Source organism: Microbacterium sp. SORGH_AS_1204 (genome assembly GCF_030818935.1).
In the GTDB taxonomy this organism is placed as follows: domain Bacteria; phylum Actinomycetota; class Actinomycetes; order Actinomycetales; family Microbacteriaceae; genus Microbacterium.
Window position 1 is genome coordinate 455849 of record NZ_JAUTBD010000001.1, and the last position, 57671, is coordinate 513519.

Below are 57671 nucleotides of genomic sequence, written 5' to 3' on the forward strand. Positions count from 1 at the left end.
GACTCGAAGTCGAGAATGCGAGCGAACAGGTCGTTCGAGGTGCGCGAGATCGTGTCGAGCAGGCGGTGCGTACGCGGGGTGACGTAGGGGTACGCGTAGATCTGCCCGTGCGGGTGGGGAAGGGTGACGCCGATCTCCTGCCCGCGGTTCTCGAACGGGAACACCTGACGGATGCCGGGCAGAGCCGACAGGGCCGCCGTGCGGTCGGCCCACGCCTCGATGACGGTGCGCGCGCGGGTGCGCGTGAGCGATCCGAACGAGCCCTCGTGCTGCGGCGAGAAGCACACGACTTCGCAGCGTCCGACCGAGGTGCGGGTGCGACCGAGGCCGAGGTGCTCGAGGTCGTCGTCGCTTCGCGGCGGGTCGACGGCGGCGGGGGCATCGGCGGTCGCGTCATCGAGGCCAGGGCCGAACGACGGCGACTTGTTCTCGAAGACGGCGACGTCGTACAGCGAGGGGATCTCCGACGGATTGGTCGGCGTCTGCGGCGACAGTGGGTCGAGGTGCGCGGGCGGCAGGAACGCGCGGTTCTGGCGATTGGATGCCACGGTGATCCAGTCGCCGGTCAGCACGTCTTGCCGCATCGTCGCGGTCGTCGGACGCGGGTCGAGGGTGCGGGCGTCGACCGAGCGCTCGGCGCCGAGCGTCGTGTGCGGATCGTCGAAGTAGATGAGCTCGCGGCCGTCGGCGAGGCGCGTGGGCCGCTTGACGACACCGGCTCCCAGGGGTTCGGCGGTGAGGCTGTCCGTGTTCACGATAACACGCTAGCGGGCGCCCGTGATATCGTCAACATGAGGAGGGGTGATGCGCGTATCCATGGCTCACGTGGCCGAGCGGGCCGGGGTGTCGGCGCAGACGGTGTCGCGCGTGGCCAACGGCAGTCCGCGGGTCGACCCCGCCACACGCGCCCGCGTCGAGAAGGCGATGGCCGACCTCGGCTACCGCATGCACCGCGCGGCGCGTGCCTTGCGCACCGGCCAGACCTCCACGATCGGCCTCGTCGTGTCGACCCTCGCCTCCGTCGGCAACTCGCGCATGCTGCAGGCGGTCTCCGAAGCGGCCGCCGCGCGCGACTACGCGCTCGCGGTGGTGACGGTGGGGGAGCGCGGCATCCGCGAGGCCTTCGCGCGCCTGCGCTCGCAGGGCGTCGACGGCGCCGTCGTGCTCAACGAAGCCACCGAGCTCGCGCGCGATGTCGAGCCGCCCGCCGACCTGCACGTCGTAGTGGTCGACTCCCCGCCCGATCAGCGCTTCTCGATCGTGCAGACCGACCACGCCGGCGGCGCCCGCGCCGCCACCGAGCATCTCCTCGCGCTCGGCCACGCCACGGTGCACCACCTGGCCGGCCCGGCCGGCTCCTTCGCTGCAGCGGAGCGCGAGCGCGGCTGGCGGGAGGCGCTCGCCGACGCCGGCGTCTCGGCACCCGAGCCCGTCCGGGGCGACTGGACGTCGGCATCCGGACACGCGACCGCGGTGCACCTGTCAGAGGCCACCGCCGTCTTCGTCGCCAACGATCAGATGGCGCTCGGCGCCCTCCGCGCCTTCGCCGACGCCGGTCGGCGCATCCCCGACGACGTCGCCGTGGTCGGGTTCGACGACATCGTGGATGCCGCCGAGTTCCGCCCCCCGCTCACGACGATGCGCCAGGACTTCGACGTCCTCGGCGCCCGGGCGGTGGAGCTGCTCATCGCCGCCATCGAGGGGGGTGCTGCCGTGGTCGAGACGGTACCCGCCCCGCTGATCCTCCGCGCGAGCAGCGTCCCCCGCTGACGAGGAACCGTCCTGCGCCCCTTCGCGTGAGGGGTCAAGAATTGTCGCCGCGACGGGTGCCGGAGCGACAATTCTTGACCCCTCACGCGCCTTGAGCGGGGGACTTACTCCTCGAGCTGACCCAGAGAGGGGGCGGGGACGAAGCGGGCGATCGGGTCGACGGCGTGCTCGAGCTCCAGCACCACGATCTCGTTCGCACCGGCCCGCGTCGCGGGCGCGGGAACGTAGAGCGTGTTCTGGGGCACGTTGTTCCAGTACCGGCCGAGGAAGAACCCGTTGACGAAGGCGAAGCCCTTGCCCCAGCCGGTGGTGTCGAGGAAGAGGTCGATGGGCGCGTCCAGGTCGAACCCGCCCCGTAGCAGCGCGCGGCCGACGGCGTTCTCGCCCGTGCCGACGGCGGATGCCAGGTCGACCGGCGTCGCCGTCCACCCGGTCAGCGGCTCACCGTTGAGGGTCACGGAGCCGATCAGCCCCTTGGCCTCGCCGAGCCGGTCGGCGTAGTTGACGCGGCCCTGGTCTTCGACGAGCACGGTGAGCCGCGCGCCGGAGGGGATCGTCAGCGCCCGCTCGTGCAGAGCCCGCGACAGGCGCCCCACCGGGGTGCCGTCGATGTGCACCCACGCGATGTCACGCACCTCCTCGAAGACCAGAGCGGCCGGACCGCGGAAAGCGGGCAGGTCGACGTCGTAGCGCACGAGCGCGCCGAGGTGCCCGAGGTCCTCGAACGTCGCCGGGGCGTCGGTGGGGTCGGAGGCGGCGGATGCCGGCATCCAGTCGCCCTCGCCCGTGAGGGCGATGTCGAATTCGGGGGCCTCGGGCCGCGACCCGGGCACCTCCGACGGCACGGGCGCGTACTTGGCGATCACCTCGCGGAACGCGTGGAACTTCGCGGTGGGGTGTCCCGACTCGTCGATCGGGGCGTCGTAGTCGTAGGACGTGACGATGGGGTCGTAGCGGCCCTTGTCGTTCGCGCCGTTGGTGGTGCCGAAGTTGGTGCCGCCGTGCACCATGTAGATGTTGACCGACGCCCCGGCCGCCAGCAGCACGTCGAGGTCGTGGGCGGAGGCGGCGGGGTCGGTGGTGTGGTGGATGCTGCCCCACCAGTCGAACCACCCGTCCCAGAACTCGCTGCACATCAGCGGGCCCGTGGGCTGGTGCTCGCGCAGGGTCGCCAGGCGCTCCTCCGACCGCGAGCCGAACGAGCCGGTGAGGTGCAGCTCGGGCAGGCTCCCCGCCTCGAGCATCCACGGCATGGGTTGGTCGACGGTGGTCAGCGGCACGGTGATGCCGGCGTCCTTGGTCACCCGCACGAGCTCGCGGAGGTAGTCCTTGTCGGAGCCGTAGGCGCCGTATTCGTTCTCGATCTGCACGAGCACGACGTTGCCGCCGCGGTCGATCTGCCGCGGGGCCACGATCTCGTACACGCGCCGCAGGTATTCCGACACGGCCTCGACGAACTGCGGCTCGGAACGACGGATGCCGATCCCCGGCGTCGAGGTCAGCCACACCGGCAGGCCGCCGTTGTGCCACTCCGCGCAGATGTACGGGCCGGGGCGCACGATCGCGTGCAGACCCTCGGCGGCGATCAGGTCGAGGAAGCGGCCGAGGTCGTTCCAGCCCGTGGCATCCCATTCGCCTCTCACCGGCTCGTGGGCGTTCCACGCGACGTAGGTCTCGATGGTGTTCAGGCCCATCGCCTTGGCCGTGCGGATGCGATCGGCCCAGTGCTCGGGGTGGATGCGGAAGTAGTGCAGCGTGCCCGAGATGACCTGGTGGGGTCGCCCGTCGAGCAGGAAGTCGGTCTCGCCGATGGTGAAGGTCGTCACGGTGTCTCTCGGGTCAGTCGGTGAGGCGCGCGGTGAGGCGCACCCAGGCGAGGGCGGGGAGGGTGAATCGCAGGATGCCGTCTGAGCCGGTCTCGACCGCCAGCGGTACGGGCGCGACGGGCTCGCCGTCGGCGGAGTTGGTGGTGTGGCGGTCGCCGCCCTCGGGGACGGTGACGACCACGGCCTCGACGTCGGTGACGCTGCCGAGGTCCAGCTCGACGCTCGTCTCGGCCTCGAGCTCGCGGTGCGCGAGGAACACCGACACGGCGTCCCCGTCAACGGTGGCGACCGTGTCGACCGCGTCCACCGCGCCGTGGCGGGCGGTGTCGATGCGCGCGCCCTCCACGTGGGGGAGGACCACGCGCCCGGATGCCGCCTTCGCGGTGAGAGCGAAGGGGTGGAACGTGCTCTGTCGCCACGCCGGTCCGCCGCCGGGCTCGGTGCGGATGGGGGCGATGACGTTCACCAGCTGGGCGAGGTTGGCCATCGACACACGGTCGGAGCGGCGGATGAGGGTGATGAGGAGCGATCCGACGACCACGGCGTCGGTGACGGTGTAATCGTCTTCGATCAGGCGCGGGGCGACGGGCCAGTCGCCGGTGAAGACGCGCGGCTTGTCGACCTCGTTCCACCGGGTCTGGTTCCAGACGTTCCACTCGTCGACGCTGATGCCGACCGTTCCGCCGTCGGGAGTCGTCGCACCGACCTCGTCGATGATGTCGACGACGTCGGCGATGTAGCGGTCGAGGGCGGTGCCGCTGGCCAGGAAGCTGGCGGGGTCTGCGGGATCTTCCTCGTAGTAGGCGTGCACCGAGATGTGGTCGATCAGACCGGCGGTGTGGCGCAGCACCGTGCGCTCCCACTCGCCGAAGGTGGGCATCTCATGGTTCGAGCTGCCCGCGGCGACGAGCTCGACGTCCGGGTCGATGAAGCGCATCATGCGCGCGGTCTCCGCGGCGAGGCGCCCGTACTCATCGGCGGTCTTGTGGCCGATCTGCCACGGACCGTCCATCTCGTTGCCGAGGCACCACAGCCGGATGCCGAACGGCTCGTCGCGGCCGTTCGCCCGGCGGCGGTCGCTGAGCGCCGTGCCGCCGGGGTGGTTGGCGTATTCGAGCAGGTCGGCGGCCTCGGCGACACCGCGCGTGCCGAGGTTGACCGCCTCCATGACCTCGAAGCCCGCGGCATCCGCCCAGTCGGCGAATTCGTGCAGCCCCACCTGGTTGGTCTCGGTGCTGTGCCACGCGGCATCCAGGCGCACCGGCCGCTCCTCGCGGGGGCCCACGCCGTCTTCCCAGCGGTAGCCCGAGACGAAGTTGCCGCCGGGATAGCGCACCACCGTCGCACCCAGGTCGCGAACGAGCTCGAGCACGTCGGCGCGGAAACCGGCGGCGTCGGCGCTCGGGTGACCGGGGGAATGGATGCCGTCGTACACGCAGCGGCCCATGTGCTCGACGAACGAGCCGAACAGGCGACGCGGCACCTCGGCACCGACGGCTTCGCGGTCGACGGTGATGCGGGTGGGGGTGGTCATTGCTCTCCTGGCGGGGAAACGGGTGGGGCGGGTCGCATGCGGTGCACGCGACCCGCCCCGGGAACTGCTTACTTGTTGACCGAGAAGCCCTGGTCGTTGCCGTACGTGACCAGCTGCTCCTGCCAGGCCTTCAGGCCCTCGTTCAGGTCGCCCTTGGTGGAGTACGCCTGGCCCACGGTGTCGCCGTAGATGCTGTTGGCGTAGACCTGGAAGGGCAGGTAGCTGAAGCCCTCGACGACGTCGCTCGACGCCTGCGTCAGCACCTGGTTGATCTGCTGGCCGCCGAAGTACTCCGACTCCTTGTCGACGAAGGCGGGGTCGCTCAGCTGGGCGGTGGTGGAGGGGAAGCCGCCCGACTCGGCGAAGATCTGCAGGCTCTCCTCGTCGTTGTTCAGCCACTTGAGGAAGCCGGCCGCGAGCGCGGGGTTCTTGCTCTGCTTGGTCACGGCCTGGCCGCCGCCGCCGTTCTCCGCCGTCGCGGGCTTGCCGTCGTAGGTGGGGATGGGGGCCACGGCCCACTTGCCCGCACCGTCTTCGACCGAGCTCTCGAGCACGCCGGGCATCCAGGCGCCGATGACGAGCGAGGCGATCGAGCCGTCACCGAGGCCCTTGAACCACTCGTCGCTCCAGCTGGGAGTGCTCGAGAGCAGGTCGCCCTCGATGAGACGGTTCCAGTTCTCGGCGAACTTCTTCGAGCCCGCGTCCTGCAGGTCGATGGTGACGTTGGTGCCATCGGCGGTGAACGGAGTGCCGCCGGCCTGCCAGATCATGCTGGTGGTGAAGCCGGAGTCGCCGGTGTCGGCGGTGATGTACTTGGTCGGGTCGGCGGCATGCAGCTTCTGTGCGGCGGCGTAGTACTCGTCCCAGGTGGTGGGCACGGCGATGCCGTACTGGTCGAAGACGCTCTTGTTGTAGAACAGGGCCATGGGGCCGGAGTCCTGCGGCAGGCCGTAGATCTTGCCGTCGAAGTCGACCGCGCCCCACGGGCCCGGGGCGTAGGCGCTCTCGAGGTCGCCGAAGCCGTACGACGACAGGTCGAGCAGCGAGTCCGACAGCGCGAACTGCGGGAAGGCGTAGTACTCGATCTGCACGACGTCGGGGGCGCCGGACCCCGCCTTGATGGCGTTCTGGAGCTTGGTGTACTCCTCGGTGTTCGTGCCGGCGTTGACCAGGTTGACCTTCACGTTCGGATACTTCTCCTGGAACGCGGCGACCTGGGCCTCGGCCGAGGGGGTCCACGACCAGTACGTGATCTCGCCACCGGCCTCGAGGGCCTTCTCGATGTCGTCGGCCGAGCCGCCGGCGGCGGCGCCGCCGCCGGTGTTGCCGCCGGAGCACGCGGTCAGCGCGCCGACCGACAGGGCGGCGGCGGCGACGGCGAAGACGGTCCGCCGCACGGCGGTGCCCTTGCGCATGAATGTCATCGGGTTCCTCTACTTCGTTGTTGTGGATGCCGGGGCGGGGCGCTCCGGTGAGGGTGGGTTGTGAAGACCGGGGCAGGACGCTCCGGGTATTCGGGTGGTGGGGCTGACGCCCCGATCAGGGGGAAGTGCGGGTGGTCACTGCTTCACGCTGCCCGCGCTCAGGCCGGACTGCCAGAAGCGCTGCAGCACGAGGAACGCGGCGACGATCGGGATGATCGACAGCAGCGAACCGGTGATCACGAGGTTGTAGATGGGCTGGGCGCCGACGCCGACGGCCTGGGCGTTCCACTGATTGAGACCGACGGTCAGGGGGTACCACTCGGGGTTGCTGAGCATGATCAGCGGCAGGAAGTAGTTGTTCCACGTCGCCACGACCGCGAACAGCAGCACCGTGACGATGCCGGGTGTGAGCAGGCGGATCGAGATCGTGAAGAAGGTGCGGAACTCGCCCGCGCCGTCCATGCGGGCGGCCTCGAGCAGCTCGGTCGGGATGGCGTCGGTGGCGTAGACCCACACGAGGTACAGACCGAACGGGCTGATGAGCGAGGGGATGATGATCGCCCACGGGGTGTTCGTCAGACCCAGCTGGCTGAACAGCAGGAAGGTCGGCACGGCGAGGGCGGTGCCCGGCACGGCGATGGCGCCGAGGATCACGGCGAACACCGCCTTGCGGCCGCGGAAGTTGTACTTCGCCAGGCCGTACCCCGCGAGGGTGGCGAGGAAGGTCGCACCGCCGGCGCCGACCACCACGTAGAGCAGGGTGTTGCCGAGCCAACGCAGGAAGATGCCGTCGCGGTAGGTGAAGGTCTGCACGATGTTGTCGCCGAGGGCGAAGCTGTCGCCGAACCACAGGCCGAACGACGAGAACAGGTCGGGCTGCGTCTTGGTGGCGTTGATGAGCAGCCACGCCAGCGGCAGCAGCGTGTACACGAGGTACAGGCTCATGACGATGGTCAGCACGACCGAACGGCGGGTGTGCGTGGGTGACGTGCGCGCGAACGAACGGCGCGAGCGCGAACGGTCGGTGGTCACCGCGACGGTGTCGGTGCGGGGTGCGGTCGCGGTGGTCATCGCGCCTCCTGACGTGAGCCGCGCAGCTGCACGACGTAAGCGATGATCGCGGTGATCAGGCCCATGATGATGGCGATCGTCGCGGCGTAGTTGTACTGCTGACCCGCGAACGACAGGTTGTAGGCGTACATGTTCGGCGTGTAGAACGTCGAGATCGTGTTCGGGGCCAGGGGCTTGAGGATGTTCGGCTCGTTGAAGAGCTGGAAGCTGCCGATGATCGAGAAGATTGTGGCGATCACGACGGCGCCGCGCACGGCCGGGATCTTGATCGAGAAGATGGTGCGCCATGCGCCGGCTCCGTCGATGGATGCCGCCTCGTACAGCTCGCCGGGGATGGTCTTCAGTGACGAGTAGAAGATCAGCATGTTGTAGCCGACGAACTGCCACGTGACGATGTTGCCGATCGACAGCAGCATCCACTGCGGGATGAACGGCTGGAGCACGTCGGAGCCGAGCAGCTGGTTGACGTTGCCGGCCAGGCCGAACTGGTCGCCGTAGATGTAGCCCCACATCAGCACCGCCACGACCGCGGGCACGGCGTAGGGGAGGAAGATCACGATGCGGTAGAAGCTCGAGGCGTGGAGCCGTGCGCTGTCGATGGCGAGGGCCGCGCCGAGGGCCAGGATCAGCATGATCGGCACCTGAACCACGAGGAAGACCGAGACGCGGATGAGTCCGTCCCAGAACTTCTCGTCGCCGAAGGCGGCGACGTAATTGTCGAGGCCGACGAACGCGTTGCCGCCGATGAGCTGCTCGCGGAACAGGCTGAGGTAGATCGAGTACACCAGCGGCGCGAGGAAGACGAGCGCGAACACGATCGCGAAGGGGGCGACGAACAGCCAGCCGCGGTCGTCGATGCGTGCGCGTCGCTTGCGCCGCGGGGTGCGCAGGGCGGGCGGGGGTGCCGCGGTGGTCGTCATCGTCCAGTGCCTCTTCATTGGTGCGCATCCGGTCCGGGTGGCCGAGATGTTGACGTAAACATAACCCGCCTCCGCTAGGGTGTCAACGTCAACACCGAGGGGGCATCCATGAGCGAGAGACGACGACGGCGTCGCCCGCGATCCCGACGCGAAAGCGTCGACGCGAGGTGTCGATGGCAGACGTCGCTGCGGCGGCCGGAGTGTCGGGCCAGACCGTATCGCGGGTCGCCAACGGACGCAGCAATGTCGACCCCGACACGCGCGCCCGCGTGCTCGACGCGATGGCGCACCTCGGCTATCGGCCCAACAGCGCCGCCCGTGCCCTGCGGTCGGGGCGCTTCCGCAGCATCGGCGTGATCATGTTCTCGCTCGGGTCGTACGGCAACACGCGCACGCTCGACGCATTGGCGTCGATGGCCGCGGCATCCGGGTACTCCATCACCCTCATCACGGTGCAGTCGGCGTCGCAGTCCGACGTCTCGGGTGCGTTCATGCGCCTGCGCGAACACGCGGTCGACGGCATCGTCATCCTCATCGAGACGCACCGTCTCGGCGAGAACGAGCTCGCCATCCCGTCGGGCCTGCCCGTCGTCGTGGTCGACTCGAGTGCCGACTACCCCTATGCCGTCGTCGACAACGATCAGGCGCAGGGCGCACGGCTCGCGACCGAGCACCTGCTCGACCTCGGTCACGACACGGTGTGGCACGTCTCGGGGCCTCCGGAATCCTTCGCCGCGGAGCGCCGCCGCAACGCCTGGCGAACGGCCCTCGAAGACCGCGGATGCCGCGCGCCCGAGGTGCAGATCGGCGACTGGACGGCTGGCTCCGGCCACCGCATCGGGGCGGCGCTCGCGGTGCGTCCCGAGGTCACCGCGGTGTTCGCGGCGAACGACCAGATGGCCCTCGGCGTGATCCGCGCTCTTCACGAAGCCGGGCGGAGCGTCCCCGGTGAGGTGAGCGTGGTCGGCTTCGACGACATGCCCGAAGCGGCCAATTTCTGGCCCCCGCTGACCACGGTCCGCCAGCGCTTCGAGCGCGTGGGCGCGGAGGCGATGAAGGCCCTCATCGCCGACATCGAGGGCACCGGCGATGCCCATGAGCGCACGCTCGTTCCGACCTCGCTCGTGGTGCGCGCCAGCTCCGGCCCGCGCTGAGCCGGGCGACCGCGCGCCCGTCCGCCTCGCCGCCGACGAGCCTGGGGTTCTTGTGTGCGCTAACACCGTCGTCTAAGCTCGTGAGGGCGTCCATGTTGACGTAAACATCCCCACATGAGGCCGCACCGGTGCGGCCGGATCGGAAATGACGATGAAGTCAGTTCGACTGCTGTCGATGACGTGCGCCGTGGCGTTGGCCGCCGGTGCCATCACCGCGACCGCCGCCGTGACGGCGTCCGATGAGACCCAGGCCGCCACGACGCCCGTCCGCGTCACGCCGAACCCCGCCACGGCGTCCGCGCCCTTTGAGGGCTGGGGGACCAGCCTGGTGTGGTTCGCCAACGCGACCGGCAATTACCCCGCCGACGTGCGGCAGAAGCTGTTCGACGCCGTCTTCGGCGAGGACGGGCTGAACCTCAACATCGCGCGCTACAACATCGGCGGCGGCAACGCGACCGACGTCCCGTCGTACCTCCGCCCGGGCGGTGCCGTCCCCGGCTTCTGGAACCCGAACCTGCCCGCGACCGACGCCCAGGGTGCGATCACCTCGACCTACGCCGACCGTGAGCGCTACAAAGCTGCGTGGAACCCCGACGACCCGACCCACTACGACTTCGACGCCGACTCCGCCCAGCGCTGGTGGATCGACGCGCTCAAGGACAAGGTCACCCACTGGGAGGCCTTCAGCAACTCCCCGCCGTACTTCCTCACGCAGAGCGGTTTCGTCTCGGGCGGGATCAACAACGCCACCAGCGAGCAGCTCGCCACCGCCGACATGGACAAGTTCGCCGGGTACCTGACCACCGTCGTCGACGAGCTCGAGAAAGAGCACGGCATCCAGTTCGACACGATCGACCCGTTCAACGAGCCGAACACGAACTACTGGTCGACGAACATCCCCGCGGGGCAGACGTGGCCCACCAGCGCCAGTCGGCAGGAGGGCGCACACATCGGCCCGCAGCGTCAGGACGAGATGATCAAGGCCCTCGCCGCGCGCCTCGCCGACCCCGACACGACGACCGACGCCGTGATCTCGGCGATGGACGAGACGAACCCCGGCATCTTCCAGACCAACTGGAACGCCTGGTCGACCGAGGCCAAGTCCGCCGTCGACCAACTGAACGTGCACACCTATGGCACGCAAGGCCGCCCGGTCGTCCGCGACATCGCCAAGGCCGCCGACAAGCCGCTGTGGATGAGCGAGGTCGAGGGCAACTGGACCCCCGGCAAGGGCTTCAACCCGGCCGACATCGGCAACGGGCTCGGGATGGCCGAGCACATCCAGGCCGATCTGCGCGAGCTCGAGCCCGACGCGTGGGTGTTCTGGCAGCCCGTCGAAGACCTCTACAACATGGAGAAGGTCGAGCAGCTCAACTGGGGCAGCGTCTTCATCGACTTCGACTGCAACGCCGAGGGCAAGTCCGAGCGCCGCATCAAAGACGGTGACGCCGACCCGTCGTGCAAGGTGCTGACGAACGAGAAGTACAACACCGTGCGCAACTTCACGCACTACATCAGGCCCGGCGACCACCTCATCGCGACCGACAACACGCAGTCCACCGCCGCGACGGATGCCGACGGCGACGGCGCGACCATCGTGCACGTCAACAGCGAGACCGCCGACCGCACCGTCGAGATCGACCTCAGCCGTTTCGGTTCCGTTGCCGCGGGCGCGACCGTCACCCCCGTGGTGACGACGCAGTCCACGCTCGAGAACCCCGCGGTCAACGCGCTGAAGCAGGGCGCGGCCGTCGCGGTGAACCCGGCCACCAAGACCGCCACCCTCACGGTTCCCGCGCGCTCGGTGACGACGTTCGTCATCGACGGCGTCTCGGGCGTCGCCGACACCGCCGCGAGCTTCCGTGACGGACAGTCGGTGCAGCTGCAGGGTCTGCAGAGCGGGCTCATGCTCGACGGTGGCGCCTCCCTGGCCATCCGCCCGGCGGCGACCACGGCCGAAGCGGCCAAGACGCAGACCTGGACCGTGCGCTCGCTCGAGGGTCAAGGAACGAACCGCCACCGCTTCACCCTCGAGAACGCCGCCGGCCAGTACCTCGGCGTCGCGAACGGAGGCACCGTGCTGGTCGACTCCGACCCCGCCGGGGCCGCCGCCGACCGCAACCTGCAGTGGATGGCATCCACCACCGACGGGACGCACTTTTCGGTGCTGAGTGTCGGCGGCGAGCGGGTGCTCGATGTCAACGGCGCCAGCTCGCAGCCGGAGACCCGCGTGGGCCTGTGGACCTCGAACGGCGGCGGCAACCAGTCGTGGCGCCTGCTGGGCACGGCCGTGCTCGGTGTCGAGCCCGTCGTCGTCAGCACCCCGGTGGGGACGGCGCCGACCCTGCCCGCCACCGTTGCTGCGCGCTACGCCAACCAGACGCTGCGTTCCGTGCCCGTGACCTGGGATCTCGCCGGTAAGGATTGGTCAAAGGCCGGGGCGGTCACCGTCCGCGGCACGGGAACCGACATGTTCGGCGCCCCGGTCGAGGCCACCGCGACCGTCGAGGTCGGCTCCTACACGGCGGCGCGACCGGCGTCCGTCACCGTCGCCGCCGGCACCTCCCTGGCCAGCGTGAAGGCGAACGCTCCGGCAGACGTGCAGGCCGAGGTGCGCGCCGACGGTTCCGGATTCTGGACCCCCGTCACCTGGACCTGGGGCGATCTCACCGACGCGTCGTTCGCCAAGGCCGGTACCGTGACCGTGAACGGCACTGCCACCGGTCCGGGCGGCGAGAAGCTCCCCGCGCGCCTGACGGTGATCGTGACCGATGCCGTCGAGCGCAACGTCGCACCGCAGAGCCGTCCGTCGGCCACATACACCGAGAGCGGCTATCCCGTCGACCGCACGATCAACGGTCAGAGCGCCGACAAGGGCTGGTCGAACTGGCGTTCGGGCACGAAGAACACGCAGGACACCCTGACCTACGCTCTCGCGAACGCCGAGACGGTTCAGCGCGTGGCGGTGCAGTTCTACCGCGACGGCGGGTCGTTGAGCTGGCCCGAGACCCTCCGGGTGGACTACCGCATCGCCGGGGGCACGTGGGTGCAGGGCGCGCTGCAGAGCGTCCCGGCGCCCGCGACCGGCGCCCCGAAGGTGGAGGTCACTCTCGGTGGCGTCGCCGCCGACGAGGTGCGGGTGGTGATGAACGCCCGGTCGCAGACGCACATGATCGTCTCCGAGGTGGAGATCTTCGCTGCGGCGCCGTCGCCGGCGGGAATCGCCGACCTCGCGCGACTGACCGTGGGTCCGAACCCGGTCGCCGGCTTCGACCCCGCGAAGACCGAGTACGCGGTGAGCGTGCCCGGCGACGCGTGGCCGACGGTCAACGCGCAGGCGGTCGATCAGGATGCCGTTGTGCGCATCACCCAACCCGCCGACGCCGGCGGAGTCGGCTCCGTGCGCGTGACCGCCCCCGACGGTGCGGAGCGCGTGTACACGGTCACCGTGACGCGTACGCCCGCGGCGACGGTCACGGCGACCGCTTCGTCGCGCTGCGTCGCCGGCAAGGTCATCGTGGCCATGACGGTGCAGAACGACGGCTCGGCGCGCGCCGACGTGCGGCTGGACAGCCCGTACGGGGCGAAGAGCCTCGGCGCCGTCGACCCGGGCAAGCGCGTGTCGACCACGTTGACCACGCGCCAGACGTCGATCCCCGCGGGGACGGCCACGGTCACCGCGACCGTGAACGGCGCGGCTTCGACGACCTCGGTCGCGATCCCGGCGGCGACCTGCAAGTAGAACGGTGCCGGAGGGGGCGGCGACGTGTGTTCGCCGCCCCCTCCGGCATCCGTCAAGGGGGCCTTCGGTCGACCACCCCGGGGGAAGATGGATGCATCCGCATCGACCCCCCACCGAGGAGAACCATGCACGTCAACGCCTACGCGGCGTCGTCCGCGACCTCACCCCTCGAGCCCACGACCATCGAGCGCCGCGACGTCGGCCCGAAGGACGTCCTCATCGACATCGCTTACGCCGGCATCTGCCACTCCGACATCCACACCATCCGCGGCGAGTGGGGCGAGGTGCCCTACCCCCTGACCGTCGGCCACGAGATCGTCGGCACCGTCGCCGAGGTCGGCTCGGACGTCACGAAGCACAAGGTCGGCGACCGCGTCGGCGTCGGCTGCATGGTCAACTCGTGCCGGGAGTGCGAGAACTGCCAGGCGGGCGAGGAGCAGTACTGCCTGAAGGGCAACATCGGCACGTACGGCGCGAAAGATGTCGACGGCACCATCACGCAGGGCGGGTACAGCGAGAAGGTCGTCGTCGACGAGGACTTCGTGCTGCGCGTTCCCGAAGCGATCCCCTACGACAAGGCCGCCCCGCTGCTGTGCGCCGGCATCACCACGTACTCGCCGCTGCACCACTGGAACGCCGGCCCCGGCAAGAAGGTCGCCGTCGTGGGTCTCGGTGGTCTCGGCCACATGGCTGTGAAAATCGCACACGCCATGGGCGCCGAGGTCACCGTGCTGTCGCAGACGCTCAGCAAGAAGGACGACGGCCTGAAGATGGGCGCCGACCACTACTACGCCACGAAGGACGAAGAGACCTTCAAGGCGCTGAAAAACACCTTCGACCTCATCGTCAACACCGTCAGCGCCCCGCTCGAGCTCAAGCAGTACCTGGGTCTGCTCGCCCGCAACGGCACGATGGTCAACGTCGGCGCCCCGCCGGAGCCGCTGCCCATCGAGGTGTTCACGCTGTTCGCGAACCGCCGCTCGTTCGCAGGCTCGGGCATCGGCGGCATCCAGGAGACCCAGGAGATGCTCGACTTCTGCGCCGAGCACGGCATCGCCCCCGAGACGGAGCTCATCTCGGCCGACAAGATCAACGAGGCGTACGAGCGCGTGCTGAACAGCGACGTGCGCTACCGCTTCGTCATCGACGCGAAGACCTTCGCCCCCGCCTGACTCACGGATGCCACGGCCCCGACGTTCTGCTGAGCGCCGGGGCCGCGGCATCCCGTCGCCCTCTTCGCGATAAACGCTGTTTCGTGTGAGACACGCCGTGTGGTGCCGTGTCTGACTCGGCGCGGCGTTTATCGCGGGGTGGGGGCGGTCGCCGCGCGACGGCCGCGATGCGGCTGCTTCTCACGCTCCGCGCCCGGATGCCTCGAACCCATCGCTGCGTGCCGTCGCGGCCGTGGCACCCCGCGCCTTCATCGCGGATAAACGCTCTGGTGAGCGAGACACGCTGTGAGACGCCCTGTCTGGCGCGAGAGGGCGTTTCTCGTGAGTGCTTGCCCCAAGCCCCCGCCCCTGTGCTCGCGAAGGCGGCGCCGCCCGCACGAGGGCTTGCCCAAGCGACCCGCCCCTGTGCACGCGAAAGCGGCGCCGCCGGTGAAAGGCGACGCCGCTTCGACGAGGGCGTTACGCCTGGCCGAGCGCGGCCGAGACCACCGCGCGGGCCTCCTCCTGCACCTCGCGCAGGTGGTCCTCGCCGCGGAGCGACTCGGCGTACAGCTTGTAGACGTCTTCGGTGCCCGAGGGGCGGGCGGCGAACCAGGCCGATTCGGTCTGTACCTTAAGGCCGCCGATCGCCGCACCGTTGCCGGGCGCGTGCGACAGCTTCGCCGTGATCGTCTCGCCGGCGAGCTCGGTGGCGCTCACGGCATCCGGAGACAGCTTCGACAGCGCCGACTTCTGCGCGGGCGTGGCCGCGGCGTCGACGCGCTGGTACGCCGAAGCACCGAACTGCGCCTCGAGCTCGGCGTAGCGCTGCGACGGCGTCTTGCCGGTGACGGCGAGGATCTCGGCCGCGAGCAGGCAGAGCAGGATGCCGTCTTTGTCGGTCGTCCACACGGTGCCGTCTTTGCGCAGGAACGACGCACCGGCCGACTCCTCGCCGCCGAAGGCCACCGAGCCGTCGAGCAGGCCGGGGACGAACCACTTGAAGCCGACGGGGACTTCGAGCAGCGTCTTGTCGAGCGAGGCGGCGACGCGATCGATGATCATCGACGACACCAGCGTCTTGCCCACGGCGGCATCGGTCGGCCAGCCCGGACGGTGAGAGAACAGGTAGTCGATCGCGACGGCCAGGTAGTGGTTGGGGTTCATCAGCCCCGCGTCGGGGGTGACGATGCCGTGGCGGTCGGCGTCGGCGTCGTTGCCGGTGAGGATGTCGTAGTCGGCGCGGGCGGCGACCAGCGAGGCCATGGCCGACGGAGACGACGGATCCATGCGGATCTTCTCGTCCCAGTCGAGCGTCATGAACTTCCACGTCGGGTCGACCTCGGGGTTCACGACGGTGAGGTCGAGGCCGTACACCTCGGCGATCAGGGCCCAGTACTCCACTGACGCTCCGCCCAGCGGGTCGGCGCCGATGCGCACGCCTGCGTTCTTGATGGCGTCCACGTCGATGATGGATGCCAGATCGCGCACGTACGCGTCGCGGAAGTCGTACTGGCCGAGGTTCTCGAGGTCGATGTCGGCGTGCGGCGTGCGCTTGACGCCCTCGAGGCCGGCGGTGATGAGTTCGTTGGCGCGATCGGCGATCCACCCGGTGGCGTCGGTGTCGGCGGGGCCGCCGTGCGGCGGGTTGTACTTGAACCCGCCGTCGCGCGGCGGGTTGTGCGAGGGGGTCACGACGATGCCGTCGGCGCGGCCGGGGTCGTCGAGCGCGCGGCCCTTGTTGTACGCGAGGATCGCGTGGCTGAGTGCCGGGGTGGGCACCCAGGCGTCGCGCGCGTCGACCCGCACGTCGACGCCGTTCGCGACGAGCACCTCGATGGCGCTGCGCTCGGCCGGCAGCGACAGGCCGTGGGTGTCGCGACCGAGGAAGAGGGGGCCGGTGATGCCCTGCTCCGCGCGGTAATCGACGATGGCCTGCGTGGTGGCGAGGATGTGGTCTTCGTTGAAGCTGGTGCTCAGCGACGAACCGCGGTGGCCGCTCGTGCCGAAGGCGACGCGCTGCTCGGGCACCGCGGCATCCGGCTTGCGGTCGTAATACGCGGCGATCAATTCGTCGATGTCGATGAGATCGGATGCCTCTGCGGGCTGTCCTGCGCGACTGCTCATGCGCCCAGTCTGCACGCTCCCTCCGACATGCGCACACGCCTCGTCGCGATCGGCGACAATACGTCTGCTCTCGGGATCGATCGCGCGGCGGGCGCCGGCCACGGTGAGCACCGAGAGAGCCGCGCGCGCGGGGGAGGGTGCTGCGCGGCGGTGCGACCGGCGTGGCGACGGCATCGCCGTGCGGCGGACTAGGCTGAGCCGGTGCTGCCCGACACAGACCTCGCCCTCGCCCGCCGCACCTACAGCTACCTCGGTCCCGCCGGCACCTTCACCGAGGCGGCGCTCGCGCAGGTCCCCGAGGCGCGCGATCAGATCTGGCGGCCCGTCCGTAACGTCGGCGAAGCGCTGGCCGACGTCGTCGAAGGGCGTTCGGATGCCGCGATGATCGCGATCGAGAACTCGGTCGACGGTGGCGTCTCCACTGCGCAGGACGCCCTGGCCACCGTGCCGGGACTGCGTATCGTCGGCGAGTATCTCGTGCCGGTCAACTTCGTGCTCGTCGGGCGACCGGGGGTCCGGCTCGCCGACGTCTCGCTCGTCGCCGCGCACCCCGTCGCGTACGGACAGTGTCTCGGCTGGCTGAGCAAGAACCTGCCCGCTCATGCGCACCTGCCGGCCGAGAGCAACGTCGCGAGCGCTCTCGGCGTGCTTGACGGCACGAGCGCCGCGGATGCCGCGATCGCGGCGCCCGGCATCGTGGCTCACCACGACGTGGAGGTGTTGGCCGAGAACATCGGTGACAACCCGAATGCCGTCACGCGGTTCGTGCTCGTCAGCCGCACCGTCGCTCCCGCGCCGCCCACCGGGGCCGATAAGACCTCGCTCATCGTCGAGCTCCCCGAAGACCACCCCGGTGCGCTGCTCGAACTGCTCGAGCAGTTCGCCACGCGTGGCATCAACCTGAGCCTCTTGGCATCCCGCCCCATCGGCGACGCCCTGGGCCGGTATCGCTTCGTCATCGACGCCGACGGGCACGTGCTCGACGAGCGTATGGCCGATGCGTTGCTGGGTCTTCGCCGGTTCAGCCCGAAGGTCATCTTCCTCGGGTCGTACGCGCGCGCCGACCGTGCGATCGTGCGCTACCCGCAGCGCTACAGCGACGACGTCTTCGTCGAGGCGCGCGACTGGCTCCGCGGTCTGCTCAGCGGCGAGCCCGAGGCCTGACGCGCCGTCACTCGCGCAAGGCGGAGACGTCGCTGCCGATCAGGCCGCCACGGCCGCCGGCGTCGCGATGAGCTCGAGCGTCTGCGCGCGTCCGGCGGCGGTGTCGAGCGACTCGCCGTCGTAGGCGCCCGCGACGGGCGAGACCATGATCTCGTCGACGCCGTGCTGCGCGGCGAAGGCGGCGAGCTGACCCTGCACGTCCGCACCCGTGCCGACGAACCACTTCTGACGCGACGCCGCCATGATCGACTCGGCCAGGGCGTCGAACGGGTCGGCCTGGGCCTGCTCGACGGTCTCGAGAGGCACCAGCGGCTTGTTCGTGCGCAGTCGCGCCATCATGCGCAGCTGCGGGAGGGCACGCTCCTCGGCCTCTTCCGCGGTGGGGGCGGCGACGACGTTGGCAGTGACGAAGGTGCGGGGCCCGTCTCCGGACTCGTTCGGAACGAACTGATCACGGTAGAGGCGGAGGGCGTGTTCCAGCCCCTCCCCGGCGAAGTGGTTCGCGAAGACGTACGGCAGGCCGAAACTCGCGGCGAGCTGGGCGGAGTAGTCGCTCGAGCCCAGCAGCCACACCTGCGGCATCCCGGATGCCGAGGGGGTCGCCTTCACCTGATACTCGGTGCCCGAGGTGAAACGCACGGTCGCACCGTCGGGCGAGGTGAGCGCCATGATGTCGGTCACGTGATCAGGGAACCGCGAGACATCGCTCGTGGTGCCCGAACGGTTCAGCAGCTGCGTGATGACCGGGTCGCTGCCGGGCGCGCGGCCGATGCCCAGGTCGATGCGGCCCGGAGCCAGCGCCTCGAGGGCGGCGAACTGCTCCGCGACGATCAGGGGCGAGTGATTCGGCAGCATCACGCCGCCCGAGCCCACCCGGATACGAGACGTGCGCGCGGCGGCTGCGGCGATGAGCACCGGCGGTGCCGTCGAGGCGACGGCGGGCATGTTGTGGTGCTCCGCGAACCAGTAGCGCCGGTAGCCCAAATGCTCTGCGCGCTCCACGAGATCGAGGGACGCGGCGACGGCGTGTGCGCTGTTCTGGCCGCTGCGTACGGGGACGAGATCGAGGACGGAGAGCGAGGGAGTCACTCTCACCAGAACGTCCGTAGCGTCTCGCGTATTCCGCGCTCGCCGCGGGCGCAACCCCTTCGGTCGTGCACCGCCTCGGCCCCTACCGTGCCGGCATGAGCGACACGCAGACGATGGTGCGCACGCAGATCGCCATCGATGATCACGCATATTTCCTGGCTCAGGGGCAGGACATCGAGAAGCTGCAGGCACGCATCGAGGATGCCGTCCGCGCGGGCGGACGTTTCGAGCGGTTCGTCGTCGTCGGCAATCGGCAGATGTCGGTGCTGTTCACCGCGGCCTCTCGCGTGGCCTTCTCGATCGAGACGGTGCAGTACGACGCACGCGACACCGGCGACGAGGACCAACCCTTCGGCGGCTTCTTCGACGACTGATCCCCTCACCCATCTTCAGCGTTCTCTCAGCTGGAAGCCGTGACGAATGGATCGGTGGCCGCGTCTCCTCTATGACATCGCGGGACACACGGTCCCGGTACGACGGAAGGAAGCGCACATGGCTGAGAACACCACCACCACCGCCACCCCCACCACCGCCACGAAGGACGGCGGCTCGACCGTCATCGTCGACGCCGTCGTCGCCAAGGTCGCCGGCATCGCCGCGGCCGAGGTACCCGGCGTCCACGCCCTCGGTGGCGGCGCCGCCCGCGTGATCGGCAACATCCGTCAGGCCGTGGGCGCCAAGGATCACGCGCAGGGTGTGAGCGTCGAGGTCGGCGAGACCGAGGTCGCCGCCGACATCGCGATCCAGGTCGACTACCCCGAGCAGCTCCAGCGCGTGGCCGCGAACGTCCGCGCAGCGGTGCACCAGGCCATCACCGAGCTCGTGGGCATGAAGGTCGCCGAGATCAACGTGACCGTGGTGGACGTGTTCATCCCGGGTGACGACGACGAAGACGACGCCGACGCGCAGCGCGTCAACTGACAACCGTCGCAGAGGGGCGTCACCGCGAGGTGGCGCCCCTCTCGCTTGTACGTCCCGACGCCACAGGGCCGACGACCGACCTGGCGACACGGCCCGGTGGATCAGACGCGACCCAGCTCGTCGCGGAAGTACGCGTCGGCGAGACGGCGCGTGATCGCGGCATCCTTCTCCGGCGGCGCGTCCTCGAAGTGGCTCGCCTCCTGCAATTGCGTCGTGACGAAACGGTCGAGCACCGTCGGGGGTTCGCCTTCGCCGAGCTCTCGTGTGCGCGCCTTCACCGCGATCAGTTCTTGCGCGGCGTCGCGGACGTCTTCGCCGACATCGCCCTCGTCGAGCAGTCGCGGGAGGTCCATGGGCGGCACCACGGCATCCGGATGCGTCGCGAGCCAGCGGAGCGCGGCCGCCGGTCGCAACGCGTAGAAGAAGCGCTTCAGGGTCGCCGTGCCCGCTCGTTGCTGATGGGCGACGTGGAGGTAGTGGCGTCCGATGGTGCCGCGCTCGACCACGGCGTCGGCCAGCGACAGCAGCCGATCGCGGAAACCCCCGTCGCCGGTGTAGACGATGGGGGAGTTCAGCCACTCGATCGCCGTGGCGTTGCCCTTGACGATCAGGGCGACGGTCTTGGCGAGATCCCAGCCGTTGACGTCGAACGTTTTGTCGAGCGGGGTCTCGATGACGTCGCGCTCGGGCCAGAGCGAGAGGTAGCTCTGGGTGCGGCGCACGAAGAGGAAGCGGCAGTCGTAGTCGCTGTCGGGCGAGGGGAAGCCCCAGGCGCGGCTCCCGCTCTCGATCGCCCACGGGATGCGCACGCGATGGTCGTGCGCGACCGAGGCCAGGCGGCGGTCGATCTCGGCGACGACGGTCGGATCCAGCGAAGGCGGGATGGCACGCATCGCACGACGATAGCGGCACGGGCTCCCCGGGGCGAGCGATCAGCCCCCGTGCCGCACGTGCGCGTACGCGTCGAGCGCGCGCTTGCGGGTCTCGCCGAGATCCACCATGGGCTCGGGCGCATCGTCGCCGAGGAATTCCGACGCCCACTCGCGCACGTACTCGTCGTGCGCGTCGAACTTCTTGCGCTGCGTCTCGGGGTTGAAGACGCGGAAGTAGGGCGCGGCATCCGCCCCCGATCCTGCGACCCACTGCCAATTGAACGGATTGCTCGCGGCATCCGCATCGACGAGGCAGTCCCAGAACCACTGCTCGCCATGGCGCCAGTCGATCAGCAGGTTCTTGATGAGGAAGGATGCCGTGACCATGCGCACGCGGTTGTGCATCACGCCGGTTTTCCACAGCTGACGCATGCCGGCGTCGACGACGGCGACGCCGGTCTCGCCCCGCTGCCAGGTCTCGAGGTGCGCGCGGTTGAGTGTCGGCCACGGGAAATCGTCGAAGTTGCGCCGCCAGTTCACCGTCGCGATGTCGGGGGAGTGGTAGGTCACGTGCCACGCGAACTCGCGCCAGACGATCTCCGACAGGAAGCCGCTCGCGCTCTTCGCGTGCTCGCCCGACCCCTTGTGTTCCACCGTGTCGTGCCACACCTGGTACGGGCTGAGCTCGCCCCACCGCAGGCGCGGGGAGAGGTTCGAGGTGGCGCCCCCGGCGAACTCGTCGCGGTATTTCGAGTAGTCGCCCAGGTCGTCGTCGAGGAACTCCTTCAGCCGCGCCTTCGCCGCGGGTTCGCCCGGCTCCCACGTCTCGCGCAGACCCCCGGCCCAGTCGGGTTTCGTCGGCAGCAGGTCCCACGCGCCGAGGTCGTCGCCATCGACGCTCCCGTCGAAGCCGGGGATCTTGCGCGCCTCGGGCATCGGCGGACGCGGTGCGGGGAGTTTTTGCACGGCGCGCGAGAACGGGCTGTACACGCCGTACGGCTTGTCGGACTGCGTCCGCACCGTCCAGGGCTCGTACAGCAGGTTGGCGGCGAACGACGCGACGGTCACCCCGTCGTCGCGCAGCTTCCCCTTGATGCCGGCGTCGATCTCGCGCTCGACGCCGCCGTAACGGCGGTTCCAGAACACCGCGCCGGCGCCCACCTCTTCGACCACGGCCGGTACGACCTCCGCCGCCTTACCGCGCCGAAGCAACAGCGCCGCACCGCGTTCTTCGAGGCGTTCGCCGAGGGATGCCAGCGCCCCGTGCAGCCACCACCGCGCGGCCCCGCCGATCAGGCGCACCCCGTCGGACTCCTCGTCGAGCACATACAGCGCCACGATCGGCTCGTCGCGGTCGAGCGCCGCCCGGAGGGCCGGGTTGTCGGTCAGGCGCAGGTCGTCACGGAACCACACGATCGAAGGCGATGGCATTCCTCGACGCTATCCACCTCGGCATCCGGCTCGGCGGGCTTGACACCCGCCCGCGTCCTGCGCGCCACGCTCCGAGTGGGGCCCGCCGCGTCATGGACCGGCGAGATCACCTGACGTCGTCGAGGCCACGCGTCATGGCGCGTGCACTCGGCGAGATCACGTGACCCGGCGCTCCGCCGCGCGTCGGGCCTGCGAGATCACGTGACCTGGCGCTCCCCCGAGCGTCGGGCCCGTGAGGTCACAGAGACGAGACGTCGTGGCCCTTCGGCAGCGCGACGGCCAGGCCGCCGGAGACGATGCGCGTGTAGACACGCGTCGCCTCCCCGAATTCGTCGCCGTCGAGCTCGATGGGCTGGGCGGGAGCGGTGGCCAGCTCGATGCCCGTTCCGCGCAGATACCGCACCGAGGTGTCTTTCCGACGCTCGAGCACGCGGCGGCCCGCGCGGAACTTCCGCAGCACCGAGTTGTCCCACACGATGCTCCGCCAGACGCCCAGCCAGCCCAGCACGCCCGTCGGCTGCAGCACGGCCACGTCGAGGCGCCCGTCGGCGATCGAGGCGTCGGGGATCAACGCCACACCGCCCTGCAGAGAACCGCAGTTCGCGAAGAGGACGCTCTGCACCTTGGCCGAGTGCAGGCGGTGACCGTCGAGTTGGTACATCACCCGGAACGGCTTCGCGCCGACGAGGGACCGGGCGGCGCCGTCGACGTAGGCGACCCAGCCGACCTGCTTCTTCAGGTCGTCGCGCGTGTTCTGGATCATCGCGGCGTCCAGGCCGATACCGGCCATGACCGAGAACCCGTGCTCCTCGATCTCGCCATCGGCGCGACGGATGCGGGCGATGCCGGTGTCGATGGGGTGGACGTCGCCCTCGAAGGTCGCGCGGATCATCGCGTCGGTGTCGGTCAACGGCAGGTTCAGGTTGCGGGCGAGAAGATTGCCCGTGCCACTGGGCACGATGGTCAGCGGCACACCGGTGGAGGTCAGCGCCTCGGCCACGGCGCGGACGGTCCCGTCGCCGCCGGCCACGAGCACGGCATCCACTTTCTCGTCGAGCGCGGCGCGCGTGGCGTCGTCGCCGAGGTCGTCGACGGTCGTCTCGTAGAAGAGGGGCTCGGCCCAGCCGGCCCCGGCGGCGAGCTCGGCCACGCGGGCTCGCAGCGTCTCGGGCTCGACCTTCGTGGGGTTGTAGACGAGGGCGGCGCGCTTCTTCTGCGTGTCGTCCGCATCCATCGGGGTCTCATCTCCCTCGGCGTCGACGCGTTGCGCCTTGCCGGGGAGGTCTTCCGAGGTGTCGGGGGAGACGTCTTCGGGCTGGTGGATGACGTCGTCGGGCTCGGCCGCTTCTTTGGGGTCGGGGGCGTCCTTGCGGGGACGATCGCCGACGTCGTCGCCCAGGCGCGCAGCGTGGAAGTCGTCGCTCGAACCGTCGGCCGCCGCGGCATCCGCCTTCACCTCTGCGGGGGCGTCGGCGGGGGTCTTATCGGGGGATTCCGCGTCGTCACGCGGTTCGTCAGGGGCGGCCATGGCATCCACCATAGGACCGCGATCCGCGCCGCAACCGGCCGTAAGGACGGGGTTGACGTGGGGGATGCCGTGGGCCCATGCGCCGGACGGACCCGGTCCGTCGTTCCGTGTCCCTCGCCCGAGGCGTCGCCGGCAGCCGACAGGACGATGTCGGGTGCCGACCCTAGGATGGACGCGTGATCGACCTGACTCTGCTGCGTGAAGATCCCGAGCTCGTGAAGCGCTCCCAGATCGCTCGCGGGGAGTCGCCGGACTCGGTGGACGACGCCCTCGCCGCCGACCGCGACCGCCGCGCCGCCATCACCGCGTTCGAAGAACTGCGCGCGGCGCAGAACGCGCATGGCAAGCGCGTCGCGCAGGCGCCGAAAGACGCCAAGGCCGCACTGGTGGCCGAGGCCAAGCACCTCAGCGAGCAGGTCAAGGCCGCCCAACACGCCGCGAACGAGGCGGAGGCGGCCGCCGAGGCCGCACTGGCGAAGATCGAGAACATCGTGATCGCGGGCGTGCCGGCCGGCGGCGAAGAGAACTTCGTCACCCTCCGCACACATGGCGAGATCCCCACCTACGACTTCGAACCGCGCGACCACCTCGAGATCGGCGAGAAGCTCGGCGCCATCGACATGGAGCGCGGCACCAAGGTGTCGGGCAGCCGCTTCTACTTCCTCACCGGCATCGGTGCGCGCCTCGAACTCGCGCTGATGACCCTGGCCCTCGACCGCGCGCTGCAGGCCGGGTTCACGCCGATGATCCCCCCGACGCTCGTGCGCCCCGAGGTCATGCGCGGCACGGGCTTCCTCGGGCAGCACGCCGACGAGATCTACCACCTGCCCAAAGAAGATCTCTACCTGGTGGGCACGAGCGAGGTCCCCCTCGCCGGCTATCACATGGACGAGATCCTCGATTTCGAGCGGGGCGCCAAGCGCTACGCCGGGTGGTCCACGTGCTACCGCAGCGAGGCGGGCTCGTACGGCAAAGACACCCGCGGCATCATCCGCGTGCACCAGTTCAACAAGCTCGAGATGTTCGTCTACACCGATCCCGCCGATGCCGAGGCCGAACACGATCGCCTCGTCGCGATGCAAGAGGGGATGCTGCAAGACCTGGGGCTGGCCTACCGCGTGATCGACGTGGCCGCGGGCGACCTGGGCTCCAGCGCCGCGCGCAAGTTCGACATCGAGGCCTGGGTCCCCACGCAAGACGCCTACCGCGAGCTCACGAGCACGTCGAACTGCACGACCTACCAGGCGCGCCGCCTCGACACCCGCTTCCGCCCCGCCGACGGCGGCAAGACGCAGCCCGTCGCGACGCTGAACGGCACCCTCGCCACGACGCGCTGGATCGTGGCACTGCTCGAGACGCACCAGCGCGCCGACGGATCGGTCACGGTGCCCGAGGTGCTGCGACCGTACCTGGGCGGGCTCGAGGTCATGGAGCCGATCGCATGACCGACGAGGCCGCTCTTCCCGACACCGGTGCCCTCGAGAGCGCGCCGAAGCAGGAGGCGGCCGACACGGTCGCCGCGCTGGCCGACGACGCCCCCGTCGGCCGCATGCTGATCGCCCTCGACATCGACGGGACCGTCCTCCTCGAAGACGACACGCTCAGCCCCGGCGTCGTCGAAGCGGTGGCGCATGCCGGCGAGGCGGGCCACGAGGTGATGCTCGCCACCGGCCGCAGCTGGGACAGCACCCACACGATCATGAGTCGTCTCGGCATCCGTCCGGAGTACGCGGTGTGCTCCAACGGCGCGGTGATCATGCGCCGCGTGGGCGGCGAGACCTCCGATGCCTACGAGCGCGCGCACGTCGAGACCTTCGACCCCACCGAGGTTCTGACCCTGCTCGGGGAGCACCTGGCCGGGGCGCACTTCCTCGTCGAACTGCCCGACGGCACCCGGCTGTTCACGGATTACCTCGACGACTGGAACCTCGTCGGCGCCAACAAGGTGTCGTTCGAGCGCCTGTCGGATCAGCCGGTGTGCCGCGTCGTCGTCGTCGCCCCCGAGCAGACCGACCAGGACTTCCTGCAGCTGGTGGAACGCATCGGTCTCAGCCAGGTGTCGTACGCCATCGGCTGGACGGCGTGGCTCGACATCGCACCGCAGGGCGTCGACAAATCGACCGCGCTCGAGCGCGTGCGCGCGTGGCTCGACATCGCGCCCGAGCGGGTTCTGGTGATGGGCGACGGCCGCAACGACATCGAGATGATGCAGTGGTCCGTGCGCAACGGTGGTCGCGCGATCGCGATGCACCAGGGGCCTCCCGAGGTGCACGAAGCGGCGGGCGAGGTGGGGCTGTCGGTGACCGAGGGCGGTGTCGCCGCCGCGCTCCGCGCCCTCTGAGCCGCGTCCCGCGACTGCTCGCCGTCGACATCACAGCCCTGCGACGGTTCCCGGCCGACGTCCCACCCCGCCGCCGTGCACGACGGCGGGTGTAGTCGACGACACGCCGAGGCCGACAGCGAGTACGCGGCGTGTTCCCGCCTCGTTCTGCCGTTGTGTCCGCGGCACGTGACAGCGCGGTACCGGAGTCGATTCTCCGGCGTTGTGCGGTCGTCGACCTCGCGGCCTCCCTATCGCCCCCAGGCCTCCCGCACCGCCGCCCGCAGCATCCGTCCATCAGCCCGGTCGAGCGCGCGTCGGCTTCGCTCGTACGCCGCGCGCGCGGCATCCCGGAACACCGCCGCCTGGGCGGGGGCGGATGCCGCGAGCGAGGCGAGGCACTTCTGCAGCCGCACCTGCACCTCGACGTCGGCTGCGCCATCGCGGGCCAGCGGGCGGAAGGCGTCGTCGACGAGGTCGACGAGTGCGGGCGCCGCGACGAAGACGCGCTCGTGCTCGATGTCGGCTGTCGCGCTGACGGCGAGGCCGCGGGCGAACACCCGCTGCAGCGCGGCGATGACCTCGATGGCGGTGCCCGGATCGTTCGTCGCGGCCGACAGTGCGCGGCTGCCGATCTCTGTGAGGGCGATCACCCCGAAGCGCGGGTCCTGTTCGTAGGTGCGGTGATTCTCGATGCGGAAGGCGCGACGGATGCCGGCTCGCACGTCGTCATCGACGTCTCCTGCGACCGCGGCGAGCGGAACGCGGGCGTCGGCGATGCGACCGGGCGTTGCGCGGACGTGCACCTCGATGCCGTATCGGTGCGCGAGGCGGTCGAGTCCGGCGACGTCGACGTGCGTGACGTAGCCCACCTCGACGGCGTGGACCGCGGTGGCCCCCGCGGGCACGACGCTCGCCGGCCGTGCTCCGAGCGTCGGCGACTCGGCATACACCTCGAACGACAGCGTCGCGGCCTTCTCGACACGGTCGATGACGTCGGCCATGCGTCCGAACGTCGACAGGTGAGAGATCCAGCGCAGCAGCGTGAACACGACGATGGCGATTACGACCAGGGTGGCCACAAAGAGGATGGTGCGCCCGCGCGGTTCGTAGTATCCGGTCGAAAGGGCGACGATACCGACCAGCGAGAAGGTGAACGCGCCGATGAAGGTGGAGACCGCGTTCTGCGACGTCGGGTCGGCGATGAGCAGGGGTGTCGAGCGGGGTGTGGCGGTCGTGGTGGCGGAGGAGAAGGCCGTGACCATGGCAGTGACCGAGAAGGTGCTGACGGTGAGCATCGCCGTGGCGATGATCTGCAGCAACGAGCCGACGGAGTTCTGCGCCAGATCGATCCCGAATTCGAACGGCAGCACCGGGCCGAGATAGTTCGCCGCCAGCGCGACGACGACGGCGATGAGCGTGAAGACCGCGGCCCGCACCCACACCTGTCTGCCCAGGCGGAGGAAGAAGGATGCCAGGGAGCTGCGCGTGGTGGTTGCCATTCCGTCGACGCTATCCGGTCGTCGGTGTCGCAGCCCGGGGCTGGACGGCCCCGCGCGCCGCGGTCTGGGACACGTCGGCGAAACGTCGCGCAACTTGTCGGACATGTCGCACTGCCAGGGTCGGACCGTCCCCTTCGATCGGATGCCGAGAGGCCCCCCGCGGCTGACGATCGTTCTCGTCTCACCCGAGGAGCCCCCACTGCGCATGTCCACCGTCACCCCCACCTCCCGATCGAGGATGCGCCGCTTCGGCGCCTCCCTCGTCGCGGGCCTCGCCCTCTTCGGCCCGCTCGCCCTCGCCCCCGCGGCGCACGCGGCCGCACCGACCGCGACTCTCACGCTCGAGGTCGCTCCCACGACCCCCACCGAGGGTGACACGGTCGTCGTGACCGTCCGCGGATCCGGCGTGACCGACCTGTACGCCTACGACCTCGTCTTGTCGGTCGACGATTCCCTGCTCGAGCCCACCGGCGACAACGCGACCGGGCCGGACGGCGGATTTACGTCCGCCGTCGCCACGTCGGGCGATGTGACCGTGAGTCACACCCGCCTCGGGACATCTCCCGGCCTGTCGAGTGCCGACCCCCTCGTGCTCGCCAGCGTGCCCCTGCGCACACTCGCCCCCGGCGCGGCCCGCATCGAGCTGTCGGCGGTGCGCCTGGTCTCGTCGACGGGCGAGGCGACGACGCTCGGCTCCGGAGCCTCCGCTTCGCTTCCCATCGGCGCCCCGACGACACCGACACCCGTCCCCACGGCATCCGCGTCGCCCACGCCGACACCCACCCCCACGGCATCCGCGACGCCTACGTCGACCTCCACCCCGACGGCATCCGCGTCGCCGACGCCCACCGCCTCGGCATCCCCCACGCCCGGTGCATCGGGCCTCGCGACGACCGGTGTCGACGCCGCCGTCTGGATGACCTCCGGGGCCGTCGGTATCGCTCTCGTGGCCGCCGGGACCCTGTTCGTCGCCCGTCGCCGCCAGGGGGTGCGCGAATGAACGCCCGAGTCTCATCCGTTTCGTCTCGTGAAGGATCCGTCATGACCCCCCTGTCCCGACGTGCTCTCGCCGTCGCGGCCGCTCTCGGCGTCGTCGCGGCCGGTTCGGTGGTCGCACCCGCGGCCGCCACGGCGGCCCCGGCGCCGGCACCCGCCGCGGCCCCCTTCCTCGCGCCGTACTACACCGAGCTCGACCGCACCGGCGACGAGCAGGTCACCGCGGCCGATCTCGGGGTGCTCGCCGCCGAGATCGGCCTCACGTCCGACGACGCCGGATGGACGGATGCCGCGGCCTCCGACCTCGACGGCGACGGTGCCGTCACGGCATCCGATCTCGCACTGTTGTCGCAGCGGGTGATCTACGACGACGGTCCCTTCCAGCTCGTCGAGGCCGACACCGTGTCGATGCAGGCGGCCATGAACGCGGGCGTGATCACCTCGGTGTCGCTCACGCAGCAGTACCTCGACCGCATCGCCGCGTACGACACGGTCGTGCGGCAGGAGGGCGGCCGCCCGCTGAACTCGATCATCACCACCAGCGACGTGGCGTTGACGGCGGCGGCCGAGGCAGACGCCATCCGCGCCGAGAAGGGCATGACCAGCATGCTCCTCGGCATCCCGGTCGCGCTGAAAGACAACTACAACACCGTCGACATGCCGACCACCGCCGGGTGCGGTTGCTGGAACGACAACCAGACGACGACGGATGCCACCATGGTCGCCGGCCTGCGCGCCGACGGCGCCGTGATCGTGGCCAAGGCTTCGATGGACGAGTTCGCCATCAACCTGTCGTCGCAGTGGTCGGCCTATCAGCCCGCGGGGACGGCGCTGACCGTCTCGAGCCCGTACGACACGACCAAGACGTCGGGGGGTTCCAGCGGTGGCACGGGTGCGGCGATCGCCGCGAACCTCGCGGGCCTCGGTTTCGGCACCGACACCGGCGGCTCGATCCGCATCCCGTCGACGTACAACCAGCTCGTCGGCGTGCGCCCGACGGTCGGTCTCGCCAGCCGCAACGGGATCGTGCCGCTCGCGCTGTCGCAGGACACCGGTGGCCCCATGGCCCGTTCGGTGCTCGATGCGGCGGTCGCGCTCGACGCCGTCGTCGGTCAGGACCCGGCGGATCCGATCACGGCACGGCAGGAGGGCAAGGTTCCCGAGACGTACACCTCGTACCTCGACGCGGAATCCCTCGCCGGTACGAGGATCGGCTACATCGCGTCGATGCTCGGCACGAACCCGATCACGCAACGGCTCTTCACGCAGGCGCGGGCGTCGCTCGAAGCGCGCGGCGCGACCGTCGTGGAGGTGGCCGCGCCCGAGGGATTTGACAAGATCGTCGGTGAGGGCAGCGGCAGTGGCCCCGAGTTCAACCACGACCTGAGTGACTACATCGCCTCTCACCTCAACCCGGCGGTGGCGACGCGCAGTCTGCTCGAGATCTCGACGTCGCCGAACATCGTGCCCGGTCGCGCGGAGAGCCCGTACGGTTCACGCGCGGCGGTCACGGAGGAGGCCTACCAGGCGTGGGCGGGACCGCAGGGCACGCACACCCTGCAGCTGGCCCGGGGCAAGCAGATCATGACCGCGCTGATGGATGACCAGGAGCTGGATGCCGTGATCTACCCGAGCGGCAACCCGTACTCGACCATCGGCACCAACATGCGTCTGAGCCCGAACACCGGGCTGCCCGCGGTCACCGTGCCGATGGGGCAGGGCGTGGCGGGAGAGGCGTCGACCGGGGGAGTGAACCTCGAGTTCCTCGGGCGCGATTTCGCCGAGGGTCCGCTCATCGGGCTCGCCTACGCGTTCGAGCAGGCGACGCACGCGCGCACGACACCGGCGGCTTACGGCCCGCTCGGCTGATGCGCGTGCATGGCGGCGGCTCCGGGTCTTCGCGCCCGGAGCCGCCGTCGGGCCAATGCGCGTGCGACCCCCGGCTTCCGCCTCGGTAGACTCGGGGCGTCCGGGAGGGTTGTCCGAGCGGCCGATGGACCTGGTCTTGAAAACCAGTGGGCAGCAATGTCCCGTGGGTTCGAATCCCACACCCTCCGCCAAATGTGCGTTATTCGAACCCCGCCCAAATGAAAGTTCGGGCGGGGTTTGCGCATATTCGCCGCTGTCCGCAGTCTGCATGCGGAGGAGCACCGCAGAAGGGCTCCAACGACGCTCTGGACGGTTCCCCCACTCTCGGACCGGCACAAGCGCTCCGTCCGTTCCTGTGGCGCTCTGTGCGGCGTCCTGTTGAGTCGGAACCGGGACTACTGCCATCTCCCGCGCTTCGACAGCCAGGGTCGAATCTTTGGAAAGCAGGCCCGCGAACAGTTCCTGGACTTCGGCGTCCTCGACCGAGCCGTCCTGGCCGATGAATAGCTTCGTGAACAGCCCCTGATTGAGTAGCCGCCGCTCGGCAGGGATGGCGTTGACGTACTGCTCGTGGCAGAGGCGAGCGACTTCCAGTGCGCGTTCAAGCTGGTCGTCCAGCTGCTCCAACGCTTGTTCGGACGAAGCGATCTGATGCTCGGCGGCATCGGCCTCGCGGGTGATCCGGTCCGTCTCGCTCTTCAGGATGTCCAGGGGCACGGCACCCGCGTAGTGCGCCTTCATGAGTGCGGCTTGTTCGTTCTTCAGCGCCGCGTGGCGGCGTCGCGCCTCACCGAGCGTGAAGCGCGCGTCGGCCTGGCCGTTCGCTAGCTCCTCGCGCACGACGTGGCGGACCTCTTCGATGCGCTTCGGCGTGAAGTGTAGGCGAAGGTAGAAGTCCTCGACGCCCTTCTCCACTGCCTCCACGCTGACGTACTTCCTCGTGCAGTGCGCGGCCTTGGCGCGCCGTCCGAGGCAGAAGAAGTAGTCGTAGTACGCGCCCAGCTTTCCCTTGTTGCGGGTGAAGACCAGACGGTTGCCGCACTCGCCGCAGTAGATCGTGCCTTTGAGGTAGTGCGGGTGGCGGCGATCCTTTTCACCGGCGGAGTTGTGCGCGGCGAGTACGTCCTGCACCCGAAGCCACAACTCCCTCGGAATCAGCGACGGGTGCGAGCCCTCGTAGAACGCCACCTCATAAACGACGATGCCGACGTAATACGGGTGCGCCAGGAGACGGTGGAGCGTTGAGACGGTGATGGGCCGCGCGGGCCGGTTGTATCCGCCTCGATTCACGAGCCCCCGTGCTTCCAGCGCCGCACACAGGTTCTGAAGGCTCCAGTTGCCGGTGGCGTACTCCTCGAAGGCCCAGCGGATGTGCGGTGCGCGCTGCTCGTCGATCTCGACCCAGCGGATGTCCGCGCGCCCTTCCTTGCGCTGCCTATTCACGTACCCGAGCGGAGCTTGGGCAGGGGTCCCACCCTCCTTCAGCTTCGTCGTAATGCCCTTGCGTACTTCGCTCGCCAGGTTGTTGGAGTACTACCAGGCCCCGTCGCCACGGCGTGCCGCATCGTGCGCAGATGCCTTCAGGGCAGCCCGCGCGAACGCATTGCTCGGCGAGGGTGACCGGGAAGGTGGCGTGGTGGTCCCCCTTCCAGGCGCTGACCGCAATCGTCCAGACGTCACCGGGGTTGGCTCCGAGATCGTGTCCGACTGTGCCGAGTGCCCGGTTGCGCTTGAGGCCGTCCCCGCGATCACCGTGCTTTCCCTGCCACGTGTCTGGACCGGTGCGTCCGGGGAGTGCATCCCGTCGCTTCGGCGGCCGCGTGAGGTGTGGACGACGGACGGCGTCGAGGTCGAAGAAATACTGCGGCGACTTGGTGAAGACGTAGACGACTTCCCATTGATTGCGGAGACGGTCGCTGACCGCGGTCGGAAGACCGTTCGGCTTCGCCCAGACGACCTTGTTCCGTAGTACCCAGCCGGATTCGACCATTGCAATCGCGAGCCGTTCCGGCCCGAGTAGGAGGCTCTTCTTGGGAGCACCGTTGCCGGGGGTTCGAGAGTAGCTGTCGCCGACGTTGAGCCAGAGCGTCCCCGAGGGCTTCAGAACATCCTTCAGCGGCTCAACGACGCGGAGCATGTTGTCGACCCAGCCCTGAACGTTCGCCTCGTTACCGAGCTGATCGGCCATGCCGTAGAGTCGCGCAGCGCGTTGGCGTACGGCGGGCTGGTCAGCACCATGTCGACGGACTCGGGGTGGGAGCGTCCTCAACGTGGCGGCAGCGTCGCCGACCAGAAGCCGCGGATCGTCGCTAGACATGGTCCGCCTCGCTCTCTCCGGTGAGGGTCTTCACGAGGTTCTGGGGCGTCGAGAAGGCATGCAGGGCCATCGTCACCCGGGCCGTGTGCCCCAACTGCTTCTGGATGCGGCTGAGCCGCGTCTCACTCGACGCGATCCAGACCACCCGTGGGAAGCCGCCCGAGCGCCTCTCTTCGATACCGGTTCGCCAGTACGCCTAGTAGACGCCGGCCTTCTTGACGATGTTTTGAGCGATTCGGTCGAGCGGTCGAACTCCCCGAAGATCAGCGACTCGTAGTCCGCGTGCGCTGCCACGACCGCGAAGAAGTCTGGCTTCAAGGTGATGAGATGCCCGCCGATCCCAGGGAACGGACGCCAGCAGCGCGGTTCAGTAGTGAAGTCGATGAGGCGCAGCGTTCCGGCGCGCTCCGCTTTGATGAGGTCGAGGTGGATATCCGCGATCCCTAGTTCGTGCTGAAGGAACGCCGTCGACGGGACGCGCACGCGTCGGTCTGGCTCGCCGCTCGAGGCCAGGCGCTCGCCTACGGGGGTCAGGTGCCAGATGTGCTGGGACGATCCGCCGCTGACGCCACCCAGGCTTCGTGGCAGCGCGGTGATGATGCCGTAGCTCCTGAGCTTGGCGAGGACACGGCGGGCACTCCGAGCACCGCTCAGCGTCGTCGCGTGGTCGGCGAAATGCCACCGTTCGAGGTGTCGGGTGTTGAGGAATCGGTGCTGCTTCCGGCCTACTCCGAGTGACGCTACGCAACCTGAACCGGGTCCATGCCGTCATTTCAAGCGGCAACGACCAGTTTTACCTGCTCGACTTTCGCGGCTCGCTCTAGGCGGCTCAGCCTTGGACTCCGGGTCTCCGTATTTGCTTGCGTGCCTCAGCTGCCCCGTTCAAATGACGCAGTGTCGCGACCACTAATTGCTATAGATGGCGGCCTATCACTCTGTGAAAGAAGTTGCCACCTCGATATCCACGTCGCATTGCAGTGCTAGCACGCCGTGGGCGGTTACCGATGTTCCGAGTTCGGATTCCACCCCTAGCACCGATCCGAGCAGATGTGCGGCGATCGTCTCGTCCTCGGCGACCTGAGTTGAATCTTCTAGCTCCTCAACTAGACGCGCGCGAATAGTATCAAGGTGCTTGGCAACTACGTCCGTCGCGACGTTGTCGAACGCCTGCAATTCGAGAACCGCCTGGTCGAGTTCGAGTTGGAAGCGGGCGCGCAGCTCCGCAACGTCGTGGGCGATGTGGTAACGCCGCATCACTTCGAGCCCAGAAAGTACGGTAGCCGCGTGGATTCCTGCTTTGTATGCATCGGATCGAGGGGTCGTCCAGGCCGGCGGCACCAGTCCTGTCCAATCGTCGAGAGCAGTCTCGCTCGAATGTGCGGTACGGATGATCGTGCATGCGAGGCGGTTCACTCGGCATCCCCCAATCTCCGGGGAAAACGATTAAGGAGGGTCGGTACCCATACGAACCCGAGTCTGGGGTCAGCTTGTGCAGCACCTCCGGCGAGTGCTTGAACCATTCGAGCAGATCAGGAACCTTGATTCCGACGGCGCGCTGCTGCGGAGGCCAGCCTTCGTAAACACGATCTGTGGCGCGCTCGTATGAGGTCGCCTCAAGCCCTAGTTTGCGCAAGGCAGACAGTTGCAGGTCGCGCTGGCGCTGAGCGCTTCGAGAAGCATTTCGTCGGGCAAGGGTGGCAGCGCGAGCGAGAGCTAGATTGGACTCACCCGAACGGGCCGCTCGGCGTATATCACTGCCGCTTGTCTCGCTCACAGCAATCGTTTCCAGGACGGCGGAAAGATCCTCGAGACGTCCGACAATCCGGTCAATTGCATCGGACGGGTCTTCAGCAATCAGGTCCCACGGTTCTCGTTTGCATTTGATCGCAGCCTCCACCAAGTTTTCACTCAGATACATCGCCAACGCTCGGTGACCTGTGGGATCGACCAGTCTTCTGGGAAGATCGAGCGCAATCCCGCTCAAGACACTATGCAAGTCATCAGATGGGGGTGCCGACGTCCCATCTAACGGCGAATCGACAACCGGAACCAATCGATTAGCCATCTCCGCGAGCGACGCCGCGTCTTTCTGTAATGCGGCAACCACGCTGGAGCGAGTTTCACCACGTAGCCAGATCAATGTCGTGCGGTCCAGAACAGCATCCGCGAGTCTTAGCCCCACTTCCCCGACGGAAACGCGCTCAGTCCGCGTCAACTGATGCAGCCGTGCGGCCGCGAGGTTAGCGGTTTGCCTGTTTGAAGCGACGGAGGACCTCGCGTGGAGCGATCTGCGTTGGAGCTTAGATATTCCCAGTTGCATATCGCCGATGCGATAGTCATTTCCGCCGGGGAGCTTCGTTGATATGTCTGCGCTATCTACACTCGGTATGCATGCGACGCCGAGACGAGCAAGTTCCTTCGCATTTCGATCAGCGTCACCTTGAACCGCGTCCGAAACGTGGATGATGGAACCATGCAGTATTTTTCCATCTTGGGAATCGACGATGAATAGCGAATGGGCGCCCACGAACCGCTCGGTCAGTCGATCCAGGATCCGGTCTGCGCCGCCGGCCAATCTTGTGACTCCTTCAGCGACACCTGGAGTAAGCATCCGCGCCGCCATTGTCAACTCGGCTAGCTCCTCCAGCGGCGGTTCCTGAGAGAAACTAGCAGGTCGGCGTCCGTTGTCCAGATGCGTGCCGAAATTGACGTCCATGTCCTTGAGGAGTTCCGGATCTGCTCCGTGGATCGCGCTGAATAGGCTTTCGAGGTCCGATAGTCGGTCAAGCGAAAAGACGGCGTCCATTATACGACTGACTCCGATATTTCTGATGACTGTTGCGAGGCTCGGGAACGGCTCCTTGGCGACCTCACGCAGCTCACTGACGGCCTGGGCGACGTTCTGTGGAAAGGGCATGCCGCTCCAGTCGTCGTCCACGATCGCCAGTTGCAGCGTGAAAACACGAGATGGTGGAGGCACGTCATTCCGGTTGAGCACTTCAAGCCAATGCTCGGACCGGCCCTGCAGATCCGCGAGCTTGACTGCTTGCAAACCCGTGATTAACTCGCCAACTGGTGCCTGCGCCAACCGGTTCTGAAGCCTGTGTATTGCCGACGGAAGAGCCGCAGGCGCATCGCGAGCAATGCCTACAAGAAGAGTCGGCAGGAATTCCGCCGCAACCAGACTGACGAGCTTCTCAATTGTTTGGGCCACCGAAGGTGGGGGCGCCTCATGCAAGTATTTGGACAGTAGACGCGAGCGAAGTGGGTGCAATCCACGCACGGTTTCGCCGGACACTAGCACGAGGTGTTCCTCCGCCAGGAGAAGCAACGCACGGCGCAGTGCGCCTTCTGTTTGCAGCGCGGATTCAAGTTGGGGGATACTCAGAGCGGCTCCCCATTGCGAGACCGTGGAAACGAGGGCAAGCACCCGCAGTTCGGTTTCTCGACCTTGGCAGATGTGGTTCGTCACTTGGTCGCGAAGGACGGCTCCAAGACGACGTCCTCGTGTGAGCATGTAAGTATATTCGAGAGTCAGCCCATCCGCCGCGTCATACGCTTCCCGCCAGTGTGGGAGGCTGGTGAGCCGGTCGTTCTGGAGACTGAGATACAGCGCCTCCGCTATCTGCTCAGTAAGAGACACGCGAACGAGCGCACATCGCGCCGTGTCGCGGACGCCGATCAAGTCTTCATTTCTGACTGAGCCGAGCGTCATAACCCCGGTCAAGTGCGAAGTTGCGTCTACGAGTTCGTCTCACCCGAGCAACTGGCCTGTTCCCACCCCGTCGAGGACGAATCCGATTTGATTCCGGTCGTTGGTGGCGAAGGAAACTGCCAGGTCGACGATGCTCCGGATTGCTTCGGTATCTGTACGCCTCACCTCGTACCAAACGACATCACGTCGCGTATAGACAGCGGACCATACCGCCGTTGACTTGCCAACTCCGGACGGTCCGACGAACAGGACTGGCTTGCCCGCGCTCAGGGCCGTGACTGCATCGCCGACAGCGTCGGGCATTGGGGCGGGCAGCCCTGCGGCAATATGCTCGGGCCGCGCCGACGTACCTTCGTAATAGTCGTCGTGGGCTCCAAGGTCGACAAATCTGACCGGCACGCAAGTCCCGTCTGTGATCGCTCGTGATAGCGCATCTGCATCTAGCAACCGCAGTGCATTCTCTGCCCGGTGTCTGACCTCCGATCGGTCGATGCCGACAGCAAGTTCAGGGACGGTAACGGCTGCATTGGCGTCGGCGGCATTTGCGACATCGATTCGCAACGACCGCTCGACGAACTCGCAAGCAGCGCGGGCAGCGTTTAAGGAGTCTGCAAGGGCGGTAACCGCCTGATCGTGGGCGAGCTGCCAGTCGAGAGTGAGGATGGTCGAGGTCGTCAAGAGTTCGGCGAGATCGGGGCCAACCTTCTCTGCGATGACGGATCTCAGCGGATGCGAGGCGTCGAGGTCGCTGAGAGTGCGGTTGAGATCATCGAAGACTTCGCCCGCCACCGGTCGTTCTACCACCAGGACCAGCCGACCAGTCACGAACCCTCGTGCCCGGTGCTTCTCCCACATCTCGACCAGATGGTCCCCGGTCTCTGACAACGTGAACGATCCCCGTCGCTCTTGTCGGCTCTTCACCTGAACAAAAAGAGGCACATCACCGTCGACTTGAAGATTTTCGTAGCCTTCGGGCACTACGCGGTGGGCTCCATCGGATCCGCCCAGTAGCCGAGCACAAAACCATGCCCCCACAGCATCCTGGAAATGAAATCCGCGGCCGGCGATCGCGCCTGCACGACTCCAGACATTCAAGTCAGCCTCGTCTCTCGGCGCAGTGGGCTCCCGGTGGGCACTCCCACCTGGTCTTGTCTAGTTGCTCCTCGAACTCTTCGGATGTCTCAGCGTTGTCACTAGCCTCGCATCATGTCCGACTCGTTCGCCGCGTCCCCCATCCGCAACCTACACGAGGACGTGCTGTCCACTCTTGAGGCGTTCGATGCTTTTGCGGCACCCGTCGCTGGTGCGGTCCTGTATTCGTCCAGGTGGCGAGCAACCAGCCTGCCGCGAAACCTCCGGGCTGCATCGGCGGCGAGTGCCCTCGGGCTCTCAAGCTTGGACGACGCGCGCCGTCGTTACACGCACAACGATGAGGAGGACGAGCCGACTGCGACCGATCGTTATCTACAGGCTTACTTCGCGGCACGAAGGCACATGAAAGAGACGCTCAGCGACTTGGGTAATTTTGAAGAGGGTGACAACTACGGCGCCTTCGTGGCTGCGGTAGCACTACAGCGCCTGGACTCGGGGTTCCGCGCCGCGCACATTCTCTACCGGCTTGGGTTGAACATCGAAGGTGACACGATCTCCCGACAAATCCTCGAACAGATTGCCTGGGCACTCGAAGCGTCGAGGCTCGGTACTCCTGAGGAAATTGAGAAGGTCAGTGCGTCGTACTCCATCTCCGCACTGAAGAAGTTAATTCCGGGTATCGGTCCCCTCTATGGAGCGTTGAGCGAAATCGCCCACGCGGGGTTGGAGCAGCATCGTGAACATGTTGAGTTGGATCCCGACGATCGAGGCCGCATCGTAGTCGCCCGCGGTCGGCTGGCCACCTCGGCGCTTATCCTCCTCCGGTTGGCAGACGCCTGGGTTGCCGTCTGCGAATACACACAGCGGGACATCGTGGGAACCTTTCGTGCTCTCGCCTCCCGCGATGACCTGCGACTACTGCAAGATCGTCCCTTCCTTGCCGAATCGCAGCGGCTTGTCCAGCAAATTGAGAATCTGGAGACCGAGGCCCGCGCGAGCTAGCGGTTGGCGACCGCGTCGTCTTGGAGCTAGGGCGTGTCTCCTAAATGGCGGGTCCAGGCGATGACGGCGTTGAGGACGGCTGCTGAGCGGTAGACGGTGGCGAGTTTGTCGTAGCGGGTGGCGAGGCCTCGCCATTGTTTGAGGGTGGCGAAGCGGCGTTCGATGACGTTGCGGTTTCGGTAGTCGTCGCGGTCGTAGGTGATGGGTCGTCCGCCGTGTGAGCCGCGTCGGACGCGGTGGCCGATCTGATCCGATGGCTGCGGGATGACGGCCTGGATGCTGCGGTCACGCAGGTGCTGTCGGATTGCCCGGGACGAGTACGCCTTGTCGCCTCGGAGCCGGTCGGGTCGGGTGCGGGGGCGACCGATCGGGCGGGCGACGCGCAGCTGCTGCAGCAACGGGATCAGCATGGGCGAGTCCCCGGACTGGCCCGGCGTGACCGCGATCACCAGTGGCAGGCCGCGACCGTCGACCAGGTGGTGGAGCTTGGTGGAGAGTCCGCCTCGGGAGCGGCCGAACCCGTGATCAGGCGGCTCGATCAGCGGATTGTTGTAGTTCGACGAAGCCCCCCGTGACCCGGGTGATGTTCGTCGCGTGCTGATGGGCGCGAGCGATCGTGGAGTCCACCGACACGGACCAATCGAGCTTGCCGGTCGCGTCGGCGCGAGCCAGCAGCGCCGCGTGGACACGATCCCAGGTTCCATCGCCGGCCATCCGACGGTGCCACTTCCACACCGTCTGCCACGGGCCGAACACCTCCGGCAGATCCCGCCACGCGATCCCTGTCCGATAGCGATACGCGATCGCCTCGACCATCGTTCGCGCGTCCGAGAAGGGGCGGCCCTTACGGCCGGTCGGACCGGGCAAGAACCCGCTGATCAGATCCCACTGAGTATCCGAAAGCAACTGGAACCGCGACACGTCTCTAGCATCACCGACTCACCCCACCCATTTGGGAGACACGCCCTAGAAGTCTCCTCGTTCGGGCGCATCGGGCTCAGACGGCTCGACGTCAGCGAACACGTGAGCTAATCCAGTCGAGTAGACGCTGCGTCTCCCACGAGGGGTTCGAAAGCCATCGCGCAGGTTCCGCAACGAGAAAAACGGGCCCCGCAGGGTCCGCTTTTCGCGTTATGACCGGCTGAGCGGGATGCGAACGCAGTTGGGCCCACGCCGCCGGAGGCTCCGCGTGCCGCGGAGCGGCGCGTGGAGGGGCGGTGGGGAGAATTCCTGGCCGCCCGCACGAGTGCAACGCTAGAATTCTGTACATGACGACGCTTTCTCTTGCCGACGCCCGCGCGAATCTGTCCAAACTCGTTGAGTCCGCGCTCACGACGCACGAGCGGTTCGACGTCACTCGCAACGGAGACCGTGTCGCCGTGCTCATGAGCGCTGACGACTACGACGCCCTGATCGAGACGGTCGACATCCTCAGTCGACCCGACGAGGTCGCCTCCCTCCGCCGGGGGCTGACCGATCTGGCCGCCGGCGACGTGTCGTCGGTCGACGATGTCCGCGCCGCGATGATCGCCCGCGGCCGTCTGTCGTGACGGGAGTCGCTTACGAGATCGTCTTCACCCGTACCGCTCGACGTGCGCTCGAGCGCGATCTGCCCGAGAAGATCGCCGCCGCGGCGTTCGCGTTCATCACGGGCGCGCTCCGTGAGAACCCCCGGCGCGTGGGCAAGCCTCTTCGTGAACCGCTCGCGCCTCTCTATTCCGCTCGGCGGGGGGAGTATCGGGTGCTGTATCGCATCATCGATCAGCGGTTGGTGATCGAGGTCGTCTCCGTGACGCACCGACGGGACGCATACCGCCTGTGACTTGTGCTCAGTCGCGGTTGCCGCGGGCGGCGGCGATCCCCACGACACACGTCACGACGAAAAGAGTGATGAGGCCCGCGAACATCACGGGTACTTCGAACGCTTCCGGCATCGAGCCTCCCTCCGACGATGACCCGTCGCCCTACGCCATGAGGGTGACGCCACGGCCGCCGCTGGGCGAACGGTCGATACGGACGCGCCGACCTTCACGCCATTCACAGCCGCCCGTCCCTAGTATTGCTGCGACCTCCGGCCCGCCGGGGTCGACGTGCTGCCGGGCCGGCGGCATCCGTCGCGAAAGGACCCGAGTGAGCAAGACGACAACACCGCGCGGTCAACGGACCGTCGCCCGCCATGGGCGGCTGTCGTCGCCGGGTCCCTTCGCCCAGCTCTTCCGCGGGCTCGCCATCGTGCTGGCCGTCGTGCTCGTCGCCGGCGGCACAGTCTTCGCTTACGCCGCCGTCGATCTCACCCGCAGCTTCACGGCGGATGCCGTCGAGCTGAAGGGCCAGCCCGCCGTACCGCCCGACCTCGGCGAACTCAAAGGCGGGGTGAATCTGCTGCTCATCGGCACCGACGAGTGCGAGGCCGATTTCGCCCAATTGTTCGGCGACCGCTGCTCGGGCGATGACGCCGAGGGCACACTGAACGACGTCAACATGTTGGTCCACATCTCCGACAACCCGCGCCGAGTGACGGTCATCTCGTTCCCGCGCGACCTGATGGTGCCGATCCCGTCGTGCACCGACGCGGACGGCAACGTCAACTCGGCGATGAGCAAGCAGCAGATCAACAGCGCCTACCTGTATGGCGGTCTGTCGTGTGTGGCATCCACCATCTCCGACCTGAGCGGTCTCGAGATCCCCTTCGCCGCCAAGGTCAGCTTCGGCGGTGTCATCAACATCACGGATGCCATCGGCGGTGTCGACGTGTGCATTGCGAACGGCATCAAAGACCCGTACACGGGCATCGACTGGCCCGCCGGTATGCGCCAGGTGAAGGGGCTCGACGCCCTGCAGTTCCTGCGCACCCGCCATGGCGTCGGCGACGGCGGCGACCTGGGCCGCATCTCGAACCAGCAGCAATACATGTCGCGTCTGGCCAACAAGCTCAAGAGCCAGGAAGTGCTTTCGAACCCCGCGACGCTGTACAAGCTCGCGTCTACCGCTCTGCGCAACGTCGACCCGTCGACCTCGCTCACCAACCCGCTCACCCTCGTGCAGATCGCCTCCGCGGTGAAAGACGTGCCCTTCGACGACATCGTCTTCATCCAGTACCCGACGTACACCGACCCGTCGGATCCGAACCGCGTGGTGCCCGACTACGAGGACGCCGACACGCTGTGGGCCGCGCTCGCCGCGAACCAGCCCCTCGAGCTCTCGGGCAACCTGAGCGACGGCGACGGAGTGGTGGTCGATGAGAACGCGACGCCCGCGCCCGTCGAGACGCCCGCCCCGAGCGACACGCCGACCCCGCAGGCCACCGATACTGCGGAGCCCACTCCGGCACCCACGTCGTCGGCGATCGCACTGCCCTCGGGAATCGCCGGGCAGACGGCAGCGCAGGCGACATGCTCGAACGGCAACGTTCGCAGGTGATGCTCGGCGAGGGCACCCGGCATCCTGATCGTGGTTCGGATGCCGGGCGGGGACCGGCTAGTATGGACCGGTGTGTTCGAGCCGCGAGGCGCCGATCACCTGGAGACGTCGCATAGTCAGGCCTAGTGCACCACCCTGCTAAGGTGGAGTCCCCGTAAGGGGACCGAGGGTTCAAATCCCTCCGTCTCCGCCGCAGAAAAGCCCCGGTTCGCCGGGGCTTTTCGCGTGTCGGCGGTCAGCCGTGACGCTCGAAGACGAGGGTTGCTTGAATGCGGTCGCCGCCGCCGAAGCCGGTGCTGCCCGAGGAGGCGGTGGTGATGGTGTGCAGGCGATACCCGAGTGCCGCCTGGCGGTTGATGGCCCTTTCCAGCTCGGTGAGGTTGCCGGAGCCGCTGCCGAAGAGCTTCTCCTTCAGCACGACCTGCAGCACGACGTAGTCGTAGCCGTTCTGCGCGGGACGCGGCTGGGCGCCGGCCACGGCATCCGCCTGTGCGCGGGCGACGATGCCGTCCACGCCGGGCTGGTCGGCCGGCTGCCGGAACTGGTCGGTCCACCGTTCGCCGTCCCACCACCGCATCCGGCCGGATCCGTCGTCATACCAACCCGCCTGGGCGCTCGTCATCCAGTCCTCCTGGTCTCGTGCCGCTCGCTCACGGGCCGGAGGGCGGTCTGCCGCTGATCATGACGCATGGCGACGTGGCACGAGGGTCGCCGCGCGGTGTCCACCGGGTCGTTTCACCCTCGACGGCAGCGGGCCGGTGTTGCCGCCCGATGTCGCGACCCGTCCCCCGCGGCGCTTCGGGCCGCGGCAGCCGATAGTGTCGTCCCGCGGTGCGTGTGTGCCGCGGCCCCTCACACCCCCGGGAGAAGCGCACATGTCGGTCGGACTCCTCGCCGTCGTCGATGACATCCTCAGCGCCGCCGTGAAGGCCAGCGCGAAGACGGCGGGTGTGGTCATCGACGATGCCGCCGTCACCCCGCAGTACGTGCAGGGACTCACCCCCGCGCGGGAGCTGCCGGTCGTGTGGAAGATCGCGCTGGGCAGCATCCTCAACAAGTACGTCGTGATCATCCCGATCGCGCTCCTGCTCACCGCCTTCGCGCCCTGGGTGCTGCCCTACCTGCTGATCATCGGCGGCGGTTTCCTGTGCTTCGAGGGGGCCGAGAAAGTTCTCGAATGGTTCGGCGTGCACCACGGCGCGCACGACGACGACGGGCCGCGCGACGAGAAGAAGCTCGTTCTCGGTGCCGTGCGCACCGACCTCATCCTCAGCACCGAGATCATGCTCATCGCCCTGTCGAGTCTCGACCCCGACTTCGGGATCTGGATGACGCTGGGCTCGCTGCTCGTGATCGGTCTGGCGATGACGGTGATCGTCTACGGCGCCGTGGCGCTGCTCGTGAAGCTGGATGACATGGGCCTGCGCCTCATGAAGAGCCCATCGCGCGGCATCCGGCGCTTCGGCGTGCGGATCGTGGCATCGATGCCCGCCGTCTTCCGTGTCATCAGCATCGTGGGGACCGTCGCGATGCTGTGGGTCGGCGGTCACCTCGTGGTACAGAACCTCGCCGAGACGCTCTGGTCGGGTCCGTACGACCTCGTCCACGTCGTCACCCACGCGATCGAGGCGGCGGGACCGGTCGTCGTCTGGATCGTCGACACGGCGATCTCGGCCGTGTTCGGTCTCGCGCTCGGCCTGATCATCGTCGGTGCGGTCATGGGTGTCTCGCGCCTGACCCGTCGCGGCGCGACCGCCCACTGACGCCGGCGCGACGCTCAGTCGAGCAGCGAGTGCTCGCCCAGGCGGTGCCAGCTGCGGTTGTAGTACACCAGGGCCGCGCCCGCCTCGCCGGGCTCGAGGTCGCGTTCGACGTCGACCTGCAGGGCCTGGGCGGCGATGACGGTGGAGCCACCGGCATCCATTCGACTGACGATCTTGCACCGCAGCCACGCCCGCACCCCGTGATAGACCGGCTCACCGGTGGCAAGACGCGACCAGGCCGACGTGTCGGCGAAGCGGTCGAGGCCGCTGGTCGCGCCGGCGCGGGCCAGTGCGATGTCTTCGGCGTCGAGCAGGTGCACGACGATGGTGTCGGCGGCGATGATCGTCGGGGTCGCCGACGACAGCGCAGAGACCGAGAAGATCAGCAGCGGCGGGTCGGCGCTCACCGACGACACCGACGAGGCGGTGAGGGCGACGGGGCCCTTGTCGCCGTAGGCGGTGATGACCGCGATGCCCCCGGGGTGGCCGCGGAACGCGCGCTTGAAGTCGTCGGCCGACACCGACGAGCCGATGGCCGGGGTGCTCTCGGGGGTGCCGTGTGCAAGCGAACTCATACCTACGACGGTAGGCGCTGTCGGCGCGCGCGGGGCATTCCGGCGCAATACGACGAAACGCGTCCGGCGACGGATCAGGCGGCCGCTTCGCGACGCGAGGGCCACGCGTGCCGTCGGTCAGGCCGATTCATGGCACGCTAGTCAGCGCCGATGCCGCGGCCCGTCGGGGTCGCCGCTGCGGCATTCGACGAGCGATGCACCGCACCGGTGCGCGACGAAACGGAGACCCGACGATGGGCAGTCCGACGAAGGGCAGTCCGGCCACGCCTCGATCGAGGCCCGTCGCGGCGCCCCCGGCGGTGTCGACACCGCGCGTCGCGCGCGTGCTCGTGGTCGCGGCGGGTCTCGTGCTCGTCGCGGTGGTCACGCGTGGTCTCACCCTCGACGCCCCCAACGCCCTCCCCAGTGCCCTCTCCGACGGCATCACCCTCGCTGCCAGCGTGATCATCGAGTCGTTGCCCTTCGTCTTCCTGGGCGTGGTGATCTCGATCGCCGTGCAACTGTGGGTGCCGACCCGGGTGATGGATGCCATCGTCCCGCGTCGTGGCATCCCTCGGCGGGCGGTGCTGTCGTTGCTGGGCGTCGTGCTCCCGGTGTGCGAGTGCGGGAACGTCCCTCTCGCCCGCGGCCTGATGATGCGGGGCTTCTCGGTCGGCGATTCGGTGACGTTCCTGCTCGCCGCGCCGATCCTCAATCCCGTCACCCTCGTCACCACCTATCAGGCCTTCGGCTGGAGCGACGGCATCCTGATCTCGCGTCTCGTGGGCGGGTTCGTCATCGCCAACCTCGTCGGCTGGCTGGTGAGCCTGCACCCCGATCCGCAGCGCCTGCTCACCCCGGCGTGGGCGGCGGCGTGCGCCGCGGCGCCCGGACATCGCGAGCGCCCGACTCTGTCGCGCGCGGCGGGGATGTTCCGCGACGAGATGTCGGCCATGCTTCCGGCCCTCTTCGTCGGCGCGGCCATCGCGGGGCTCATCCAGGTCGCGATCTCGCGCGAGACCCTCACCGGGGTGGGCGGTCACCCGGTCGCGGGGATCCTGGCGCTCATGGCGCTGGCGTTCGTCATCGCGATCTGCTCGAACGTCGACGCCTTCTTCGCGCTCTCGCTGGCGTCGTCCTTCTCGCCGGGCGCCCTCGTCGCCTTCCTCGTCTTCGGGCCCATGATCGATGTGAAGATGCTCGCGATGCTCGGTACCACCTTCCGCGCCCGGGCCCTGGCCGCGATCACCGTGATCGTCGCCCTCGGCGCGCTCGCCCTCGGTCTGGCGGTGAACCTCGTTGTCTGACTTCCTGTCGCGCTGGACCGGGATGCTGTTGTGCGGGATCGGCGTCGTCGCCACCCTCGCGCTCGCCGCATCCGGCGATCTGACGCTCTACATCCACCCGCGCTATGTGGTGTTCACCGTCGTGCTGGTCGTGGTCGGCGCGGTGCTGCTGGGCCTGTCGGTGTGGTTCGCCGCGACCGGTCGACACCACGGGCACGACCACGACGGCGGGGACCACGACGGCGGGGACCACGCGCACGACCATGAGCCCCGCACCCGTCCGTCCGCGTGGAGTCGGGTTGGTCTGTTCGGCGGAGGCGTGATTGTGGTGGTCGCGGCTCTTGCCCTGCTCGTGGCGCCGCCCACGACTCTGAGCGCAGACCGCGCACTGAACAGCGTCGCGGCGACCGACGGCGGCGGCGACGTGCCCGCGCCCGTCCTCGTCGGCAGCGACCCGACGCGGTTCTCGGTGCGCGATTGGGCGACGATCCTCGGCAGCGGCTCCACGGCGACCGACCTGGTCGGTCAGCGCGCCGACGTGACCGGCATCCTCCTGCTCGACGATGGGGGCGCAGCGCGCATCGGTCGCTACGCCGTCACGTGCTGCACGGTCGACGCGCAACTGTTCGCGGTGCCGATCGACGACGCACAGCTGCGCTCGGACCTTGCGTCGGGAGCCTGGGTGCGCGTCACCGGATCGTTCGCCGACGTCGACGGCGTCACACGACTCGTCCCCGACGCGATCGAGGAGGTGTCGGAGCCCGATGATCCCTACCTCTCCTGAACGCACCGGCCGTTCACCGCGCCTCTTCCGTCTCGCGGCGGGCGCGGTCGTGGGCGTTCTCGTCGCCGCGAGCGCGGCGATGGCCGTCGCGGCGCTCGAACGGGGCCCGCAGGTGCGCGCCGTCACGGGCGACACGGCACTGACGGTCTCTCAGCAGGGGGTGACGGTGACCATGCGCACCGATCAGCCCCTCGACCCGTCGTCGGTCGACGGCATCCGCATCGAACCCGACGCTCCCGCGCAGATCGACGTGAAGGGGGCATCCGTGCGCGTGCGCTTCACCGAAACCCTCGCCTTCGCGACCGACTACCGCATCATCGTGCCCCGACTCGAAGGGCAGGCCACCGGCAGCACGAGCGCCACCGAAGTGGCGTTCACGACGCCGGCGCTCACCGTCACGACCCTCGAGCGCGGGGGGACGTTCGAGCGGACGGGTGGCGACGACGACCGGGTCGTGCGCCACGACCTGTCGAACGATACCGAGCAGGTGCTCATCTCGGCACCTCGCATCCAGGAATACGCCGACGACGGCGACGACGTGGTCGCGCTCACCATCGATGCAGCGGGGGCGTCGTCGCTCGTGCATGCTCGACCGGGGGAGGAGCCGCGCCCCATCCCCACTCCGGGCAGCGGCGACGTGCGTCTCCTGCGCGCTTCGAGCGACGCGGGTCACCTCGGCTACGTCTACACCGGTCCTTCGGCGGACGGTGCCGAAAGCTACCTGAGCGCCTTGTTCATGCTCGACACGACCGGCGACGGCTCGACGCCGCGCGTCGTCGTCGGGCTCGACGGAACGCCGCTGCAGACGGCGGCGTGGCAATTCGTCCCGGGAAGCGCCTACCTCGTCGCTCAGACGACGCAGGGCAGCCTCGTCCTCGTCGACTCCACCGGAGCGGCCCCGCCGCGGGTGCTGGGGGAGCTGGGCGACCTGCGGTCCTTCCTCCCGGGCACCACCTCGGTCGTCGTCGGCTCGTTCTCCGGGCTGTCGATTCTGGATCTGACGACCGGGTCGCTACGTGAGATCGACGGGACGGCCGGCGGGGCGATCGGGTCGGGTGCGCTCGTCGTCTCGGCGGATGCCACGGTCACCTGGACCCCGACCGAGGTCACGCGTTCGACGGCCGGTGGTGGTGCGGCGACGGTGACGCGCGCGGCGACAGACGAGCGCATCGAGGAGGTGTGCGTCTCGCCGAGCGGACGCCATCTCGCGGTCGGCGTCGTCCCCGGCGGCGCGCAGATCGACGGGTACCCGGCCCGCGCCGACTGGCAGGGCCGCGCGACGGATGTCGTCGATGTGGTCTCGGGTGAAACGGTCGCCCGGGTGGTGGGCACTCGGCCCGATTGGTGCGCCTGAGCGCCACCGCTCCCGATGCGGCGCTCGTCGATCGCCGAGCTCCGTCTGCGTCGCGATGGAGGCCGGCGGCCTGCCAGCGGCCCGGCGTGGCAGGCAAGCCGGGCGGCCTCAGACGGTCTCGGCCCGCGCGGCGTCGTGCCGCGGCGCCTTCCGTGTCGCGAAGCGGCGGGCGACCCGCCGCGCGAGGTGGTGGCTGGGGCGTTCGACGAGACGGAAGAACACCTCCGCCAGCCCGAGTGCGACGACGATCACGATGGGTGAGAGCAGCAGGGGGTTGATCGACTCCGGAAGGAGCCGGCCGAATGCCACGATCATCGGCTCGTGCACGAGGTACAGGCTGAATGAGCGGGTGCCCAGCCAGCGCAGCGGGCGGACGCTGAGAAGGGCGCCGAGGCCCGGTGAAAGGATGACGAGGATGACGAGAAGCGCGGCGCCGAGCACCTGCAGCACCCGCGTGGCCGGTGCCACGAGGTCGAGCGCCCCCTCGCCGAGCGGAAGCGCGAACACCATCCAGTAGCTCGTGATCAGCACGACGGTGAGCACACCGAGCCACGCGAAGACGGGCGTCGGGTTGCGCAGCCGATCGCGCAGCGCCACCAGACGGTCCCACTCGAACGCGATGAGGCAGCCCAGCGCGAAGATGGGCAGCTGGAACAGGGCACCGAGCGCGTAGGGGCGCTCGATCGGTCCCTCGTACGCGCCGACGACGAGCAGCGCGAGCACGAACGCGACCTTCAGGGCGAGGCCGCGTCGCCACTTCGCCGCGAACAGGATGAACAGCGGCAGCAGAAGCGAGAAGATGATCTCCCACTTCAGCGACCACAGCACCGTGTTCGTCATCCCCGGCTGCGCGGGCACGATGAGGATCAGATCGCGCAGGATGCCCAGCGGCACCGGATCCATGTGGATCTGCAGGAAGCGGCTGCCCTCGACCAGGTCGGGAAGCGCGTAGATCCAGATGAGCGCCACGCCGATCGAGGCCCAGACCGGCAGGTAGAGCCGCACGAGACGGCTGGGGTAGTAGGCCCGCCAGTCCATCCGCGAGTGACGGGCGGGCAGGCACAGCACGAAACCACTGAGGACGAAGAACACGAAGACCGCGACCGACCCCTCCCACGGCAGATGAAGGGGAGTGTGGGTCAACCACCACATCGCATCGGCCGGCGTGGTGGTGGGGCGCGGATCCGCGAAGGGGGTGACGAAGTCGTCCGACAGCAGCAGGGAGTGCAGCAGCACGACGACCATCGCGGCGACGCCGCGGAGTCCGTCGAGTCCCTCGATGCGTTGCCCACCGGCGTTCGGTCTCTGCGCGCTCGTCGTGGCAGCAATGTGCATGTGGTCTTCCCCCCGGCTGTGGCCCCGGCGTCAGCATAGGGACTCGGCGTGTCATCCGTGTAAAGCAATCGCCCCGGCCGGGAAGCGTGCGTCACCGCTGCCGGAACGAGGCGGGACCCCGGATGCCGTGGCATCCGGGGTCCTCTGATCGCTTCCGATTCAGCCGAGCAGCGGTACCGCCCCCACGAGCACGCCGACGGCCAGCATGACGAGCGACACGACGGTCGCGCGCCATAGCACCTTCTTGTGATGGTCGCCGAGGTTGACGCCGGCGAGCGAGACGAGAAGCAGGATCGCGGGCACCAGCGGGCTCTGCAGGTGCACCGGCTGCCCGGTGATCGAGGCACGGGCCATCTCGACCGGGGCGATGCCGTAGTTCGCGGCGCTCTCGGCGAGCACGGGAAGGATGCCGAAGTAGAACGCGTCGTTCGACATGAAGAACGTGAACGGGATCGACAGCACACCGGTGATGACGGCGAGGAACGGACCCATCGACGACGGGATCACCTGGGTGATCCAGTCGGCCATCGCGGTCACCATGCCGGTGCCGTTCAGCACGCCGACCAGAACACCGGCCGCGAGCACCATCGACACGACGCCGACGATGCTGGGCGCGTGGGCGACGATCTCGTCGGCCTGCGAGCGCAGCTTGGGGAAGTTCACGACGAGGGCGACGGCGGCGCCGACCATGAAGACGAACGCGAGCGGGAACAGGTCCATCACCAGCAGCACCATGACGGCCACCGTCAAGGCCAGGTTGAACCAGATGAGCTTCGGACGCAGCGTCGCGCGGTTGGGGTCGAGCATGGTGTCGGCCATCGCGGTGTCGGCGGCCTCGACGAGCTGCGGGGCGGCCACGGCGTCGCGGCCGCCCCGGACGGTGACGATGTTGCCGGTGCGCAGCGAGGCGAGAGCGCCGGGCTTGTGCTCCGCGCCGCGGAAGATCTTCGGGGCACCCAGGCGGCCGAAGCCGCCGGGGCCGTCGATCTTGGCGGTGTCGATGGAGCCGGCGAGGCGCTTGCGCTCCGAGAGCCCCAGGAACCAGGCGAAGGCGAGGGCGACGACCAGGCCCGCCAGCAGCGACGGCAGCATCGGCACGAAGACGTCGGTGGGCTGCAGCCCGAGCGCGGTCGCGGCGCGGACGGTCGGGCCGCCCCACGGCACGATGTTGAGCGTGCCGTTCATCAGGCCCGCGACGCAGGTGAGCACGACGGGGCTCATGCCCAGGCGCAGGTAGAGCGGCAGCATCGCCGAGGTGGTGATGATGAAGGTCGTCGAGCCGTCACCGTCGAGCGACACCGCACCAGCGAGGATGGCCGTGCCGAGCACGATCTTGGCCGGGTCGTCGCCCAGGAAGCGGGTGATGACGCGGATGAGCGGGTCGAACAGGCCGACGTCGATCATGATGCCGAAGTACATGATCGCGAACAGCAGCAGGGCGGCGGTCGGCGCCATCTTGCCGATCGCGTCGATCACCATGTCGCCGAGGCCGAAGCCCGCGCCGGCGATGAGGCCGAAGACCGTCGGAACGACGATGAGGGCGACCATCGGGGTCATGCGCCGCGTCATGATGAGGGCCATGAACGACAGGACCATCAGGAAGCCGAGGGCCACGAGCACCCCGTCGGCGGGCGTGTAGGCCACCGGGTACTCGGCGGCTTCGGCCGCAAGGATCAGGGGGGTCATCGCGACTCCTTCGTCGGGACGGGCGCGTACCTCGCGCTCGATGCGGCGACACTACGGATGCCGGGCGCCCGGCCGCGCGCTTGCTCGCATTGCGCGGGGTTATGCGCGTACCGTGTGTTCTGCGCATTTCGCGCACCGTCCCCGGTAGCGCACCGGGCGACGGACGGGTCGGAGGTGGGCATGCGGTTCGCCACACGGATGCTCGTCGTCCAGGTCGCCACGCAGGTCGCGGTCGTCGCCGTGTGCACCGCCGTCTTCGCGTGGCTCGGCGTGCAGCAGTTGAAGGCCGAGGCCGACTCCTCGGCGCTGAACATCGCCCGCTCCGTCGCCGAATCGCCGCAGGTGCGAGATCTGGTGACGGCGTACTCCGCCGACCCCGGCACCCCGGACGCGGCCGACCTGCGCGACGACGTGCTCCAGCGGTACGCCGCCGACGTCACCGAGCGCACCGAGGGGCTGTTCGTCGTCATCACCGACGACCACGGCATCCGCCTCGCCCATCCCGATCCCGACCGCCTCGGCGAGGTCGTCAGCACGAGCTTCGCCGACGCGCTGGCCGGACGCGAGGTCGTCACGTGGGAGGTCGGCACGCTGGGGGAGTCGGCCCGGGCGAAGGTGCCGGTGTACCCGCCCGCCGGTGGCGCTCCCGTGGGTGAGGTCAGCGTCGGCTTCGAGCGGGCGAGCGTCTTCGACGACCTGCCGGCTCTGATCGCTGGCATCGCCGTGGCGGTGCTGCTGGCCGTCGCCATCGGGGCGCTCGTCGCGCTGCTCATGCGTCGCCGCCTCGAGCGGCTGACGCTCGGCGTACAGCCCGAGGAGCTCGCCGCCCTCGTGCAGACGCAGACCGCCGTGCTCGAGAGCGCCGACGAGGGCGTCCTCGCGCTCGACGACGCGCGGGTCGTGCGCGTGTGCACCGCCGCGGCCGAGAGGCTCCTCGGCATCACGGATGCCGTGGGCCGCCCCCTCGCCGACCTCGGACTCCCGCCGGCCGTGGTCGCCGCGCTCACCGGGGCCGGAGCGAGCAGGGGCCTGCCGATCGGCGATCGCGTCGTCTTCGTCGACGTGCGGCCGGTGCGTCGCGGCTCGCACGCGCTCGGCCGGGTCGCGGTGCTGCGCGACCGCACCGACGTGGCCGCCCTGTCGGGGCGCCTCGACAGCGTGCGCGCGATGGGCGACGCGCTGCGCGTGCAGCGGCACGAGAACGCCAACCGCCTGCACGCGGCGGTGGGGCTGCTCGACGCCGACCGCACCGACGAGGCCCGCGCGTTCCTCGCCGATCTCGTCGACCGCGGGTCCGTCGACTGGGCGGTGCCCGGCATCGACCTCGTGGGCGACGCGATGCTGCAGTCGTTCCTCGGGGCGAAGGCCCTCGCCGCCCGCGAGCGCGGGGTGACGTTGCGCGTCTCCGACGACACGTACCTCCGCGGCACGGTCGACGACGTCGAAGACGTGGTCGCGGTGCTCGGCAACCTCGTCGACAATGCGATCACCGCCACGGCATCCGGTTCCGAACCGCGCGAGGTCGATGTCGCCGTGCTGGGCGACGGCGATGCGGTGGTGCTGACCGTGTCCGACACGGGCGGCGGTATCGCCGACGTGGAGGCCGTGTTCGCCGGGCGCGAGCGTGGAGACGACCCGGCCGCGGTGCACGGCCTGGGCATCGGTCTGCCGCTCTCGCGCGAGTTCGCGCGGCGCCGCGGCGGCGACGTGTGGGTCGTCGACCCCGGCGGTGACGGGCGCGGTGCCGTGGTGGCGGCACGTCTGCCCGGGGTCCTCCGCCCGGGGGCCGTCTCGCCCGATCCCGGCCCGACAGGGGGACACTCCGCATGACCGACATCCGCGTCCTCGTCGTCGACGACGATTTCCGCGTCGCGGGCCTGCACCGCGACGCCGTCTCGTCACGCCCCGGTTTCGTCGCCCTCGAACCCGCGCGCACCGTGGGGGAGGCTCGTGCCGCCCTCGCGGCGCATCGACCTGACCTAGTGCTCGCCGACGTGTACCTTCCCGACGGCGACGGGGTGGAGCTCGTCCGCACGACCGGCGTCGACGCCTTCGTGCTGTCGGCGGCGACGGATGCCGAGACCGTCCGCCGCGCGTTCACCGCCGGCGCCCTCGCCTACCTGGTGAAGCCGTTCGACACCCGCGTGCTGGCGGAACGCCTCGACCGGTATGCCCGCTACCGCAACCTGCTGACCAGCAGTCGACCGCTCTCGCAGGACGACATCGACCGCGCGGCATCCATCATGCGCGGCGAGCGAGAGGGGCCGTCGCTCGCCCGATCGGCGACGGAGCAGACGGTGCTGGCCGCCCTCGGCGCTGACGAAGCCTCGGCGAGCGAGGTGGCTGAGCGCATCGGGGTGTCGCGTGCGACGGCGCAGCGTCACCTCACGGCCTTGGCCGAGCGCGGTCTGGTGCAGGTGAGCCTGCGGTACGGCTCGACCGGCCCGCCCCGAGCACCGCTTCCGCGCCGCCGCCTGAGGTCGGCAGACCCGGCCGCCGGCGTGTCCCACTTCGTGCCGTTTCGGCCTGCCGTTTTCGCACGTTTCGGGACATCCGCTTCGCGTAAGCAGGCCCGGCGGCCGGCGTGTCCCGCTTCGTGCCGTTTAGGCCGGCCGTTTTCGCACGTTTCGGGACATCCCCGCGTCGGCAGGCCCGGCGGCCGGCGTGTCCCGCTTCGTGCGATCCGCAGCCCGACCGGCACACGAAGGGGACACTCGACCGCGGGTGCACACGGAACAGGGATGCCGTCGCTCAGGCCTCCAACACCGCCCATCCACGAGGCCCCAGGCTGATGCGACCGGCGGCCAGCGACCCGGTGCCGGCGACGATTGCATGCCCATCGGCGACCGGCAGCGACACCGACTCGTCGCCGATGTTCAGCGCCACCACGACGGCATCGTCACCCACCGCCGTCCGCAGCGCGACCGCGGTGTTGGCGACCTCGATCACGTCGGTGTGCGCCCGCCAGAGCCACGGCTTGCGCCGCCGCAGCGCGATGAGGGCCTGATGCGCCTCGAGGATGCGGGCGTCCGGCGAAGCCTCGCCCGGCGTCGCGGGGAACTCCGGTCTCACCGCGTCGTCGCCGCCGAGGCGCTCCTCCTTCACGCCCGTCCAGCCGAACTCGTCGCCGGCGTAGACCGACGGGGTGCCGGTGACCGTGAAGAGCACCGCGAGGGCGTGCGGCACCAGCTCGGCTCCGATCGCCGACGCGATGCGGGTGACGTCGTGGTTGCCCACGAAGGTCTGCGGTGCGAACGTCGCGAGCAGCTCGTTGTGCCGCTCGATCGCGTGGCTCAGCTCGAAGAGGTTCCCGTCGGCGATCCCGTGCCAGATGCCCTGCCAGAGCTCGTACTGCGTGAGCGAGTCCATCGTCGACTCCTCGACGATCCGGGCGGCTTCGCCGTGGATCACCTCACCGACGAACCACGCCTCGGGGAAGCGTTCGCGCACGCGCGGCAGCACCTCGGCCCAGAACGACGAGGGCACCGCGTACGCGGCATCCAATCTCCACCCGTCGATCCCTCGATCGAGCCAGTGGCACATCACATCGACGACGAGGTCGACGACCGCGGGGGAGGAGTGGTCGAGGGCGACGAGCGCGTCATGCCCCTCGAAGACGTCGGCCTCGAAGCGTCCGTCGACCCAGCGGCCGCGGAAGAGGTTCGGGCCGTCCTCCGTCAGGCTCGTGAAGGCGGCGTGCCCACGCCCCACATGGTTGAAGACACCGTCGAGCAGGATCCGGATGCCGCGTTCCCGCGCTGCCGCGACGAGACGGTCGAAGTCGCCGTCGTCGCCCAGCCGCGGGTCGATGCGGAAGTGGTCGACGGTGTCGTAACCGTGCGTCTCGGATGCGAAGACGGGACCGAGGAGCAGGCCGTTCAGGCCCAGCTCGATCACGTGGTCGAGCCACGGCTCGAGGCGTTCGAGGCGGTGTTGCGGCGCAGCATCCGGGCGCGTGCGGTCGCGAATGGGTGCGCCGACGAATCCCAGCGGGTAGACGTGCCACCAGATGACGTGCTCGGGCCACGCGGGCATGCGTTCTCCTCCGCCCGGCGGCTTCGGAACCGGGCCCCTCGACGCTATTGGCGTCCGGGTCTGACGCGGCGGGGGTTGCGGCCGTCCCGCTCCGCCTGGAGGCATCCTCGTCGGCGAGGGTTGCGCGCCGTCGACTCAGAAGCCCTCGCGCTCATGCCCGCGCCCGGTCGTCCTCCGGCAGGGCGAAGACGTCGAGGTCGAGCGCGTGCGTCCGCGCGGCCTCCACCGCCGCGGCGACGGCCCCGATCGAGACGATGTCGGCGCCCAGGCTCGAGGCGACGATCTGCGGAGGCGGCAGGTGCAGCGACGGGGGGATGGCGTCGATCGCGGCCGCGATGATCGGTTCCGCCCCGGCGGCGATCGCTCCCGACACGATCACCCGCTCCACGTCGAAGAGGCTGCCGAAGATCGCCGCCACCCCGGCGAGCGCCGCGCCCACCTCGCGCGCGACGCCCAGGGCCCCCGCGTCTCCGGCGGCCGCGAGGTCGAGCACGGTCTTCGCCTCGAGCGTGTCGGGATCTACGGTGCGCAGGGCGCTGTCGGCGGGAAGCGCGCCGGATGCCAGCGCGGCTCGTGCCGCCTCGACACACCGCGGCGCGAGACCCCAGGCGCTGCCGACGCCTTCGACGCGGTCGAACGCGACGGTCTCGCCCGCGCCGCCGTGCGTGCCGCGCAGCAGGCGCCCGTCGACGCTGATGCCGGCGCCGAAGCGTTCTCCGGCCAGCAGTGCGACGAAGTCGGCGCACTCGACGGCGGCGCCGTGGGTGCGTTCGGCGACGGCGGCGAGGGTGGCGTCGTTCTCCACCCGCACCAGCGGTGCCCACGCGGCGAACGTGTCGACGAAGTCGGGGTTCATGCGGGCCCAGAACCCGTCGTGGTGCACGGGTGAGCGGCCGTGCCGGTCGACGGGAGCGGGGACGCCGACGCAGAGGGCGACGATCGCGTCGCGCGAGCGCCGCGCGCGGGTGAGCGCGGCGTCGACCGTCGCCTCTGCGGCTCGTCGGCGTCGCTCGGGCGAGTCGAGCTCGGGGTCGACGGTCAGGCGCGAGGCGCCGATGGTGCGCCCGCGCAGGTCGGCGACGGTCGCCGTGAGGTGCCCGCGGCCGGCGTCGACGCCGACCACCACCCCGGCGTCGGGTCGGAAGGCGAAGCGGCGCGCGGGGCGGCCCTTCGAGTACTCCCCGACCGCGCGGGCATTGGGCATCTCCGCGAGGAGCCCGCGCGCGGTGAGCTCGTCGACGACGTCGATGGCCGTCGAGCGGGTGAGTCCTACTGCCGCGATCACGTCGCTGGCGGTGAACGCCTCGGAGTCCCAGGCCGCCGCGAGCACCGCGTCGAGGTTGTGGCGGCGCAGCGAGGGCGTCGCCGTCATGGCATCCATCGGCACGCTTGACCCCTTTCGGTTCTGCTGCAATACTGCCTGCACGACATTGATTTGGCGAGTAGATTTACTCGCCGACACAACATATTCGCAGTGCGGCGGAGGAGGAACCAGGTGTCGACGAAGACCAGAACGGTGCGGCGGTGGGCTGCTGCGACCGCGGTGGGGGTGCTGGGGGCGGCGATGCTCGCCGGGTGTTCCGCCGACGGGCGCGAGACCATCCGCTTCACCTTCAGCAAGCGCGAGGCGCTGTCGTTCATGAACGACGTCGTCGCCGAATACAACGCCTCGCAAGACCGGGTGCGCGTCGAGATGGACAGCTCGGGCGTCGACGTGGTCTCGGCGAGCTTCGTCCGCGGCAACCCGCCCGACATCATGCTCGCCAACTACAACTACGAGACCGCCCGCTTCGTGCAGCGATGCGCGCTGAGCGACCTCTCCGGCACGACGGCCGCGAGCACGGTGCGCGACGACCTGCAACCCCTGATGGACCAATACGGCTCGTGCGAGGGGCGCACCAGCGCGCTGCCCTACTCGGTCATGGCGGCCTCGGTCATCTACAACCAGCAGATCTTCGACCAGTACGGCCTCGAGGTTCCCACCACGTGGGACGAGCTGCTGGAGGTCTCCGAGACCCTGAAGGCGAACGGCGTCACCCCCTTCTACGGCACGTTCAAAGACGACTGGACCGTCGGTCAGGGCTGGTACGACTACTCCGTCGGCGGATCGCTCGACGTCATCGACTTCTTCGACGCGCTCGCCGCGGAAGGTGACGAGGTCGGGCCGCAATCGCAGGTCTCGTTCGCCAAGGACTTCAGCGAGCCGATGGACCGCATGCTCGAACTCGCCCAGAACTACACGAACCCGGATGCCGAGAGCCGGGCCTACGGCGACGGCAACCTCGCGTTCGCCCAGGGCCAGGCGGCCATGTACCTGCAGGGCCCGTGGGCGCTCGGCGAGATCGCGAAGACCTCGCCCGACCTGCCCGTCGGCACCTTCCCACTGCCGATGACCGACGACCCCGACGACCTGAAGGTGCGCGTCAACATGGACCTCGCGGCCATCATCCCCGAGGCGTCGCGTCACAAGGATGCCGCCCGCGACTTCCTCGAGTACCTGTACCGGCCCGAGGTGATCGAGGCGTACAACGAATCGCAGCTCGGGTTCACCCCCACCACCGACGCGCCGGCGCCCAGCGACCCTCGCATCGCCGGAATGATCCCCTACTACGACGAGGGCCGCATCTACCAGGGCGCCTCGGTGCTGGTGCCCAAGACCATCCCGGTCTTCAACTACGTGCAGGCGATGCTGTTCGGTGCCTCGCCGCAGGCCACGCTGAACACCCTCGACGAGGACTGGTCGCGGCTCGCCTTCCGCCAGCCGCCGGCCTCGACCACCGACGCGGCGCCGACCGACGCGGCGCCGACCGACGCGGCGCCGACCGATGCCGCGCCGACCGCCGCGGCAGGCGCCTCTGCGAGCGCCGAACTGACCGACGCATCCGGCGAGGAGGCCGCGCGATGAGCACCACGACCA

At 69.0% G+C, this 57671-nt stretch carries 46 protein-coding genes, 2 tRNA genes and 3 pseudogenes (2 of these 51 running past the window's edge); 26 read left to right on the forward strand and 25 right to left on the reverse strand.

Annotated elements, in window-relative coordinates; translation table 11 throughout:
- Positions 1-755, reverse strand: the 5' portion of a protein-coding gene (gene galT, locus QE410_RS02025) for a galactose-1-phosphate uridylyltransferase (RefSeq protein WP_307327223.1). Its footprint begins 421 nt before the window's first position; the window shows 755 of its 1176 coding nt (coding positions 1-755); the start codon lies at positions 753-755; its stop codon lies off the left edge, out of view.
- A gap of 49 nt (positions 756-804) precedes the next feature.
- Here galT and QE410_RS02030 point away from each other — a divergent pair, with 49 nt between their 5' ends.
- Positions 805-1770 (forward strand): LacI family DNA-binding transcriptional regulator, encoded by a 966-nt coding sequence (locus tag QE410_RS02030; RefSeq protein WP_307327225.1) that lies wholly within the window; start codon positions 805-807, stop codon positions 1768-1770.
- Positions 1771-1874: 104 nt separating this feature from the next.
- On the opposite strand, the gene QE410_RS02035 is transcribed toward QE410_RS02030, so the two are convergent.
- From QE410_RS02035 to QE410_RS02055, 5 genes are all read right to left on the reverse strand, one after another.
- Positions 1875-3596, reverse strand: a complete 1722-nt coding sequence (locus tag QE410_RS02035; protein ID WP_307327226.1) for a glycoside hydrolase family 35 protein — start codon at positions 3594-3596, stop codon at positions 1875-1877.
- Positions 3597-3609: 13 nt separating this feature from the next.
- On the reverse strand, positions 3610-5130 hold the full coding sequence (locus QE410_RS02040) for an alpha-N-arabinofuranosidase (protein WP_307327228.1): 1521 nt from the start codon (positions 5128-5130) through the stop codon (positions 3610-3612).
- 68 nt (positions 5131-5198) lie between these two features.
- Positions 5199-6554: a sugar ABC transporter substrate-binding protein gene (locus QE410_RS02045; RefSeq protein ID WP_307327230.1), complete on the reverse strand. Its 1356-nt coding sequence runs from the start codon at positions 6552-6554 to the stop codon at positions 5199-5201.
- A 135-nt stretch (positions 6555-6689) separates the two neighbouring features.
- Complete coding sequence (locus tag QE410_RS02050; protein WP_285137681.1) at positions 6690-7499, reverse strand: carbohydrate ABC transporter permease; 810 nt, start codon at positions 7497-7499, stop codon at positions 6690-6692.
- Positions 7500-7621: 122 nt separating this feature from the next.
- Positions 7622-8545, reverse strand: a complete 924-nt coding sequence (locus QE410_RS02055) for a carbohydrate ABC transporter permease (protein WP_307327232.1) — start codon at positions 8543-8545, stop codon at positions 7622-7624.
- 173 nt (positions 8546-8718) lie between these two features.
- On the opposite strand from QE410_RS02055, the gene QE410_RS02060 reads away from it, so the two are divergent.
- The 3 genes from QE410_RS02060 to QE410_RS02070 all read left to right on the forward strand — a co-directional run bounded on the left by QE410_RS02060 (position 8719) and on the right by QE410_RS02070 (position 14613).
- A complete protein-coding gene (locus QE410_RS02060; protein WP_307327234.1) occupies positions 8719-9699 on the forward strand; it encodes a LacI family DNA-binding transcriptional regulator in 981 nt (326 codons plus the stop codon).
- Positions 9700-9850: 151 nt separating this feature from the next.
- On the forward strand, positions 9851-13441 hold the full coding sequence (locus QE410_RS02065; RefSeq protein WP_307327236.1) for a glycoside hydrolase: 3591 nt from the start codon (positions 9851-9853) through the stop codon (positions 13439-13441).
- 125 nt (positions 13442-13566) lie between these two features.
- Positions 13567-14613 (forward strand): NAD(P)-dependent alcohol dehydrogenase, encoded by a 1047-nt coding sequence (locus QE410_RS02070; protein ID WP_307327238.1) that lies wholly within the window; start codon positions 13567-13569, stop codon positions 14611-14613.
- 459 nt (positions 14614-15072) lie between these two features.
- Here QE410_RS02070 and pgm read toward each other — a convergent pair whose 3' ends face one another.
- The gene (gene pgm, locus QE410_RS02075; RefSeq protein ID WP_307327240.1) at positions 15073-16719 is read right to left on the reverse strand and encodes a phosphoglucomutase (alpha-D-glucose-1,6-bisphosphate-dependent); all 1647 of its coding nucleotides are present in this window, start codon (positions 16717-16719) and stop codon (positions 15073-15075) included.
- A gap of 201 nt (positions 16720-16920) precedes the next feature.
- Here pgm and pheA point away from each other — a divergent pair, with 201 nt between their 5' ends.
- Positions 16921-17883, forward strand: coding sequence for a prephenate dehydratase (gene pheA / locus QE410_RS02080; RefSeq protein ID WP_307327242.1), 963 nt, complete (start codon positions 16921-16923; stop codon positions 17881-17883).
- A 39-nt stretch (positions 17884-17922) separates the two neighbouring features.
- Here the strand turns inward: pheA and QE410_RS02085 are convergent, their stop codons facing one another.
- The gene (locus QE410_RS02085; protein ID WP_307334303.1) at positions 17923-18981 is read right to left on the reverse strand and encodes an LLM class flavin-dependent oxidoreductase; all 1059 of its coding nucleotides are present in this window, start codon (positions 18979-18981) and stop codon (positions 17923-17925) included.
- Between the two features lie 86 nt (positions 18982-19067).
- On the opposite strand from QE410_RS02085, the gene QE410_RS02090 reads away from it, so the two are divergent.
- On the forward strand, positions 19068-19346 hold the full coding sequence (locus QE410_RS02090) for a hypothetical protein (RefSeq protein WP_307327244.1): 279 nt from the start codon (positions 19068-19070) through the stop codon (positions 19344-19346).
- A gap of 118 nt (positions 19347-19464) precedes the next feature.
- Entirely contained in the window at positions 19465-19893 is a 429-nt protein-coding gene (locus QE410_RS02095; protein ID WP_307327247.1) for an Asp23/Gls24 family envelope stress response protein, read from the forward strand.
- Positions 19894-19994: 101 nt separating this feature from the next.
- On the opposite strand, the gene QE410_RS02100 is transcribed toward QE410_RS02095, so the two are convergent.
- The 3 genes from QE410_RS02100 to QE410_RS02110 form a co-directional block, all read right to left on the reverse strand.
- On the reverse strand, positions 19995-20786 hold the full coding sequence (locus tag QE410_RS02100) for a nucleotidyltransferase domain-containing protein (protein WP_307327250.1): 792 nt from the start codon (positions 20784-20786) through the stop codon (positions 19995-19997).
- Between the two features lie 39 nt (positions 20787-20825).
- A complete protein-coding gene (locus tag QE410_RS02105) occupies positions 20826-22196 on the reverse strand; it encodes a deoxyribodipyrimidine photo-lyase (RefSeq protein WP_307327252.1) in 1371 nt (456 codons plus the stop codon).
- Positions 22197-22434: 238 nt separating this feature from the next.
- Complete coding sequence (locus QE410_RS02110) at positions 22435-23724, reverse strand: diacylglycerol kinase family protein (RefSeq protein ID WP_307327254.1); 1290 nt, start codon at positions 23722-23724, stop codon at positions 22435-22437.
- 176 nt (positions 23725-23900) lie between these two features.
- Between QE410_RS02110 and serS the strand changes: the two genes are divergently transcribed.
- Both serS and QE410_RS02120 read left to right on the forward strand, forming a co-directional pair.
- Positions 23901-25169: a serine--tRNA ligase gene (gene serS / locus QE410_RS02115; protein WP_307327256.1), complete on the forward strand. Its 1269-nt coding sequence runs from the start codon at positions 23901-23903 to the stop codon at positions 25167-25169.
- Entirely contained in the window at positions 25166-26065 is a 900-nt protein-coding gene (locus tag QE410_RS02120) for an HAD family hydrolase (RefSeq protein WP_307327258.1), read from the forward strand. The genes serS and QE410_RS02120 overlap by 4 nt, the downstream gene beginning before the upstream one ends.
- 230 nt (positions 26066-26295) lie before the next feature.
- Here QE410_RS02120 and QE410_RS02125 read toward each other — a convergent pair whose 3' ends face one another.
- Positions 26296-27546, reverse strand: coding sequence for a DUF2254 domain-containing protein (locus tag QE410_RS02125; protein ID WP_307327260.1), 1251 nt, complete (start codon positions 27544-27546; stop codon positions 26296-26298).
- A gap of 205 nt (positions 27547-27751) precedes the next feature.
- On the opposite strand from QE410_RS02125, the gene QE410_RS02130 reads away from it, so the two are divergent.
- The 4 genes from QE410_RS02130 to QE410_RS02145 all read left to right on the forward strand — a co-directional run bounded on the left by QE410_RS02130 (position 27752) and on the right by QE410_RS02145 (position 31239).
- Positions 27752-28546 carry a cohesin domain-containing protein gene (locus QE410_RS02130; protein ID WP_307327263.1) on the forward strand — a complete coding sequence of 265 codons (795 nt, stop codon included), beginning with the start codon at positions 27752-27754 and terminating at the stop codon, positions 28544-28546.
- Between the two features lie 41 nt (positions 28547-28587).
- Positions 28588-30411: an amidase family protein gene (locus tag QE410_RS02135; protein ID WP_307327265.1), complete on the forward strand. Its 1824-nt coding sequence runs from the start codon at positions 28588-28590 to the stop codon at positions 30409-30411.
- Between the two features lie 103 nt (positions 30412-30514).
- Positions 30515-30602: transfer RNA gene (locus QE410_RS02140), tRNA-Ser, on the forward strand.
- 379 nt (positions 30603-30981) lie between these two features.
- On the forward strand, positions 30982-31239 hold the full coding sequence (locus QE410_RS02145) for a hypothetical protein (protein ID WP_307327267.1): 258 nt from the start codon (positions 30982-30984) through the stop codon (positions 31237-31239).
- A 75-nt stretch (positions 31240-31314) separates the two neighbouring features.
- On the opposite strand, the pseudogene QE410_RS17065 reads toward QE410_RS02145, so the two are convergent.
- The 6 genes and pseudogenes from QE410_RS17065 to QE410_RS02170 form a co-directional block, all read right to left on the reverse strand.
- Positions 31315-31854, reverse strand: a pseudogene (locus tag QE410_RS17065) (recombinase family protein); the annotation flags it as partial.
- The gene (locus QE410_RS02150; RefSeq protein ID WP_307327269.1) at positions 31847-32599 is read right to left on the reverse strand and encodes a site-specific DNA-methyltransferase; all 753 of its coding nucleotides are present in this window, start codon (positions 32597-32599) and stop codon (positions 31847-31849) included. The gene QE410_RS02150 and the pseudogene QE410_RS17065, both read right to left, overlap by 8 nt.
- A 121-nt stretch (positions 32600-32720) precedes the next feature.
- Positions 32721-32873 carry a hypothetical protein gene (locus tag QE410_RS02155; protein ID WP_307327271.1) on the reverse strand — a complete coding sequence of 51 codons (153 nt, stop codon included), beginning with the start codon at positions 32871-32873 and terminating at the stop codon, positions 32721-32723.
- Positions 32801-33385, reverse strand: a pseudogene (locus QE410_RS17070) (replication-relaxation family protein); the annotation flags it as partial. The pseudogene QE410_RS17070 and the gene QE410_RS02155, both read right to left, overlap by 73 nt.
- Before the next feature lie 466 nt (positions 33386-33851).
- Positions 33852-36443, reverse strand: a complete 2592-nt coding sequence (locus tag QE410_RS02165) for a hypothetical protein (RefSeq protein ID WP_307327274.1) — start codon at positions 36441-36443, stop codon at positions 33852-33854.
- Between the two features lie 39 nt (positions 36444-36482).
- Positions 36483-37421, reverse strand: coding sequence for a hypothetical protein (locus tag QE410_RS02170; RefSeq protein ID WP_307327277.1), 939 nt, complete (start codon positions 37419-37421; stop codon positions 36483-36485).
- Positions 37422-37649: 228 nt separating this feature from the next.
- On the opposite strand from QE410_RS02170, the gene QE410_RS02175 reads away from it, so the two are divergent.
- Complete coding sequence (locus QE410_RS02175) at positions 37650-38537, forward strand: hypothetical protein (protein WP_307327279.1); 888 nt, start codon at positions 37650-37652, stop codon at positions 38535-38537.
- A gap of 26 nt (positions 38538-38563) precedes the next feature.
- Here QE410_RS02175 and QE410_RS02180 read toward each other — a convergent pair.
- Positions 38564-39458 (reverse strand): IS5 family transposase gene (locus QE410_RS02180; protein WP_307327282.1). Its coding sequence is split into 2 segments (ribosomal slippage): positions 38564-39106 and positions 39108-39458, totalling 894 coding nucleotides; the frame shifts between segments, so codons are not numbered across the junction.
- Between the two features lie 347 nt (positions 39459-39805).
- On the opposite strand from QE410_RS02180, the gene QE410_RS02185 reads away from it, so the two are divergent.
- The 4 genes from QE410_RS02185 (at position 39806) to QE410_RS02200 (ending at position 42147) form a co-directional block, all read left to right on the forward strand.
- The gene (locus tag QE410_RS02185; RefSeq protein ID WP_307327284.1) at positions 39806-40087 is read left to right on the forward strand and encodes a type II toxin-antitoxin system Phd/YefM family antitoxin; all 282 of its coding nucleotides are present in this window, start codon (positions 39806-39808) and stop codon (positions 40085-40087) included.
- The gene (locus QE410_RS02190) at positions 40084-40359 is read left to right on the forward strand and encodes a type II toxin-antitoxin system RelE/ParE family toxin (protein WP_307327286.1); all 276 of its coding nucleotides are present in this window, start codon (positions 40084-40086) and stop codon (positions 40357-40359) included. Before QE410_RS02185 ends, QE410_RS02190 begins: the two co-directional genes overlap by 4 nt.
- Positions 40360-40667: 308 nt before the next feature.
- Positions 40668-41957 carry an LCP family protein gene (locus tag QE410_RS02195; RefSeq protein ID WP_307327288.1) on the forward strand — a complete coding sequence of 430 codons (1290 nt, stop codon included), beginning with the start codon at positions 40668-40670 and terminating at the stop codon, positions 41955-41957.
- A gap of 101 nt (positions 41958-42058) precedes the next feature.
- A tRNA-Ser gene (locus QE410_RS02200) sits at positions 42059-42147 on the forward strand.
- A gap of 45 nt (positions 42148-42192) precedes the next feature.
- On the opposite strand, the gene QE410_RS02205 is transcribed toward QE410_RS02200, so the two are convergent.
- Positions 42193-42579 carry a DUF2510 domain-containing protein gene (locus QE410_RS02205; protein ID WP_307327290.1) on the reverse strand — a complete coding sequence of 129 codons (387 nt, stop codon included), beginning with the start codon at positions 42577-42579 and terminating at the stop codon, positions 42193-42195.
- Positions 42580-42832: 253 nt separating this feature from the next.
- Here QE410_RS02205 and QE410_RS02210 point away from each other — a divergent pair, with 253 nt between their 5' ends.
- On the forward strand, positions 42833-43720 hold the full coding sequence (locus QE410_RS02210; RefSeq protein WP_307327291.1) for a DUF808 domain-containing protein: 888 nt from the start codon (positions 42833-42835) through the stop codon (positions 43718-43720).
- A 14-nt stretch (positions 43721-43734) separates the two neighbouring features.
- Here QE410_RS02210 and QE410_RS02215 read toward each other — a convergent pair whose 3' ends face one another.
- Positions 43735-44295 (reverse strand): flavin reductase family protein, encoded by a 561-nt coding sequence (locus tag QE410_RS02215; protein ID WP_307327293.1) that lies wholly within the window; start codon positions 44293-44295, stop codon positions 43735-43737.
- 233 nt (positions 44296-44528) lie between these two features.
- Between QE410_RS02215 and QE410_RS02220 the strand changes: the two genes are divergently transcribed.
- The 3 genes from QE410_RS02220 to QE410_RS02230 are packed head-to-tail and all read left to right on the forward strand — an operon-like array spanning position 44529 to position 47698.
- Positions 44529-45581, forward strand: a complete 1053-nt coding sequence (locus QE410_RS02220; RefSeq protein ID WP_307327295.1) for a permease — start codon at positions 44529-44531, stop codon at positions 45579-45581.
- Positions 45574-46344, forward strand: coding sequence for a TIGR03943 family protein (locus QE410_RS02225; protein ID WP_307327297.1), 771 nt, complete (start codon positions 45574-45576; stop codon positions 46342-46344). Before QE410_RS02220 ends, QE410_RS02225 begins: the two co-directional genes overlap by 8 nt.
- Positions 46325-47698: a hypothetical protein gene (locus tag QE410_RS02230; protein ID WP_307327299.1), complete on the forward strand. Its 1374-nt coding sequence runs from the start codon at positions 46325-46327 to the stop codon at positions 47696-47698. Before QE410_RS02225 ends, QE410_RS02230 begins: the two co-directional genes overlap by 20 nt.
- A 108-nt stretch (positions 47699-47806) precedes the next feature.
- Here QE410_RS02230 and QE410_RS02235 read toward each other — a convergent pair whose 3' ends face one another.
- Positions 47807-49033, reverse strand: coding sequence for an acyltransferase (locus QE410_RS02235; protein ID WP_307327302.1), 1227 nt, complete (start codon positions 49031-49033; stop codon positions 47807-47809).
- Between the two features lie 159 nt (positions 49034-49192).
- A complete protein-coding gene (locus QE410_RS02240) occupies positions 49193-50719 on the reverse strand; it encodes a CitMHS family transporter (RefSeq protein ID WP_307327305.1) in 1527 nt (508 codons plus the stop codon).
- 180 nt (positions 50720-50899) lie between these two features.
- On the opposite strand from QE410_RS02240, the gene QE410_RS02245 reads away from it, so the two are divergent.
- Together QE410_RS02245 and QE410_RS02250 are read left to right on the forward strand one after the other, a co-directional pair.
- The gene (locus tag QE410_RS02245) at positions 50900-52549 is read left to right on the forward strand and encodes a sensor histidine kinase (protein ID WP_307327308.1); all 1650 of its coding nucleotides are present in this window, start codon (positions 50900-50902) and stop codon (positions 52547-52549) included.
- Positions 52546-53197: pseudogene (locus QE410_RS02250) on the forward strand (response regulator). Before QE410_RS02245 ends, QE410_RS02250 begins: the two are co-directional and overlap by 4 nt.
- Before the next feature lie 273 nt (positions 53198-53470).
- Here the strand turns inward: QE410_RS02250 and QE410_RS02255 are convergent.
- Both QE410_RS02255 and QE410_RS02260 read right to left on the reverse strand, forming a co-directional pair.
- A complete protein-coding gene (locus tag QE410_RS02255; protein ID WP_307327314.1) occupies positions 53471-54754 on the reverse strand; it encodes an alpha-amylase family glycosyl hydrolase in 1284 nt (427 codons plus the stop codon).
- A gap of 151 nt (positions 54755-54905) precedes the next feature.
- Positions 54906-56135 (reverse strand): ROK family protein, encoded by a 1230-nt coding sequence (locus QE410_RS02260; RefSeq protein ID WP_307334306.1) that lies wholly within the window; start codon positions 56133-56135, stop codon positions 54906-54908.
- Positions 56136-56249: 114 nt separating this feature from the next.
- On the opposite strand from QE410_RS02260, the gene QE410_RS02265 reads away from it, so the two are divergent.
- Positions 56250-57659, forward strand: coding sequence for an ABC transporter substrate-binding protein (locus tag QE410_RS02265; protein ID WP_307327316.1), 1410 nt, complete (start codon positions 56250-56252; stop codon positions 57657-57659).
- Positions 57656-57671 carry the beginning of a carbohydrate ABC transporter permease gene (locus QE410_RS02270; RefSeq protein ID WP_307327319.1) on the forward strand. The gene runs 899 nt beyond the window's last position, so the window shows 16 of its 915 coding nt (coding positions 1-16); it begins with the start codon at positions 57656-57658; its stop codon lies beyond the right edge, outside the window. Before QE410_RS02265 ends, QE410_RS02270 begins: the two co-directional genes overlap by 4 nt.

What these genes read in the sequence shown, in the direction of transcription:
- QE410_RS02255 (WP_307327314.1), bottom strand. Translation starts at nt 54,754, where the DNA reads ATGCCCGCGTGGCCCGAGCACGTCATCTGGTGGCACGTCTACCCGCTG.
- QE410_RS02260 (WP_307334306.1), bottom strand. Translation starts at nt 56,135, where the DNA reads ATGGATGCCATGACGGCGACGCCCTCGCTGCGCCGCCACAACCTCGAC.
- QE410_RS02060 (WP_307327234.1), top strand. Translation starts at nt 8,719, where the DNA reads ATGGCAGACGTCGCTGCGGCGGCCGGAGTGTCGGGCCAGACCGTATCG.
- QE410_RS02120 (WP_307327258.1), top strand. Translation starts at nt 25,166, where the DNA reads ATGACCGACGAGGCCGCTCTTCCCGACACCGGTGCCCTCGAGAGCGCG.
- QE410_RS02040 (WP_307327228.1), bottom strand. Translation starts at nt 5,130, where the DNA reads ATGACCACCCCCACCCGCATCACCGTCGACCGCGAAGCCGTCGGTGCC.
- QE410_RS02185 (WP_307327284.1), top strand. Translation starts at nt 39,806, where the DNA reads ATGACGACGCTTTCTCTTGCCGACGCCCGCGCGAATCTGTCCAAACTC.
- QE410_RS02205 (WP_307327290.1), bottom strand. Translation starts at nt 42,579, where the DNA reads ATGACGAGCGCCCAGGCGGGTTGGTATGACGACGGATCCGGCCGGATG.
- QE410_RS02220 (WP_307327295.1), top strand. Translation starts at nt 44,529, where the DNA reads ATGGGCAGTCCGACGAAGGGCAGTCCGGCCACGCCTCGATCGAGGCCC.
- QE410_RS02230 (WP_307327299.1), top strand. Translation starts at nt 46,325, where the DNA reads ATGATCCCTACCTCTCCTGAACGCACCGGCCGTTCACCGCGCCTCTTC.
- QE410_RS02065 (WP_307327236.1), top strand. Translation starts at nt 9,851, where the DNA reads ATGAAGTCAGTTCGACTGCTGTCGATGACGTGCGCCGTGGCGTTGGCC.
- QE410_RS02165 (WP_307327274.1), bottom strand. Translation starts at nt 36,443, where the DNA reads ATGACGCTCGGCTCAGTCAGAAATGAAGACTTGATCGGCGTCCGCGAC.
- QE410_RS02030 (WP_307327225.1), top strand. Translation starts at nt 805, where the DNA reads ATGCGCGTATCCATGGCTCACGTGGCCGAGCGGGCCGGGGTGTCGGCG.
- QE410_RS02095 (WP_307327247.1), top strand. Translation starts at nt 19,465, where the DNA reads ATGGCTGAGAACACCACCACCACCGCCACCCCCACCACCGCCACGAAG.
- QE410_RS02100 (WP_307327250.1), bottom strand. Translation starts at nt 20,786, where the DNA reads ATGCGTGCCATCCCGCCTTCGCTGGATCCGACCGTCGTCGCCGAGATC.
- QE410_RS02135 (WP_307327265.1), top strand. Translation starts at nt 28,588, where the DNA reads ATGACCCCCCTGTCCCGACGTGCTCTCGCCGTCGCGGCCGCTCTCGGC.
- QE410_RS02050 (WP_285137681.1), bottom strand. Translation starts at nt 7,499, where the DNA reads ATGAGCCTGTACCTCGTGTACACGCTGCTGCCGCTGGCGTGGCTGCTC.
- QE410_RS02130 (WP_307327263.1), top strand. Translation starts at nt 27,752, where the DNA reads ATGTCCACCGTCACCCCCACCTCCCGATCGAGGATGCGCCGCTTCGGC.
- QE410_RS02125 (WP_307327260.1), bottom strand. Translation starts at nt 27,546, where the DNA reads ATGGCAACCACCACGCGCAGCTCCCTGGCATCCTTCTTCCTCCGCCTG.
- QE410_RS02090 (WP_307327244.1), top strand. Translation starts at nt 19,068, where the DNA reads ATGAGCGACACGCAGACGATGGTGCGCACGCAGATCGCCATCGATGAT.
- QE410_RS02215 (WP_307327293.1), bottom strand. Translation starts at nt 44,295, where the DNA reads ATGAGTTCGCTTGCACACGGCACCCCCGAGAGCACCCCGGCCATCGGC.
- QE410_RS02105 (WP_307327252.1), bottom strand. Translation starts at nt 22,196, where the DNA reads ATGCCATCGCCTTCGATCGTGTGGTTCCGTGACGACCTGCGCCTGACC.
- QE410_RS02110 (WP_307327254.1), bottom strand. Translation starts at nt 23,724, where the DNA reads ATGGCCGCCCCTGACGAACCGCGTGACGACGCGGAATCCCCCGATAAG.
- QE410_RS02245 (WP_307327308.1), top strand. Translation starts at nt 50,900, where the DNA reads ATGCGGTTCGCCACACGGATGCTCGTCGTCCAGGTCGCCACGCAGGTC.
- QE410_RS02070 (WP_307327238.1), top strand. Translation starts at nt 13,567, where the DNA reads ATGCACGTCAACGCCTACGCGGCGTCGTCCGCGACCTCACCCCTCGAG.
- QE410_RS02150 (WP_307327269.1), bottom strand. Translation starts at nt 32,599, where the DNA reads ATGGCCGATCAGCTCGGTAACGAGGCGAACGTTCAGGGCTGGGTCGAC.
- QE410_RS02055 (WP_307327232.1), bottom strand. Translation starts at nt 8,545, where the DNA reads ATGACGACCACCGCGGCACCCCCGCCCGCCCTGCGCACCCCGCGGCGC.
- QE410_RS02175 (WP_307327279.1), top strand. Translation starts at nt 37,650, where the DNA reads ATGTCCGACTCGTTCGCCGCGTCCCCCATCCGCAACCTACACGAGGAC.
- QE410_RS02240 (WP_307327305.1), bottom strand. Translation starts at nt 50,719, where the DNA reads ATGACCCCCCTGATCCTTGCGGCCGAAGCCGCCGAGTACCCGGTGGCC.
- QE410_RS02045 (WP_307327230.1), bottom strand. Translation starts at nt 6,554, where the DNA reads ATGACATTCATGCGCAAGGGCACCGCCGTGCGGCGGACCGTCTTCGCC.
- pgm (WP_307327240.1), bottom strand. Translation starts at nt 16,719, where the DNA reads ATGAGCAGTCGCGCAGGACAGCCCGCAGAGGCATCCGATCTCATCGAC.
- QE410_RS02210 (WP_307327291.1), top strand. Translation starts at nt 42,833, where the DNA reads ATGTCGGTCGGACTCCTCGCCGTCGTCGATGACATCCTCAGCGCCGCC.
- QE410_RS02235 (WP_307327302.1), bottom strand. Translation starts at nt 49,033, where the DNA reads ATGCACATTGCTGCCACGACGAGCGCGCAGAGACCGAACGCCGGTGGG.